We start from the raw sequence: 47777 nt of genomic DNA on the forward strand, positions 1-47777 counted from the left end.
TACTTAAAGATTAACCAATCTCTCATTCTTTTTCAATTGATTCCAAAAATTAGTAAATAATTAGTATGGCAGACGAAATAAATCAAGAAAATACTAAATAATTTGCTCTAATAAAATAAATATGGTAGAATCTTTTTTAACAATATATAGTATTATTTTATGCACACAAATACTATATGTTGTTTCCACTTCGAATTATTTCTTAATTGATCCAAGGTCTCTTTTTTATCCGCTCCTTATGGGCGGAATTTTTTTGCAAAAAAAAAGTTCTTGCATAAAGGCAAGAACTGCAATTTTTACGTAACTTCCTATATACTTGTTCCTAATCATGGTTTATGACATTTTGATTATACACCTGCGTGATTAATTCTTTAAATCCAATCATACCATCATCAAGACTTTCCTTCGGTAAATACCTCGCAGCATAAAGAGTTTCCTGCTCGGAAGATAAAAAAATATTTAGCGGCCCTTCCCCTTTTACATCCATCTTCTGACACTTGCTCAAGCATAAAGAAGCAATATCCGGATGCTCTTCCTTGTCAATCATCATGCAAATAAACTTATCATTTAATAGCTGGGCTGTCTCCATATCTTCAAACGACTCATGTTCCATGACAGTACACAAATGACAATGATTATCCCCAATACTGACAAAAACAAGCTTACATTCCCTTTTCGCCTTATCAAACGCTTCTGTTGACCACTCTAGCCAATTTACAGGACTCCGCTCATGCTTTTTTAAATAAGGGCTTCTAGATAGCACTAACCAATTGTATGTTGGGGAATAACGTTCTTCGGATAAGAAAGACTGCATACTACACAACTCCTTAATATGGAAATAACTCCTTCTGAAAAAAAATCTATAATTGAACATCTACTTTTGACAAAGATATTATTTCCATTAAGGTGAGGAAAAATTAATGAATATTCATAGCCTTCTTATTATTGCTATAAAAGTTCGCAAAACTTGTTCAGCTGTTTGCTCGAGTAAAATAGCAGCGCTTTCAATGGCTTTTTGTAGTGTCATAGGAGAATTAATAATACTATGAACACTTGTAATACCGTGTTCATATAAAACATCAATTCCTTGGCCAATGGACCCGGTCAGAGCAAAAACAGGGATTCCTTTCAGTTTAGCTGCTTCAGCTACGCCCATAGGTGTCTTTCCTGAGGCAGTTTGGAAATCAATCTGACCTTCACCAGTAAATACGCAATCTGCTCCAGCTAATTGTTCAACAAGCCCTGAATATTCTATGACAATGTCAATGCCTCGCTTTGTTTTAGATGGAAAAAAAGCTTGGAAGGCTCCACCAATTCCTCCTGCCGCTCCGGCTCCGGGCATATCATGCAGGCGAATGCCTGTTTTTAATGCTACTAAATCTGCCCAATGCCTTAAGTTGTTGTCTAGAATTTCAACCATTTCAGGTGTAGCCCCTTTTTGCGGACCAAACACATGAGTTGCTCCCTTTTCCCCTACTAATGGATTCTGAACATCTGTCGCTATTAAAAATTCACAATTTGCAATTCGTGAATCAAACTCTTGATCATCAATATCAACAATTCTTCCTAGTTCAGAACCTCCATATCCGACTAACTCTCCATTAGCATCAAGAAACTTCATTCCTAGTGCTTGAAGCATACCTAACCCGCCATCATTGGTCGCACTTCCACCAATCGCTAAAATAAATTTGCTGCATCCATCATCTAATGCTTTTTTAATTAGCTGTCCTGTCCCAAATGTTGTGGCTGTCATAGGATTAAGCCTAGCAGAATCGATGAGACATAACCCTGATGCACTAGCCATTTCTATCACGCATGTTTCCTGATCACCTAATAATCCATAAGCAGCTTGTACAGGATCAAGTAATGGTCCCTTAACCTCAATCTCTACCTTATGACCATTTGTAGCAGATACTAGACTGTCCATCGTCCCTTCTCCACCGTCTGCAACTGGAACTAGAACGGTTTCTGCATGCTGAATTGCATTTTTCACCCCTTTTTCAATGGCTTTTGCTGCTTCAAGTGCCGTTAAACTCCCCTTGAATGAATCGGGTGCAATCACAATTTTCATTTTCCTTGCCACCTTATTAGATTTTATTAATAATATATAAATAAAATTAAATATTCAGTAACTTCTATTCACTATTATAGGCTTAAATACGCGTTATTGGTATTAGAATTCTCCTATTAAAAAGAAGTCCATGCTTTGCATGAACCTACAATTAAGGGCAATCACCTATCCGAAGATCATGCATATTTTAATGAAGTAAGGATAGGAGTGTGCGATAACTATGATATTACTTCAGGATTTAGAGCTGGAAAAGCATGATACAGAAGGATGGCAGAAGAAAGCCTATGAGCTGTTTATTCAAAAAATGACTGATGCGAATCAATTATTTCCTTGCATCCCCGCCACTTTAGGGTTAAAGTCTGGTCACCTGAGATACGGCTTCATTGACAGCCCATTAAAATATGAGACCTCTTACGAACTGGCAGCAATACTTAAGGAATATTCCTTACATTATAAAAGCTTCGGAAAATATACGTCTCTCATTATATTTTTTAATTCCTCTAAAGAAGACTTGAATTTTAGCATTAAAGAATATCAGGAATTGTTCTGGCAACACCTAATCAACTTAACGATGCTAGATGAATTGCCTTGGCCAGATATCATACCTACAAACCCAATTCATCCATTTTGGGAATTCTGCTTTCATGGGACACCCTATTTTATGTACTGTGCGACCCCTGCACACATAAATAGAAAAAGCAGAAGCTTTCCATATTTAATGTTAGCCATCACACCAAGATTTGTTCTAAAAGAATTCCTCGCAAAAGGAAAACAGGCTGATAAAATAAAACAGCAAATCCGCGAACGTTTATGCGCTTATGACAGCACTACTATTCACCCTGCATTAAACTCTTATGGAAATAGCGATAATTATGAATGGACACAATATTTCCTGCCAGATGATCAAAGCACATTTTCCCAATGCCCGTTTCATAAAGAAAAAAATAAAATGTAAGTTGTTAAATAATGACATATAAAAAAGCCAAACTCTGTATTTCATTAGGTTTGGCTTTTTTGTAAATAAACTGACATTCTAGAGATGAAATCGCTGTGCCAGCATCTCCCAGTCACTCATAAATATCGGCCATAAATTCGGTCTTCTTCTAATGGCAAGCGGATGATAAGCAACAGCTGTCGGGAATCCATTTACATTGTGCCAGGAGCCTCGCAGTTTTTTCACCTCTGCTTCAGGATTTTCGAAAAATGATTGAACAGCAATATTCCCTAAACAAAAAATAAAATTCGGCTTCTTTTCTGCTAACTGCACCCTTAAATGCTGGATACAAGATTTCCTAGCTTCCTCTTTATTATAGGCACGAACAGGTCTTCTTTTTAAAATATACGTTACATATAAATCACTAGGCTGTATGCCTACCTCGTTAGCGGATTTTTGTAATGTAAACCTAGTTCCGCAAACATATGGATTCCCTTCACGATCTTCTCGTGCTCCTGGATTATCAAGGATAATCATGATAGGAGCACCAGGATTGCCTTCCCCCCACACCATCCTTGTCCCATGCTTATTAAGTTTGCATTCACGACAATCCTTTTGATCCTCTGGCACTCGTTCCTCAGGCCAAATGGCTGGACAAAATTCAATAATACCCGTCATCTCCTGTTCTGATTACAGTCCACCACAGCTGTTATGGTTGTTTTGCTTCTTTTCTAAAGTATTTGTCTCGTCCGACTCAACGACCGATTGTAATCCATAGCCTGTTGTACTAATTTCAAATTCCATATCTTTCTCCTGGTCATTTAATTTATGATTGTTAAGATTCAATTGATCATTTCGCATCTTTACCCCTCCAATTTCTTTTTATTAGAACCAATCTGTATTCCTATTGTTCCTCCATAAAGCAAAGTCATACAGCCTCCATATTCTTAAATACATAAAACCTTTGCCCTAAATAGTTTAGGAGTGTATATAATCCTGCTCCTATTACAACTGCCAAGTTTTCTGCCAACAGGCTATTACCCTCTTCAAAGATTCTTAAGGCCATATGGCTTACGGAATAAGAGAAAATGTAGCAGCTCAAAATCACGATAATGAAGCGTGGGATACTCGTTTTCAAATGAATTTTACTCTGAAAGGTAAAACTTCGATTTAAAAAATAACTTACAAAAGCTCCAACGCCATTTCCAATGAAGGTAGAAATCCAATAGGACATTTCTGCTGCATTTAATAGAAGAAGCATGATGGAGAGTCCAATTAACGTATTTACCACTCCTACTAATAAAAAACGGAAAAAGGAATTAGTTCGTTTCAGATAATTTTCCATAATTATGGTCAAAGAGTTCATGTTCATTTTCTCCATCATTTATTAGCGAACGTGGAATCGGCAAATTAAATGTATCAATATCAACCATATATTTCGGTCTTCGCTTCGTTTCACTATATATTTTTCCAATGTATTCACCAACCACACCAATAGAAATGAGCTGAATCCCGCCAATTAACCAAATAGAAGTTATTAAGGATGTCCAGCCCGTTTCCGTTTTACCGGATAGCTTTAAACTGAGAAAGTAGACTCCAAATAAAAGACTAATAAAGAAAGAAAGAAATCCAACAAGCATGACGACACGAATAGGCGTAACAGAAAAAGAGGTTAATCCCTCAAGTGAAAAGGCGATCATTTTGTTTAGCGGATATTTCGTTTCTCCGGCACTTCGTTCTTTTCGGTCATAGTAGACGGAGGTAGACTTTAAGCCTAGTATTGGCACAATGCCGCGGAGGAAAATATTCACCTCATCATAGCGCTGTAATTCATAAAGAGCCCTATTGCTCATTAATCGAAAGTCAGCATGATTATATACAAGATCCACCCCCATCCTCTTCATTAATTTATAAAAGCCTTGGGCCGTGCTCCTTTTGAAATATGTATCTGTATCCCGTTTTCTTCTGACCCCATAGACGATTTCATAGCCTTCTCGGTATTTCAAAATAAATTCACGTATGACAGAAATATCATCCTGAAGATCTGCATCAATGGAAATAACACAATCCGAAACAGTCTTGGCTGCCATTAATCCAGCCAAAAGCGCCTTTTGGTGTCCGACATTTCTTGAAAGCTTTAACCCTTTAATTAGCTCGTCTTTTAAACTCTTTCTATATATGATTTCCCATGTTTGATCCTTACTCCCATCATCAACAAATAAAATTTTACTATTACTCGAAACTAACCTCTCCTTTACTAGCTCTTGGAGAAAAATGCTTAGCTGTAGCATCGTATCTGGGAGAATCTCCTCTTCGTTATAACATGGAACAATTATCGTGAGCATTGGATGATCCATTCTGATTCCTCCTGGTGTTAGATCGCTTTATATAAATAAATTTTCCAAGCAGAGCTAGATGATTCAAACGTCCTTTCTAAGCTCAGATTATTTTCATATGCATTATCAATGGGAACGGCAGAAAAAATATATTGGCCACCCATTTCCTTAAATGGCTTGATGTTAAGCTCAAGGTTTTTTAATCGCTTTTTTGTATTTTTTTTAAACATATAGCGCTTTCCTAGTTCCGCTGTAAAAATATAGCAGCGTCCTCCCCATTCATCAAAATAAAGGCGGATTGTTTTATTTTTTGCCAATTCCTTCTCAATAATTTTCCTAAATTGATATTTATAAGATAAAGGGTAAAAATTATTATAAGTGTCGAGGGTATAAAAACCGTTAAATTGAGCGATAGCCGGGTGAATACCAATACTCGCCACACGATAATCTTTCTGAGGAATTCCTATATAATCTTTAATCTCCTTAAATTGATCCACAGCAAAAAATTGCTTAAATGTTGGCTTTGTTTGAAAGATGATTTCTTCATTAGTTACAGAACAAACAATTAGCTGTGCAGCAACAAGTATAGGAACTGTCCTTTTCCACCTTGTATCCATTAGAACCTTTAATGACAAAGCAAACAGTACATAAATGACTAGCGGCCTCAGAAAGTGATACCGGGCAAAATTGAAAGTATCTAAAAAGTGAAATCGCTTCGTTAATGGCAGCCATCCCTTATAAAACCAGAATGCATACCATACTGATAAAGTGATATTAAGGATAAATAAAAAAACAAAGGCTCTTTCCTTTTTCCAGATTTTCTTTCTTAAAATAATGAATAATGCCAAAAACATTACAGGCAAGATGACTAAAGTATGAATAGTTGCAGCATGATGATGACCATAGATGAAATTTTTATAGGTAAGTCTAATAGAGCGCCAAATGGATAATCTTGCGTGAAAATATTCATCTCTGCTGTTTGGTTCATCATCAAACAGAAAAGAATAGACTAGCCGGTATTCCACGATTGCATACAAAAGAGTCATATAACCAATAGACAATAGAAAACGCCAATTCCACCGCTTCTTCATCATTACTTCAATTAGCCAAAAGATCCCTATAGCAGTTAGAAAAAAGAAGAAACCTAAAACAATACTAGAATAGAAAGGAAGGAGAGTTAGCACCAGATAGCTTTTCCACATTTTCTCCTTTTTCCGGATATTGAGGAAAGCCCATAAGGCCAAAGGCATACCAAGAGTGCTTAACATCCCTGATGGCCAAAATGGGGTAAATGCAAATGCAAGAGAAGTGCCTATATTGACAGCTAGAATAGTCCACTGTTGCCCAGTAAGGAAATGGGTTTTCAACAGTAAATACATCCCTATGAACGCAAAAACCCTAGTAATCGTCTGGCTAATTGCATAAGCCGTCATTGCAGGAAAGAGAGCATAAAGCCAAACGATCAGACTAAATTCCGTTCCAAATGCATTTCGGGATAATTGTCCATTTATTATTTGCGGAATGACGGCATTAACAGACCCGGTTAATTGTCCACTTTCAGCTAAGACTTTATACCAGGCTAAATTGGAATCCAAATTATCGTGAACTCGTATATGTGCATTCTCCCCTAATATAAACAGCGGGGAGACAAAAACAGCTAAGGCAAGAAAGGCAAAAATTAAAAACCTTCTTTCGATATGTTTTTTTTGAGTTGGCATTTCTTCATACACCTCAAAAGCATATTCCCTGCAAAAGTCTTATTATCTTAATAGTTTTAAGGTGCTCTTTGTGGAGGAAAATATTCCTTTTTGCTCTTTTTCTGTAAACATGTGGGATAAGACAGCCACTTCCGTACATAGAAATGGGAACGGGAAAGCCGAATGATTAGGGGGATCATGGATGATAAAAAAACAGTCATTCCTGCCGCTGGTTTAGGAACCCGTTTCCTGCCGGCAACAAAAGCTCTGCCGAAGGAAATGCTCCCAATCGTTGATAAACCAGCCTTCCAATATATTATTGAAGAAGCGATTGCGTCGGGGATTGAAGATATTATAATTGTAACAGGAGGGAATAAAAGAGCTATAGAAGACCACTTTGATAAGTCAGTAGAAATGGAATTGCTGTTAAAGCGAACAGGAAAAATAGAAATGCTTCATGAGGTCCAGAAAAATATCTGAAATGGCCGATATTCACTATGTTCGGCAAAAGGATCCATTAGGGTTAGGCCATGCCCTCTTATGCGCAAAAAAATTTATCAGAAATCAGCCATTTGTAGTTCTTTTGGGTGATGACATTCTTGAACATGAAGAGCCAGCCTTAAAGCAAATGTTACCAGTTTAATAAAATGGGAACGAGCATTATCGGCAGTAAAGAGGTACCGCGCTCGGATGTTGATAAGTATGGAATCATCGGCTATACAGAACAAACGGGAGAATTGTTTAAAGTTGATAGTTTGATTGAAAAACCATCCATTGTTATGGCTCCATCCTCGCAAGCGATTATTGGAAGATATATTCTAACCCCACTTATTTTTGAAATTCTTGATCATGTGCAGCCAGACAAAAATGATGAAATCCAGCTAACTGATGCTTTGCATTTATTGCTAGAGCACGAGTCTATTTTTTCATATATTATCAAAGGAAACGATATGATGTTGGTGATAACTTTAGCTTTCTGGAAGCGTCCATTAATTTTGCATTAAAGAGACCGGAATTAAAAGAAAAACTATACCTGTACTTAAAACAAATTCATTTTTGAAAAGCTGATAAACTTTTGTATCCCTCTGGATACTTTATGTGCCAATTCCAAGCATCCTGTATTATTTTGTGTATTGAAGATTTCTTTGGTTTCCAGCCTAATATTTTCAAAGCTTTATCCGAACAAGCAATTAATTCTGCGGGATCACCATGCCTCCTATCTCCTACTATCACCTTTATATTTTTCCCTGTTTCTTCTATAGAAGCCCTTATTACCTCCTTTACCGAATATCCCGCAGTATTGCCAAGATTAAATACATCACTTTTTCCTCCATTTTGTAAGTATTGGAGTGCCATTGAATGAGCCTCTGCTAAATCCTCTACATGAATAAAGTCTCGGATACAGGTTCCATCCTTTGTCGGATATTTATCTCCATAAATTGTTACGTATTCTCTCATTCCCAGTGCTGCCTGCAGAACAATAGGAATTAAATGGGTTTCAGGAAGATGATACTCTCCTAATTCACCTGTTTCCTTCGCACCGGCTGCATTGAAATATCGTAATGAGACATAGCTTGCATTAAAGGCATCTCCCCACCATTTGATCATCCTCTCCATTGCAAGCTTTGTCTCACCATATGGATTAGAGGGCTGAAGTGGAAAGCTTTCTTTAATTGGCTGTTTATGCGAATCCCCATAAACGGCCGCAGTAGATGAGAATACTAGGTATTTAACACAGTGCCTGCTCATCGCCTCAAGCAGAGACCGTGTTCCGCTTACGTTTACATCATAATACTTTAACGGATCATTCATTGATTCTCCGACTAGTGAAGCGGCCGCAAAATGAAAAACTGCCTCTATTTTTTCCTTATTAAAAATATTCATTATTATTTCTGAAGAACGTATATCACACTCATAGAAAATTGCCTTTGGATGAATGGCCTCTCGGTGGCCAGTCTGCAGGTTATCGATGACAATTACCTTCATACCTTTCTCAATTAAATAATCAACAAGATGTGAGCCAATATAACCTGCGCCTCCAGTTACCAAAATCGCCATTAGTTCTCCCCCCCTTAAATCCATTTCTCCTTTCTCTATATGCAGAAGAAATTGTCTGTATTCTCCCAAAAAAACATTAAAAAACGCCTGCTCGACTAAGCAGACGTTATTAATAATGGATCATTCCTCTCCACGATTACTTTTATCTTCATTTAATTTTAAATCTGTCCCAGAAGGAGTCAGTTCTTCTGAAGCTTCTGTTTGAAATTGCAGTTTGCTTGGCCGTGCAGTATGGCTGTTCATTTTAGTGATAATCTGATTGGCCATGTATCTATGAAATATGATTTCAAAAAGGGCGACTCCAGCGGCAGCAACGAGAGACATTGTCACTATATTTTCTCTTAGGGTCAAACTGATACTTAAAGACCAAATCACGAGGAAAGCCAGGACAAAATCGGTGATTGTCGCAATGAAATTATTAGACCTAGGCAACACAAGAAAGTCGCCAAGAACATAAGAGGATGCTCCTAATGCTAATGAAATTAAGAATACCATTCCAAAGGACATGCCATAAAATAAGCCAAGTATAATATATAAAAGGACTAAACAAGAAATAAACTTTAACAAAAATGCTTTTGCATGCTTCACAACATCATCTCCTTTTAGTCTATTTTGCTTATATTCGGCTTTTCCTATTCAGTTTAGGAATTTGCGAATTCAGAAATAACGGCAATGACTAAAGAAAGTTTTTGGACAAAGATTCATAGGAACATTTTTTGCACATAAAATGTACAAGTTAGGAACCTATCCGATTGGAGTGGTCATTATTGAATGTTAACATTTTCCTGAGTTATATCATTTTAGGGTTTACTTTGGCAGCTCCAATTGGTCCGGTTAACTCGGTTAGGTTGGATAAAGGTATAAAGAATGGTTTTTGGCATGCATGGATTGTAGGGATCGGCTCTATGATAGCAGATGGAATTTTCATGCTAACGGTTTATTTAGGGATGGTACACTTTTTGGAAATATCGATTGTTCAAATATTTCTCTGGCTTTTTGGAGGGTTTATTCTCATCTATACAGGGACAGAAAGCATTATAGGCGCTAAGATGATTACTTTGGAAGAAACTAGGGGGAAAGATTCAATAACAAAATGCTTCTTGACAGGGTTTTTCATGTCCATATCCAGCCCCTTATCCATCCTATTCTGGATAGGAATTTACGGATCTGTACTCGCTAAAACTGCCCAAGTCTATGGGACTGGTCAATTATTAATTTATAGCAGCATGATATTTTTGGGACTCACAATTTGGGATATTCTCATTGCGGGATTAACAACAGGGTTTCGAAGATTTTTAACTGTACATAGTCTTAAGGCCATTTCCATTTTTTCTGGCCTATCATTACTTGGATTCGGCTTATATTTTGCCTATCATGGAATAAAAGCGGTGTTTTTTTGAAGTAACATAGAAGAAGCGGGATCAATAAATGATTCCCGCTTTTTTTGTTAATTCCTTTTTACTCCGTAAATTATACAGGCTACTCCTCCAAAGATAAAGACTATTTCCCTTTTTCTTTGTCTTTATCTTTCAATTCCGGTTTATCATTCATTACTCTAAAAAATTGTGTATTCATGCTGCCCTGAACAATATCCTCTAAAAAAAATTGACCAATCAATTTTAAATACTCATCATCATCGAACATCTTCTTGTTTTGCAGTTCCATTTCTGCAAGGCCTTCGTATGTTGAAATAACAGCGTATGTATGGTCCTTTCCTGAAATTGGCGTTAAAATTTCTACCTTATGATGATAATTTTCATTTCTGTATTTTTTAATCTCAAGTAAATTATCTAACCCATCTTTAAATTTTTCCTGTTTTATCTCAAAGGTTTGGTAAACGATGACCGACATTCAGAATGCCCTCCAGTATAAGTATTAAAGAAGATTTCAAATTTATTATTTTCCTAATTGAATTATTTATTCTTTAGGAAAAATTGTAGTACAGCCTCTAAATCATGAATAGAATGTGTACAAACCTATTAATTGAATAATACATAGCAAGGAGAAAAAACATGGGGATTTATTTGGGTTATGTCTTTCTTGGGCTTACTTTGGCTGCACCGATTGGGCCAGTGAATGCAGCACAATTAGATAAGGGGATTAAAAATGGCTTTTGGCATTCTTGGCTTGTCGGCTTTGGCGCTATGATTGCAGATATCCTATATATGATTGCTGTTTTTTTGGGTGTAGTTCAGTTTCTTGAAATACCCATTGTCAAAACCTTTTTGTGGTCATTTGGCTTCTTTGTTCTCATTTATACGGGTATTGAAAGTATTCAAGGTGCTGGAAAAATTGAATTATCATCTCGTAATAAAAGTGAATCCGCTATCAAATCTTTTATTTCCGGCTTTTTCATTTCGATTTCCAATCCTTTAACCATTTTATTCTGGTTGGGCATTTTCGGATCTGTCTTAGCAAAGACGGCTACACAATTCGATCAGCTACAATTGTTAACATTTAGTTCTGCCATCATTGTTGGCTTATTTATTTGGGATGTAACGATGGCTGGGATTGCAAGCAGCTTTAGAAGATTTTTATCTGGTAAGATTCTTGCGGGCATCTCTATTGTCTCAGGTATTTCATTAATTGGGTTTGGAATTTATTTTGGATATGAGACGGTTCTTTTATTATTTTTCCAATAACAAGATGACCATAGGTTGATTTCGAGGGTTGTCCTCTAATTTCCATTAGACGTTCAACCCTTGTTTACTTTAAAGCTTATGCTTTTTGGGGATTATATCCTTTACTTTACTTTCGTTTCTTAATGAAATTCATAATTAGTAACACACTTATCACTAAACCGACAAAAAGGATACTCACAAAGAATCCTGGGCGGCTTGATTTCTCGAAAAGTGTTCCAGTTATTGCGAGCAAAATTAAACCCATTCCAATAAAGCGTTTAACATGGTCGAATTTCGTAGCTTTAATCAGCTTCGGGAAAGAAACTAGAATGAACAACCAATTATATAACAGCATTAACCCAGCTGCTGTCGTAATATATTCATACACACTGTCAGGCATGACTAATGCCAATAAAACTGATGTCACTAACCCGCCAATTGTTAAGGAAAGTGCCAGTGGAGGAACTTTTAGCTTACCCTTTTTCGAGAAAATTTTTGGGGCATCACCATCTTCCGCTAAAGTGACAATCATGCTTGTAACTGCAAATAGGGTAGCGACCATAGTCGAAAAGCCGGCAATAATAATGCCTCCAGTAAATACATGTGGAAAAAAGGTGATATGATACTTATCAAGAGCAATAACAAACGGGCTTTCATTTTTACTAAATTTATCTATCGCTGCTAATCCCGTAGCTAAAGCTAAAGAGATTAAGTAAATGGTCGTTAAGATGATCAACATAACAGAGCCTGATTTACGAACATCTTCTTTATTTTTTAACCTAGTTGCAAAAATCCCCATTATTTCTATCCCGCCAAAGGCATAAAATCCAAAGATTAATGCAGACCATAAACCATAAAATCCTCTAGGCAGGATTTCATTTCCGTCTGTAGGGACTTTAAAATCCTTTAGATTTCCTCCAAACAATCCAAATAAAACGGTGATCGCCAAGAGGATAAACATCAATATTGCAGCAATTTTAATAACTGCAAAAATATTCTGGGCTTTCTCAAATCCCTTTGTTCCAATGACAATAACGAAAACCCCTAGCACTGCATAAATGGAGGAAAAAATCCAAAGAGGTACATCAGGGAACCAGAATCGTGTTAATAATGAAAGAGCGGTCAACTGGCTCCCGGAAATCAGCATTTCAGAAAACCAATAGACCCACCCGCTGCTAAACCCAGCTCCACGCCCATATGCTTTTTTCGCGTATGAACGAAATGCCCCTTTTTGCGGGTCCTTTGCGGACATTTTTCCTAAAGCGTCAAAAACTGTGTAAGTGCCTATCGCTGCCAGAATAAAGGCTATTAAAATTGCGGGGCCAGTCATTCTTATACCAATTCCGGTCCCAACAAAATACCCTGTTCCAATAATGCATCCGACACCGATTAACGACAGCTGCCACCAAGCTAGCTTTTTTCCATCTTCGCTAATATCCCCTTTGTCAGCAGCACGAGCCGGTATTTCCATGCCAATCCCCCCTCCGAAACTCCAAATTATTATTTGCCCCATACCATTAAATATGTATCTCCAAATAACCAATCCATGAAGAATAAAGAGGCTTAAAAGGTTTCAAAATAAGCAATAGGAGGGGATTTTAAATGGCTAATCAATGTTTTTACTGCAACAGTGAAACGGGGGAAAAAGAATTACATCAAGTCACATTTTATGTATCAAATATGGACAAGGATGAAATACTTTGCCCTGAATGTTATCAAGAATGGCTCCATGGAATTAAAGAGTAATAATAGGTGATGGACTTTTCCAAAAGTCGGAAAAGTCCTTCATAACGATAAAAACTCTTTCTTTGATATGTACTTATTAACATTATTCCTCTAGTTTTTTAAGGTTGTCAAAATGATAAGTTTAGCTTATAATCGAAAAAGTTACATATATAGTGTTTATTTTTATTCATTAACACAATATACAGTGATAAACCAATAAATATGGTGTCCGTTATGGACTTAATAGGGAATCTGGTGAAAATCCAGAGCTGTTCCCGCAACTGTAAGTGCTATCGAAATAAGTAGAAACCACTGTCTTTTTATAAGATGGGAAGGACTTAAAGTAGGCCAAAGCACAAGTCAGGAGACCTGCCATATTTATAACGTGTTATCTTCTTCGGGAGTTGGGAAGGTAAAACGAGGGTATTTTGATAGACTATTTTTTATATTCTATTATCATATCAGCGTTTTACTTTACCCATCCTCTAGCAGAGCGATGGGTTTTTTATTTTGGAAAAAACAAGTAAAGGGGATATGAAAATGGATACATATGTTCAAACAGAATTGGATCTAGTTTTAGAAGAGTTAAACAGAGCTTCAAACTTATATAAGATTGACGTTGATCCACTTAAACAGCAATTGGAGGAACTAAAGCAAAACGATGCATCCGCAAATCAAAATGCACTTCTTTATTCATTAAACAAAATCTCAATGGACCAGCCAAACTGGACCTTTCTTGCAGCTCAACTATATTTAAATGAATTGTATTCAGAAGCATCGAAAAATCGAGGATATAAAATGAATGTAAAATATGGGGATTTTTATAGCCTCATAATGAAGCTGACTAATATTGGTATTTATTCAGAAGATTTACTAGCTTTCTATTCAAAAGAAGAAATAGATCAATTAGATATACTGATTGACCCTGAAAAAGATTATTTATTTAACTATATTGGTTTGTTCCTCCTTGCTGACCGTTATCTTGCCAAAGATTATGAGAAAAATATTTTTGAACTGCCACAGGAACGATTCATGATCATTGCTATGACATTAATGAAAAACGAAGATAAAGCAAAACGAATATCTTTAGTCAAGGAAGTTTATTGGGCTTTAAGCAATCTATATATGACTGTTGCAACCCCAACACTTTCTAATGCCGGAAAAAGCTACGGACAGCTTTCTTCTTGTTTTATCGATACGGTCGATGATTCCTTAGATAGCATCTATTTAAATAATTGGGATATTGCCAGATTAAGTAAGGATGGCGGGGGAATCGGCATTTATTATGGAAAAGTCCGTGCTTTAGGTTCTGACATTAAGAAGTTTAAAGGAAATTCCTCTGGTGTCATTCCTTGGATTAGACTTGTTAATGATACGGCTGTCAGTGTCGATCAATTGGGGCAAAGACAAGGAGCCATTGCCATCTATTTAGATGTTTTTCACAAGGATATCATGAATGGGTTTTTAGATTTAAAGACAAATAATGGGGATGAGCGCAGGAAAGCCCATGACATATTTACAGGAGTCGCAATTCCTGACCTATTCATGAAGAAGCTTGAAGAAGTTGATGAAACTGGTAAAAGCATTGGCGAGTGGCACACTTTTTGTCCCCATCAAGTAAAACAGGTTATGGGATGGAAGGATGAGAATGGAAACCCATTGGGACTTGAGGATTATTATGATGAGGTCGAGGAAAAACACTTTACGAGAAAATACGTAGAAGCAGTTAACCATCCCCTTCTTCCTAGAAAGAGCTATCGTGCCATGGATATTATGGCTAGAATTATGGTTTCACAATTGGAAGCTGGCACCCCTTATATGTTTTATCGTGATGAGGTTAATCGCCAAAATCCAAATAAACATGTAAATGGAAGTGGAAGAACGTCTATTTATTGCAGCAATTTATGCACAGAAATTATGCAGAACATGTCAGCGACGGTCATTCAGAATGAATATCAAGACGAAGATGGAAATATTATTATCGTTCGCAAGCCTGGAGATTTTGTTGTATGTAATTTATCTTCTATTCATTTGCCAAATGCAGTTAGAGCAGGCGTACTGGAACGCCTAATTCAAATTCAAATGAGAATGCTCGACAACACAATCGACATTAATCAAATTTCAGTAGGACAAGCAAAGTGGACGAACCAGAAATATAGAGCAGTTGGTTTAGGAACATTTGGCTGGCATCATCTCCTGGCTATTAAGGGTATGTATTGGGAATCTGACGAAGCGGTTAGCTACGCAAATGGTCTATATGAGGATATAGCCTATTTTACAATACGTGCCTCAATGGAGCTTGCAAAAGAAAAAGGTGCATATAATTTATTTCATGGCTCTGAGTGGCAATCAGGTGAGTATTTTAAACGGAAAGATTATTCATCTGAACGATGGATGGATTTACAAGAAGATATCCAAAATTACGGAGTCAGAAATGGCTGGATGATGGCTGTGGCTCCGAACTCTTCAACTGCAAAAATTGGGGGCTCCACAGACGGAATAGATCCTCTTTATGCGATTGAATATGCAGAAGAAAAGAAAAACTTTAAATTCAAAGTCACCGCACCTGATTTAGATCATAACACTTACAACTATTATCGCCGTGTGAGACACGAGTTGAACCAAATATGGAGCATCAAACAGAACGCAGCAAGGCAACGGCATATCGATCAGTCCATTAGCTTCAACCTTTATGTTCGCCACGATATAAAAGCAAGAGATTTATTGCAGCTTCATTTTGAAGCCTGGAAGCACGGTTTAAAAACGACCTATTATGTTCGCAGTACTTCACAAACTGAAATTGATGAATGCGAAGCTTGCCATAGTTAATATATCAACGATTTTCCAGATATATCGACGACTTTTCGAATATATCGGCGATTTCCCGGATATATCAGCGACTTTCCAGATATATCAGCGACTTTCAATAAATATCAACGACTACCCGTAATAAATTGAAAACCATTTTCAAAAGGAGCGATTCAATGGCACACCAACAATTATTAACAAAAATAAAATTGCTAAATCCTGAGTTCCCAAATAAATCTACTAGTCTAGTAAACGGTCAAGCATCGGGGATCCTAAATTGGAATGACATTAGATATCCACAAATGTATCGAATGTATCAAACTTTATTAGCTAACTTTTGGAAGGCTCAAGAAATAAATATGCAGGATGATATTAAACAGTGGGACTCCTTAAGCACAACTGAACAAGATGTTTTTTTACGAATTAACACGCAGCTGGCATCACTTGATAGCTTACAAACGCCTATGATGACACAAGTGATGGATTATGTAACAGACCCAAGCTTTAAAGCTATATTTGCTGTCATTTCGCAGCAGGAGGCGGTTCATAATGAATCATATTCTTATATCCTGAGTTCTCTTATCCCTATTAGTGAACAAATTGCCCGCTTTGACGAGGCAAAGGATGATACCATTGTTCGGAAGCGAAATCAGCTTATTCTTGAATCCTATGAAAAATTTAGAAACACCCCCTCTTTACAGCACTTATTTGAGCTTGGAATTAACTCAATTAATTTAGAAGGAATTTATTTTTATGCGGGCTTTGCCTTTTTCTATAATCTGGCCCGTCAGCAAAAGATGCTAAAAACGAGTTCCATGATTAGTTATATTCAACGTGATGAAATGCAGCATGCCTACTTCATTGCGCAATTTATTCGTATTCTTCTTACTGAAAATCCTGAATTAAATACAGAGCAAAATATTCAATATGTATATGATACAATTCATGCAGCAGTCCAGCTTGAAAAGGAATGGGCTCATTATATATTGAAGGATATTCAAGGAATCGATTTAGATGAATTTGAAGGCTATGTTGAATACCTTGCTAATAAGCGGCTTCGGCAATTAGGTCTTCAAAACCTATATAAGGAACAGGAAAATCCAATGCCATGGATCCATGTATTCAGTGACGAAATGATGAATGAAACGAAGTCCGACTTCTTTGAACAAAAGTCTCGTACGTATACAAAGGTTTCTCAAGATAACGGTTTTGATGAGCTATGAGAATCGGCTTAATTTATACCTCGATTAGCGGAAATACAAAAGAATTGGCATTAAAATTATATGATCTGTTCAAGAAAAGAAATTTAGATGTTTATTTATATAGCATAGAACAATTTGCCTGTAATCGGTTAGATGAATTTGATGCGGTTGTTGTTGGTACTTACACTTGGGGTGATGGGGAAATTCCTGATGAAATGATTCCTCTTTATCGGGAGTTTGAGAAAATCGATAGAAGCAACATGGTAACAGGTGTATTCGGGACAGGGGACAGTTTTTATCCTCACTACTGTGGAGCTGTTGATATATTCAGAGACCTATTAAAAGCAAAAACAGATTTATCGGTCACTTTAAAGGTTGAATTATTGCCTCAAGAACAGGATCTAACGAAATGTATAAAGTTCGTTGATTTATTTCTAGCTCGACTTGAAAATTTGATATTGCATTGATAAATGATAAAATGTAATAGAAATATTTAGCAATGTCAAAAAAATATAGGGAGTGTTGCAGATGGCTGTTGATGTATATTTTAACTTTAATGGAAATTGCCGAGAAGTAGTTGAATTTTATGCTGACGTTTTTGGAACAGATAAACCGCAAATTATGACGTTTGGTGAGGCTCCTCCAAATCCAGAATATCCTCTGCCAGAGGATGCAAAAAATCTTGTCATGCATGCAAGGCTTAACATTAGCGGAAGCAATGTCATGTTTTCAGATGTTTTTCCTGGCATGCCTTTTATTAAAGGAAATAATATTAGCCTTGCCGTTGTCAGTACGAATCTTGATGAAGTGAAATCTCAATTTAACAAAATAAAAGAAGGCGGTAAAGTAGAAATGGAGCTTCAGGAAACCTTCTGGAGCAAATGCTACGGACAAGTAACTGATAAGTTTGGCATTGCATGGCAATTTAATTATGATAATGGCGAAAAAGTCATGTAGTTTTATCTAATACGGATTTTAACTCTTAATTAAACACGCTTGTTCATACATAGATCCATTTAAAAATAGACCTATAAAAAGTCTTATATGACTGTTTATAGGTCTTTGTAATTTCTTAATATTTCATTACTCCGCCAGTATTGGCTGATGTCACAAGCTTCGAATATCTTGCTAAGTAGCCTTTTTTCACCTTCGATTCAAAGCCCTTCCAATTTGCTTTCCGTCTTTCCATTTCCTCATCAGAAATTTCCAGCTGTATGGTGCGTTTCTTTAAATCAAGCTCGATGATATCGCCATCTTCTACAAATGCGATTGGTCCTCCCTCTGCTGCTTCAGGAGAAATATGGCCGATTGAAATTCCTCTTGATGCACCTGAAAAACGTCCGTCTGTAATTAATCCGACCTTTGCTCCAAGCCCTCTTCCTACGATTTGTGAAGTAGGTGCAAGCATTTCCGGCATACCAGGACCACCTTTAGGCCCTTCATAGCGAATGACTACGACATGTCCTTCTTGTACTTTACCGGTAATGATTCCAGAAAGTGCGTCTTCTTGAGAGTCAAAGCAAATCGCTGGTCCTCTATGGTAGCCACCAACCGACTCATCAACTGCACCTACTTTAATAATCGAGCCGTCCGGAGCGAGGTTTCCGAATAAAACAGCTAGTCCGCCCTGCTCAGAATGTGGATTATCCAATGGTCGAATAACATTTTTGTCCAAAATATCACTGCCAGCAACATTTTCGCTGATTGTTTTTCCTGATACAGTTAAACAATCTCCATTAAAGGCACCTGGCTTCTTAAGAAGCTCATTGATAATCGCGCTAACTCCACCTGCATTATGCACATCTTCAATATGATAATCAGAGGCAGGAGCGATTTTCGCTAAATGCGGTACACGTGTTGCAATTTCATTAATACGCTCTAATGAATACTCAATCTCCGCTTCATGTGCTAAAGCTAAAGTATGAAGAACTGTGTTAGTAGAACCGCCCATCGCCATATCCAAAGCAAATGCGTTATCGATTGCATCGATTGTTACGATATCACGAGGCTTAATATCCTTCTTAATAAGCTCCATTAATTGCTTAGCAGATTGTTTAACAAACTCTTTACGTTCCTCAGCGACAGCTAGAATTGTTCCATTACCAGGAAGTGCAAGGCCAAGCCCTTCGGCTAAACAGTTCATTGAGTTGGCGGTAAACATCCCTGAGCAAGATCCGCAAGTCGGACAGGCTAGCTGCTCAATCTCGAGCAATCTAGCTTCATCAATTTTACCAGATTGGAAAGCCCCTACCCCTTCAAATACAGATGTTAAATCAAGCGGATTGCCAGCACTATCAGTTCCAGCCTTCATCGGACCGCCGCTGACAAAGATTGTTGGGATATTGAGGCGAAGAGCTGCCATCATCATTCCAGGTGTAATTTTGTCACAGTTAGGAATACATACCATTCCATCGAACCAATGTGCCGCAACAACTGTTTCTACAGAATCTGCAATGATTTCCCGGCTTGGCAAAGAATATCTCATCCCGATATGACCCATTGCAATCCCATCATCGACACCGATCGTGTTCATTTCAAAAGGAACCCCGCCTGCTTCGCGGATAGCATCTTTCACAATTTTACCGAATTCTTGTAAATGAATATGTCCTGGAACTATATCAATATATGAATTGACTACCGCAATAAACGGCTTTCCAAAGTCCTCTTCCTTTACACCTGCTGCACGAAGTAAGCTCCTGTGAGGCGCACGATCAAATCCTTGTTTTATCATATTACTGCGCAGATCTGCCACGTAAAATCCCTCCACATTTCTTTTTAGAATTTTTTACATATTTTAATTGATATATATTATTTAATTATCCTAAATAATATTATAATTTAACACCATATCTTGCATAATGTAAAGGAAGAACTTTAAAAATTCTGTATTTTTATAGACTGGAATTTCCGCTGTTTACTATTTCAGAATAATTAATTCACAAATTTATTTATAGCAAAAAAAAAATGCCCCTATCGGACACTGTCTGCTTAGATTTGATTATCTATCTACTGAAGCTTCTCTATCTGCTGATTCCCTATTTTCATACCATAGCTTAAGATGTGTGAGGATTGTAAAAACTAGAAATGCATTCATTGCCCAAACAGAAATAAAAGGCGCCAAACCACCAAACTCAATGGAATAATACCCTTTTAATACCATAACAATATAAGCCTCAAAGAAAACTAAAATAAAGCCCCCAATGCCAGCTATTGCTGTACGAACCATTCCTCTCCCACCTTCTTTTGATCATTAAGTACATGATTTTCAATTATTTTATAATAATTATAAATCAAATAATAGCATCCTTCAATTAAATAATTCATAAAATAGTCAATATTAAGCTCCAATATTTCTTGACAAAACAATTCCCTCTATAAATAAACATCTTTCTCAAAATATTCACATTTTATTTACATTTACGTGAAATGGATCACAGAAATGTTAAATACAGGGGTATTTTTGCTACTATATCCCTGTATTCATCAAAAAGTTGGGAGAGATAAGTATGTTTGTTAATTGGCTAAGGGAAAATCAATTATCTTCAGGATTATTGACTATTATTCGGTTGTATCTTGGTTATTCTTGGCTCAAGGCGGGATATCATAAAGTAGCAGGCGGGTTTGATGCATCGGGATATTTACAAGGAGCAATCGCTAAAGCGACTGGGGAGAATCCAACAGTACAAGGATGGTGGGCTAGCTTTTTAGAAGGATTTGCCCTTCCAAATGCAGGTCTATTTAGCTTTTTAGTTGCATGGGGCGAACTATTAGTAGGGTTAGGTTTAATTCTTGGCTGCTTTACTACTGCTGCTGCATTTTTTGGAATCATAATGAACTTTGCCTTTATGTTTTCCGGAACAATCAGTACGAATCCGCAAATGATATTATTAACAATATTCATCTTAGTCGCTGGATACAATGCAGGTAAAATCGGTATTGACCGTTTCATCATACCTTATATCAAACCGAAAACAAAAAGAAAAGATAACACCGCTGAAATATCTTAGGTTTATTTTTTAGGACTAGGCAAGCTACTCTTAGCTTGCCTTCCCCTGTTTTTCATCCTTTGTAAAGGTGACAAAGAAAAATAATAAGAAGCTAAGCAAAAGGATGGACCCACCAACAATATAGAAAATCGTGTTAACCGCACTTGGAAGAAATGCAGGTTTAAAAATATAGAGCGCCATCCCGCCTGTTAATCCGATAGAACCGATAATAGCAGTATATACATGAAACTTTGCTAGGATCCCAATTTTCGGGGAAAATACTTTATAGTATACCGCCCATGCGAATAGTGTTAACCATCCAACAACAAGTATATGGGCATGTATCGGTCTAAAAGCATAATCCCCTGCTCCAGCCATATGTGAACCTAAAAAAGCGCCGATAAAGCCAAATAATGCAGATAATCGTAATAAAACCTTGCTATAATTCATCGTTTTCCTCTCCTAATTACGTTTTTTCCGTTTTCTTCTAATCAAAGCCTAATCTATAATATACAACTTTTTCTATCTCTAAGGAACAGCATTTTTTCTGTAGCCTTTCCTCTCTTTTTCCTATTTTAAGCTTCTAATATGAACAGAAGATGAACATCCGTTTACAAATCTAAAACTCACACTATTAAAGTCTCTTAATATTTATATGTTAACTAAAAATAAAATAGGTTGACATATACTTAGGTTAGCCATTATCCTTTATTTATATTTACTAACAATCTTTGGAGGATAGGGAAATGAAAAAGAGATTAAGAACGATTGATTTAACGCTTGCTGGTATGTTTGTAGCTTTGATGTGTGTAGGAGCAAATATCACTACATTTGTTCCCTTTATGGTTATAGGCGGTGTACCAATTACGTTGCAAACATTTGTTGCCATTTTATCTGGAGCTATCTTAGGCAGCCGTCTAGGAGCAATTACAATGGCCGTTTATGCCTTTGTTGGTCTTGCAGGTGCGCCAGTATTTGCTAAATTTGGCGGTGGTATGTCTTCCTTAATTAGCCCGACCTTTGGCTTTATTCTCTCTTACATTCTTACAGCCTATGTAACAGGAAAAATCATCGAAATGAAAAAGACGATCCCAGTTTATATTACTGCCGCTTTAATTGGTATGGTTATTAATTATGTTATTGGTACAAACTGGATGTATTTTGCCTATAAGCTTTGGGCGGCTGCTCCAGATGGATTTACTTATAAAATGGCTTGGATGTGGATGGTTGTGCCATTGCCAAAGGATATTGTTCTCGCCATTTGTGCTGGAATCATGGCGAATCGACTTGAGCATAAGGTTTTTGCCCGCAGCCAATTTAGAAAAATTCAACGGGCTTCATAATCAAATTCAAAAGGAGGAGAATTAATGAGGAATTGGAGGAATCTTGCTGAACAAGTATTGGAAGGATATGAGCTTACAAATGAAGAAGCTGTTAGCATATTAAATTGCCCTGATGAAGAACTTCTAGATCTATTACAAAGCTCTTATAAAATCCGCCACCATTATTATGGAAATAAAGTAAAGCTTAATATGATCATAAATACAAAATCTGGGCTTTGCCCTGAAAACTGCGGCTACTGTTCACAATCAAGCGTATCAACTGCACCAATTGAAAAATATCGAATGATGGATAAAGATTCCATTGTTAAAGGTGCTGAACAAGCTTTTAATATGAATGTTGGTACTTATTGCATTGTTGCCAGCGGAAGAGGTCCGAGTAATAAAGAAATTGATCAAGTTGTTTCTGCTGTTAAAGAAATTAAAGATAAATACAATCTTACGGTATGTGCATGTCTTGGATTGTTAAAGCCCGAACAGGCTTCCATGCTTAAAGAAGCCGGCGTTGACCGCTATAATCATAATATTAACACATCCGAAAATCACCACGAATCCATAACAACTTCCCATACATATGAAGACCGGGTAAACACCGTTGAATTAGTTAAAGAACACGGAATTTCTCCTTGCTCGGGTGTCATTATCGGGATGCGCGAAACTAAAGAAGATGTCGTGTCAATGGCCAGAAGCTTAAAAGCCCTTGATGCAGATTCCATCCCTGTTAACTTTCTTCATGCTATTGACGGAACTCCGCTTGAGGGAACGAAGGAACTAAATCCTAGATACTGCCTGAAAGTATTGTGTTTAATGCGATTTATTAATCCAACAAAGGAAATTCGCATTTCTGGCGGGCGTGAGGTTAATTTGAGAAGCCTTCAGCCTTTTGGACTATACCCTGCAAATTCTATTTTTGTTGGAGATTATTTAACAACTGCAGGACAGGAAGGTTCAGCGGATCATCAAATGTTAAAAGATCTCGGCTTTGAGATTGATTTTGTTTCAGAAAATGCTGCCACATGTTAATATAAGAATTTTTGTAAAAAAATGACAAGGTGCTATAGCTTTCACAGCTCCACATAGCACCTTGCCAATAATTATCTAACCCTTTGGTAATTTCACTGTAAAAACAGACCCCTCCCCTTTCTTGCTCTCCACTTTAATTTCGCCATCATGAATTTCCAAAATAGATTGAACGATTGAAAGCCCAAGCCCAGTTCCTTCAATAGTGCGAGTCCTTGATGTATCAGCACGATAAAAACGGTCATAAATCCTTTCAACCTCTTCTGAATGTAAGCCAATTCCATGATCTTTAAAGCTTATCACGATCCAGTCTGGCTGATCATTTAATGTAATGTTAATCTCACTGTCTTCTTCACTATATTTAATGGCATTCGTTAAGAGGTTTTCCCAAACGGAGTATAATAAGGTGTGATCCCCATGCAAATATGCATCAGGCAGTGAATAGCTAATCATCAATCCTTTTTCACTTAATATCCACTGGTACTGACGTATAACCGTCTTTAATTGTTCACTTAAATTAAAATCTTTTTTATCAAGCAAATCCTTTTGACTGTCAAGTGATGATAGCAACAGCAGCTGCTTAGTTAAATAGGATAGCCGATTCACTTCAGAATCAACTACATCAAAATATTCTTTATGCTGAGCTGTTGATTCAGCGCTCTTTAATAGTTTTAAATACCCTTTGATATTAGAGAGAGGTGACTGAATATCATGTGAAATGTTAGAAATAAACTCCTTGCGTGCGTCATTTACTTTTTCTAATTTGCCAGCCATCGTTTGAAAACTAGCAGCTAGATCCCCTATTTCATCCTGCCTATTAATATTCAGCTTAATGCCAAAATCCCCCTCTGCTATCAAGCTCGTTGCTGTATTCAATTTGGAAATAGGCTTTATTAAATACTTTGTACTGATTAATACTAATAGGATAGTAAACACAACCATCCCCACAACAAGCCATCCAAACATCCGATGCATTTCATTGAATAAGAGCTTTATATCTGGTCTAAGAAACAATGCGTATCTTTCGCCTTCATATATTAAGGGGACCCCAACTGTATTCGTAAGCTCATTAGCAAAGAAACCCGTCACAAAGGTTTTGTGCGGAAACTTAGCAATTCCATGGAAAACTTCCCCATTGAGCACTTTTTCCACTGGCTCATCCGAAAGGTTTTCAGTTCTAAATGGTGCACCGAAGAATCGTCTATTTCCATTTTCATCGATAATAAAAATTTGATAGCCAATCGAACCGAGATGTTCAAAATATTCATCCATATTTATTTGATTCTGCAGTTGAATAAAATTAGTAATCTCCAATGCAATATTAGTCATTTTAAGATCGTTCTGATTTTTTAAATAGGATTGATAATAAACATTTGAAAGTAAAAAAGAAATGATTCCGCTTGCTAGCATGATTAAAATCGTAGTAATGGCAAACTTAGAATAAAGGGATTTCATTTTTGAGCCTCCAGCGAATACCCAATACCTCTAATCGTTTTTATTGAAAAATCATCTGATGTATTTGAAAAGCGCTCCCTTAAACGCTTAATATGGACATCAACAGTCCGCTCGTCCCCCTCATAATCCATTCCCCATACTTGTTCAATTAATTGCCCCCTACTAAAAACTTGATTAAGGTTTGAAGCTAAATAATACATCAGTTCAAATTCTTTAAGCGGCAATATGAATGTTTTTCCATTAACCTCGATTTCATAGCTTTTTTTATTAATTAACATTGAACCAATTCTAATATTTGATTCCATTGCTTTTCCATATCTTCTTAAAAGGGCGTTTACCCTAAATATTAACTCTTTCGGCTCAAAAGGCTTTACTAAATAATCATCTGTACCTGAAAGATAGCCTATTTCTTTATCTTCAATTTGACTTTTTGCAGTCAATAATACAACCGGAATATCAAAATGTTTTCGTATTTCCACAGTTAATTTATACCCATCCATAACAGGCATCATTATATCAACGATTGCTAATTCGCAAATTTGATTATGAAGCCGTTTCAAAGCCTCTGTACCGTCTGCCGCTTCAATAACTTGAAACCCTTCTTTCATTAATAGTTCTTTCACTAAATACCGGACATGCTGATCATCATCAGCAACAAGTATAGTTTTCATTTGTTCCACCTTCTTTCTGCTGGATCATCTCTATTCTAATAAACCATGCTGTTAAAACCAATGATATTATATTTTATAGGACCCAATAAATAGTCAACCACCCTAAATTTTTAGGGTGGTTGTCTATTACTATTCTTGAAGTTCTGTAATTTCTACAGTTGATCTTTCTTCAAGTGGTCCTCTTAAATGTACAGTAGCTGTCTTCCCATCTTCATTTAACTGATCAATCCACACAGATGCACCATTGTATGTGACTTCAATATCTGCTGATGATGAAAGGATTTGTTTTACACGTATAACATCCATTGTTATCACTCCTTCATATTAATCATTATATTTTTTGTTGGGAAGAGAAAATTATGCCTATTAAATATAATCCTTCTCCATTGGAAAGAGGTAATCATTCACCCTTTTAACAATAGAAATTACGAACAATTTTATGAACGCGAACGCAATGACTGAATTGTAATCGATAACATGAAGCAATCCCATTTTAATTTGGACTAAATCAAAAATGATCATAAAAATAAAAAGAGCAATCAACGTTAAATACTTATATGAAAATAGAACGATCGCCGTTAACGGGATCGCCATGGTGATATCTATGATCATTTTTAAGATCGTATGATCTTTATACATCGATTCAAACAACCCCATGGAATACCAGCTAAGTTTGAGAACCAATGACATAAAAAAAGATATCGTATGAAGAATAATATTAAATAACATATAGATCGTTAAAAATTTTATAGGAATGGAAGGATCATTTAATTTTCTTCTCCACCATTTCATGATATAGGAAGCTAACAAAAGCAAAATAATCGTATACCACGTTTTCCACCAATTATGCTCGTAAATACGAAGCCTTAAAAACAGTTCTTCAATTAATGCAATAAGAGAAATGATCAGTATAATCCATTTTGTCCTTAACCGAAATGCCGCTATGGACATTAGCACTGTCGGAATAATAACTCCTTGAGAAATTAAGGAACCAAATATATCATCGGGCCAAATCTCTTTGAAAACATGAGGATAATAACCGTATGAATTCAGAAGAATAAGCACGACAAATTCCCCAAAAAATGAAAGACCCGCAGCAAAAAAATAAACAGCTAAATCTTTTCGAAAATGATTCGAATTCTTATATGTAAATATAAAGATGATTAGACTTATGAAAACTAAGGAAAAATACCATAAAGAGTTTGCCAAACCCACTTCACTTCCAAATTATTTTAGTTTCCATTATTTTGTTCATGTTATGATAACCTATACAAAAAGAAAGAGGACGATCAAAGATCGCCCCCCATTATATTAATTATTGGAATAAATACTATTGTTATTCACTACTTGAAGCTCCCTTATTGCCTCTTTCATTTCACTCTTACAAATTGGACAAGAAGGCTGCTGACTGCTCTTAAAATTATCTCGGACCCAGCAATTACATGAATCTGACGTGCATTCCCAAACCTTTACTTCTTCCATTTTGATTTCTTCTGTGTTTTTTCTCCCAAATCCCATTGCCATATTAAGGCACCTCCCAAAGGGTAGACCCCTATTTTTCCCTAAAAATAAAAACACCTGTTAAATAAAGGGAAAATACTTACCAACTCTAAATAACAAGTGATTTATGGGAAACTTTATACATTCATAAACTCTTCAATTAGTATAACATAAATTTCCTTAACAGTCAAAAGGTCAAATGACATACTTTTTAAACAAGTTTAGGTCCAATTTGTTTGAATGTAGAAACTTTTTTTAAGAAATGGTAATACTATTTCTTTTTATCGGGTAAGGTGTATAATGTTCTCGTTAACTAGATTTAGGTTTGATGAAGAAAGGGTGAAACCTATGGAAATTACAAGTTATACAGTAGAGCTGCTAAAAGATCCTACAGGAATTTTATTGGGAGAACGTTACGAATTCTTTTTAGATATTGCCGTGGATGAAGATGATGATTTATACGATGAGAATGGATTACAGCTTCGAGTTTTGTTTTATAAGAAAGAAGATGACTATCGCATTTTAAATTATCATTTTTTAAGTTCAGGTCAAATATTAGACTATGCATTAGATGAGGAAGAAGAGAAACTAATCTCAAAATTTTGCACGGATCATTACATAGAAGCAGAAGATCTGTAAGTAATGAGAGCAGGGCACGCCCCTGCTCTCAAACTTTTTTATAATTGAATATCTTTCCCGTCTTCAGCGATATGATACATCAAATGCGCTAAATGATGGATTGGACTATATTCTTCCTCGTCTTCATCGCTTTCATTCTCTTCCTGGAACTCTAAATCATTTAAGTGCAATGCAGCAAATTGATAAAAGTCTTTTAATTCAAAAGCATAGCATGCACTTGGGTCTTCATTCTCTTCTTCGTATTGAAGGACCATATACGATTCTTTGCCACTGCCATCAATAGCATCGAAGAAAATAAAAAATCCAATATTTGTGTCCAATTCAAATAAATGTCTTGTTCCACCCTCGGTTAATCTTTCAAAATCTTCTTCACTTAATTTCTGAACTTTCATTGCTTCAACTTGATCTTCCTTATGAAATTGAACAGTAAATTCCTTCACAGCTCTTCCCCCTTCTTTCGTACTCCATTTTATTATGACCAATTATCCAGCTAAAGACAAAAAATAATAAAAGAGCCTATAAAAAATATGGCTCTTTTACATTTGTTAAGCTTTAGTTACATTCACTGCTTGAGGTCCGCGTTGTCCCTCTTCTATGTCAAAATTAACTTCTTGGCCTTCATCAAGACTTTTGAAGCCTTCACTTTGGATAGCTGAATAGTGTACAAATACATCCTCTCCACCTTCAACCTCAATAAAACCAAAACCTTTTTCTGCGTTAAACCATTTTACTTTACCTGTTGCCATTTTAATCCTCCTAAATATCAATCAGTGACAGAATATATTACCCTGCAAATCTTATTATGGGTAATTATTTAGGATTTTAACCAAATTCACTTGAAGAAATACATGGAAAAATAAAGATTTACCAATTTATCGCAGATAAAAAGGCTGTAATACCCTCACTGATTAAAGTTTAGCATTATTTATTAGTCGTTCTGTTTCTTCTTCTTTCCCTGCCGTCTCTTCTGTCTCTTCCAGCACTACCTGAGCTTCTGCCTCTGTCATTATAGCGTTTTCTATCTCCGCCTCTATCTGTTCTTGGCTTTCTAACACGTATCGGTTCAACAGCTGTTAATTTAACTGGAGTAACATCAATGTCCTTAGTTAATAATTTTAATGCCGCTGCCAACAAAGAAACAGAATCAGTGTCTTCGAGTAAATTTTCGGCTGCACGCTTATAATCATTATGGTCATTTTTCTCAATAATAGCCATTAGGCGATTAATGGTAGCCTGCTGATTGCCTGCTAGTACATCTTTGAAAGATGGAACTGGACTTTTCGTCATTTTGCTCTTTGTTACGTTTTCAATGATCTTCAAATGATCAATTTCTCTTGGAGATACAAAAGTTACTGCAAGTCCTTTATTTCCAGCACGGCCTGTTCGTCCAATTCTATGGACATAGCTCTCAGGATCCTGCGGAATATCAAAGTTATATACGTGGGAAACTCCGCTAATATCAAGACCCCTTGCTGCCACATCAGTAGCAACCATGATATCAATCGTTTGTTCTTTAAAACGGCGAATAACTTGGTCACGTTTCGCTTGAGGGATATCTCCATGAATTCCTTCTGCTGAATATCCGCGTTTAATTAACCCTTCTACGACTTCATCCACACGCTTTTTTGTACGTCCAAATACAATTGCAAGGTCTGGAGATTGAATATCAAGAAGACTGCAGAGAACATCAAATTTCTGTTTCTCATGAACTTCCATATAATGCTGTTCGATATTTTTTACTGTCATTTCTTTTGCTTTAATCTTTACTAATTCCGGATCCTTCATGAACTTTTCTGCAAGTGTTTGAATTCTTCTAGGCATTGTTGCAGAAAATAGGAGGGTTTGTCGTTCTCCTTTAATTTCACTTAAAATTCTTTCAATATCTTCAATAAAGCCCATATTTAACATTTCATCTGCTTCATCAAGGACAACCATTTTAATATTGCTAAGTCGAATCGTTTTTCTTTCAATATGGTCAATCAGTCTTCCAGGCGTAGCTGCAATAATATGTGGTCTGTTTTTTAAAGCGCGAATCTGGCGATTGATATCCTGACCGCCATAAATTGGTAAAGTTTTTACACCTTTAACTTGACCGATTCGGTTTAATTCCTCTGCTACTTGAACTGCCAGCTCACGAGTTGGAGCAAGAACAAGACCTTGAATTCCTTCTTCAATATTGATTTGTTCTAGAAGCGGAACACCGAATGCAGTCGTTTTTCCTGTACCAGTTTGGGCCTGCCCAATCATGTCTTTACCCACTAAACCAATCGGGATTGCTTGAGCCTGAATAGGTGTTGGTTCCTCGAAGCCCATATTTGATAATGCTTTTACTATTTCATTACTTAAGCTAAAATCTGAGAATGTTGTCAAAATATTTTTTCCTCCTTATGATCGTTACGCTACTTACTTTTGTCATCATCTATATTAAACAATAACTACGTTAATAGGTTTTCCAGTTTGCATCTCTTTTTTACATTTTTAAAATAAGAATTTATTTCCCATTATAAAAAATGATCTTTAAAGTATTTTCCAATTAAATGAGGAAAAGTATTATTCCTAAAAAGCAAGTTGGATGGATTCTCTTTTGAGGAATGGATGAAGAATATACAAAGTGGAGAAAAAATAACGTAAAAAAGTGATGCATGAATGACATGCACCACTCCATTTCTAGCAATATTATGCTTTATTTACGTTAGAAGCTTGTGGTCCACGGTTACCTTCAACGATTTCGAAAGTTACAGCTTGGCCTTCTTCTAAAGTTTTGAAACCATCAGTTTGGATTGCAGAGAAGTGTACGAATACGTCTTGACCTTCTGAAGACTCGATGAATCCAAATCCTTTTTCTGCATTAAACCATTTAACTTTACCTGTGTTCATGTTATTACCTCCAAAAATATGTTTCACTATAAGTCTTTAATATATAGGCTTTAACATAAAAAGATCGTACCCACAATAAATGAGGAATAAAATCGTCCACAATTTATTGTAGCTACGACCACTTATCCAAAAATATATATAACGAACATTACAGCGTTAACCTTATAATAAATGAGGAACCTAATATTGTCAATAACAAAAGGAAAAATTACATTTATTATACTATTTGGCCTATTCGAGGCTTTACTATGTTATGCTTCAGCGCATAATCTTAGTATAACACCTAAAACAATGAAAGCCCTACCTCTCTTCCATCCTTACGGCTCCAAGACCGTGCCAGCGGGAATCAGGTATTAAGAAAATCAGTTCATTATTGAGATTAATAAAATAATTGTGATTTTTCATTTTGTAGAATTTAAAACTGAAGTGAAGATGTTCCGGGTAATCAGAAGAAGATTAAAGAAGAAATTGCCATATAAGCTGCTAATTGATCAATTATAATTTTTTATTCCGAACCTTAAACAAACGAATGATGTATTGGGTTACATCAATATTCACTACTCTACGAGTAAACCTCAAATAAGCAATAATTTATTGTATCAAAAAATAAACGGTAAGTCAAATACTATTTCAGATTGAAATTAATGGATTCCTACGAGAAATAGATTAGAGTCTGTCCTGAAGTTAGTTTTTCATTTTCTAGACAGACCCAATACCGAAAAGGGAAAAGAAGCTGTGCTATTAGTTGATGATCGGGATGTTCTGATGAATTTGCCTATTCATACACCCAATTACTATTCATCTGGTGTTGTTGCATCGTTTAATTCCTGCTCCAGTTCCATAGTAAATTGTTGCTTCCTCTTTTCACTCCAGCCAAAGTATTCTGACATATAATAGTGTACCTGCTTTCGATATTTCCTTACTGAATGTATATCAAATAGCAGGTCACCTGTTCTTCTTATAAAAAAGTCAGAAGGGGTCGAAGCCATTTCATATTCTAGTGCATATTTGAGCTTAACCCATAAAGTAATTGGCATTTCATATTTCTCCGCTTTATTACTGCTATCAGTTTCAATCATTTTAAATAATATTGGAGCATTTGACCCGTACATGGAAACGAGATGAAAAGCCTCATCTTGTGTTAGTCCGATTTCTATACCAACCCGTGATAAACCTTCGATGAAAGCTTTATAATTTCTAGAACCTCCAACATCCCCTCCAGAAATAGGCAAAGCCTTTGTCATGCAGCCGAGAAAATATCTGTTATTTTTCGCTATTAATTTTCTTGCAAGTAAATTAACAACGGTCTCTGCCATTTTACGGTATCCCGTTAATTTACCGCCTGCAATCGTAATGAGACCAGATGGAGCTTCCCATATCTCATCTTTCCGCGAAATTTCCGAAGGGTCCTTCCCCTCTACCGAGATTAATGGGCGAACTCCAGCCCAGCTTGATTCAATATCCGTTTCTCTCACCCCTGCATCTGGAAACATATCGTTAATTGCATGGATGAGATAATCTCTATCTTTCATAGTTATTTTTGGATTTTTAGGATCATGATTATAGAAAGTATCTGTTGTTCCTACATAGGTTTTTCCATTTCTCGGGATCGCAAAAATCATGCGGTTATCTGGTGTGTCAAAATATACAGCCTGCTCTAAAGGTAATTTAGATTGGTCAAATACAACATGGACACCTTTTGTCAGCTGCATTGTCTTTCCTTTTTTTGAACCATCCAAGTCCCTAATAAAGTCAACCCATGGCCCTGAAGCATTAACAATTGTATGTGCCTTAATCTCGTACTCTTCTCCTGTTAACTGATCAACTGCCATTACGCCAGCTACTTCATTATTATTATAAAGAAGCTTATAGGCCTTCGAATAATTTATTGGTACAGCTCCCTTTTCATAGGCTGCTTTCAACACTTCAATTGTTAAACGAGCATCGTCCGTACGATACTCTACATAATATCCAGCACCCTGAAGTCCTTCCTTTTTAATAAGAGGGACTTTCCCTGCCGTTTCTTGAGCATCTAGCATCCTTCTCCTTTCTTCTCTTTTTACACCTGCTAAATAATCATAAGCTCTAAGACCTATTGAAGTGCTAATCCGTCCAAACGTTCCACCTTTATAAATCGGCAGAAGCATCCATTCAGGTGTTGTGACATGTGGCCCATTCTCATAAACAACGGCTCGTTCCTTCCCAACTTCTGCAACGAGTTTAACCTCAAGGTTTTTCAAATAGCGAAGACCGCCATGTACTAGCTTTGTTGAGCGGCTTGATGTGCCTGAAGCAAAATCCTGCATTTCAACTAAAGCGGTCTTCATCCCTCTAGAAGAGGCATCGAAAGCGATCCCCGCACCAGTAATTCCCCCGCCAATTATCAAAACATCAAATTGATTCTTTTTCAGTTTGTTAATCATTTCGTGTCGGTTTTTGTTTGAAAACATCAATATTTCATCCTCCTTTTCAAAAGTCAGTAAAGTTTCCTATAAGGAGAGGATGTTCGATCTTTTATTTAAAAGCCATCGCCGCATGAACTGCTTTCTTCCAGCCGTTATATAGGTCATTTCGATTCTCTTCCAGCATATTGGGGTAAAAAGAACAATCAATTGCCCATTTCTCAGCAATTTCTTCTTGGCTTCTCCAGAAACCAACTGCAAGTCCTGCTAGATAGGCTACTCCAAGTGCAGTCGTTTCATTAATGGTAGGACGTTCGACCGGAACATTTAATATATTTGATTGAAATTCCATGAGAAAATTATTTTTCACAACTCCTCCATCTACCCGCAGTTTTTTTAAATTTATTCCCGAATCAGCTTCCATGGCGGATAGGACATCTTTTGTTTGATAAGCAAGAGATTCTAAAGTCGCTCGGATGAAATGTTCTTTCGTTGTTCCTCTTGTTAAACCAAATATAGCTCCACGAACATCGCTGTCCCAGTAAGGAGTACCAAGACCAACAAAAGCAGGAACTACATATACACCATCAGTAGATACAACTTTTTTCGCATATTTCTCACTATCTTTAGCATTTTTAAGCAGCCTTAGCCCATCTCTGAGCCATTGTATGGCAGACCCCGCAACAAAGATACTCCCTTCTAAAGCATATTCCACTTTTCCATTTAAGCCCCAAGCAATAGTTGTTAACAGTCCATGCTCAGAACGAACAGCTTTTTCACCTGTATTCATTAACATAAAACAGCCTGTGCCGTACGTATTTTTTGCCATGCCTTTTTCAAAACAAGCCTGTCCGAAGAGGGCTGCCTGCTGATCCCCCGCGATACCAGCAATCGGCACTTCCCTGCCAAAAAAGTGAGAGTCTGCTGTATGCCCGTATATTTCAGAAGAAGGCCTAACATTAGGAAGCATACAATCTGGTATATCAAGAATTCGGAGCAAATCTTCATCCCATATTAAATCATATATATTAAACATAAGTGTCCGTGAAGCATTGGAAAAATCAGTTACATGGCATTTCCCGCCTGTAAGCTTCCAGATAATCCATGTATCCATCGTGCCAAACAATAACTTCCCTTGTTTTGAATCTGCCTTGGCACCCTCAACATGATCTAATATCCATTTAACCTTCGTGCCTGAAAAATATGCATCAATTAATAAACCAGTCTTTTCACGAAAAAGATCATCATAACCTTGGGATTTTAATTGTTCACAAATATCGCTTGTCTGTCTAGATTGCCATACAATGGCATTATATACGGGAGTGCCTGTTTCTTTATTCCACACAACAGTCGTTTCCCTCTGATTTGTAATCCCAATTCCAGCAATTTGCTCAGGTCTTACACCTGATTCTGTTAGAACTGCAGCAATAACCGCCAAGATTGACCCCCAAATTTCATTTGGATTATGCTCAACCCAACCCGGGTTTGGAAAGTATTGTTTAAATTCCTTTTGCGCAATATGGACAATGGCTCCCTTTTGGTCAAAAATGATCGCACGAGAGCTTGTCGTTCCCTGGTCTAGAGATAACATATACTTTTCCACTTTCCATCTCTCCCTATAGTAATAATCCGCAACTTTTTTCCTTATTATTACTATATTAGCAAAAACAATTAATTTGCGATAAAAAACCGATTTTGTTCAATACAAAATCGGTAAGTGATATTCATTATGCTTCCTTCTTAGCTTTTGTTGCCACACGTTTTTTCTTGGCTGCCGGTTTTTTAGGCTTTGTTTTATCAATCGATGCTTGTAACGCCGCCATTAAGTCTGTCACATTGGACACTGGCTCTTTTTCTGTAGGAGTGACTATTTCTTTTCCAGTTCGCTTCGATTCAATTAGCTCAAGTAAAGCTGTTCGGTACTCATCCGTATATTTTGCCGGTTCAAATTCTGTTGTAAGTTGATCAATTAGAAGAATGGCCGTATCAATTTCTTTTTTCGTTACTTTATCCTCTGCTGGCACATTTGGAACATCCACGGCATTTCGAACTTCATCTGGATAATGAATCGTTTCCATGACAAGGGTTTTTTCATAAACACGAATAACGGCTAGCTGTTCCTTAGAACGGATGATAATTTTCGCAAGTCCAACTTTTCCGGAATCCTCTAATGCCTTTCTGAGTAAGGAATAAGCTTTACCTCCTCCATCACCTGGAGACATATAATAGGTTCTATCATAATAGATAGGATCAATTTGCTCCATCATGACAAAGTCCATGATTTCAACGGCTTTATCTTCATTTTCCTTCTTCAGCTTTTCCAAATCGTCATTCTCAAGAACGACAAATTTCCCTTTTGTATATTCATATGCTTTAACAATGTCTTCATTCTTTACTTCTACGTCACAGACCGTGCATTTTTTTTCATATTTGATTGGGGAATGACATTCTTTATGAAGATTCCGAAGCTTAATATCTTTATCCTCTGTTGCTGCGTGCAGCTTAATTGGGATATTGACAAGACCAAAGCTGATACTTCCTTTCCACATTGTATGCATAAGTAAACTCCATTCTTCTTTTTCTTTAATTTGTGTGAAATGCAGAGACTCATACCCTTAAACTTTTGGAAATGGAGTAGCGAATAATAAAAAGGGAATTCTATAATTATTAACTTGTTTAGATGTGAGGAAAGGATGTTCGATAATGATCAAACCAATGCTGCCTAGTTTATCTTTTGAAGCCCCTAAAGGAAAGGATTGGCTTTATGAGGTGAAATATGATGGATTTCGTGCCATCTTACATTGGAGTCAGCATGAAATGTCCTTAGAGAGTAGAAATGGTAAATCATTGCTAACGATTTTTCCCGAAATTAAATCGTTTCTAGATGCCAAATTAGAGCTATTTCGCCCCTTTCTTCCAATAACACTAGACGGAGAACTTGTTTATCTAGAAAATGCATTTAAAGCTCATTTTGGACAGATCCAAGTGAGGGGGAGGATGAGGTCAGACAAGAGAATTGAAGAAAAAGCAAACACCTCACCGTGTCATCTACTGATTTTCGATCTATTGGAACTAAAAGGAGAATCATTAAAGGATTTTGATTACCTTTCAAGAAAAAGGAAATTAACTGAACTGTTTAAACATTGCTCACTCCCTATCCAGCCGGATGAAAACAGCAGACAACTCATGCAGCTAATTCCCTTTTATCATACGTTTCAAGAAATTTGGGACAAGGTTACACTTTATGATGGTGAAGGAATTGTCGCAAAGCAGGAATTGAATAAATGGGAGGAAGGGAAACGAACATCATTATGGATCAAATACAAGAATTGGAAATATGTTTCCTGTTTCATTACCGCTTATGATAAAACGAATGGCTATTTTTATGCTGGTGTTTTTCAAAATGATCAGGTTTACCCAATTGGACAATTTCTATTTGGATTGAAGCCGGACGAAAAAAAGGCACTATTTGAAACCATTAAGGCTAATAAAAAGGATGAAGATGATCAATTTTTTTATGTCGAACCCGGTATATGTGTTGAAGTGAAATACTTAGAAATTTATGAGAAACAGATGAGAGAACCCCACTTTCACAGATTTCGCTTTGATCTGAAGCCCAAGGATTGTAAGTTTGAACAATTTATCCAGCAGCAGAAAAACCTGCCTTCAGATATTGAAGTGACACATCCTGATAAACCATTATGGGAAGATCCACCTATACAGAAAATCGATTATTTACATTATTTAAGAGAGATTTCTCCTTATATGCTTCCTTTTCTCAAAAATCGGCTTCTAACAGTGATCCGCTATCCGCATGGTATTTTCGGTGACCCCTTTTATCAAAAGAATTGTCCTGAATATGCGCCTGAATTTGTAGAAACGAACATGTCCGAAGGAATTAATTATATCGTGTGCAATCATTTAAAAACGTTGCTCTGGCTCGGGAATCAGCTCTCATTTGAATTTCACATCCCTTTTCAAACCATTTACAGTAAAGGGCCCAGTGAAATTGTTTTTGACCTGGACCCGCCATCAAGAAATGAATTTGGTCTAGCTATTAGAGCTGCTCTTTTAATTAAAGACGTTCTAGACCAGCTCAAATTGATTAGCTTTGTGAAAATATCCGGGAATAAAGGGCTGCAAATCTATATCCCTTTGCCAGAAAATACGTTTTCCTATGAGGACACAAGATTATTCACTTCATTTATAGCTGAATATTTAATATCAAAAGATCCCGATTCTTTTACAATTGAGCGTATGAAAAAGAATAGAGGAAACCGGCTTTATGTTGATTATATTCAGCATGCTGAAGGAAAAACTATTATTTCCCCCTATTCACCACGCGGGACAAAAGAGGCTACTGTGGCAGCACCCCTTTATTGGGAGGAAGTAGTTAAAACGTTAAGAGTAGAGGACTTTCAAGTACCAAATATTATTAAGCGCGTCAATCAACATGGTGACCCGTTCAAAACCTATTTTGAAACAAAAGAAAAGCAAAATTTTGAACCTATATTGCAATTTTTAAGGAATAAAAAACCTGCCTTCTAATTAATGGCAGGTTTTCATCTTTATGGTGAAAATTTTTCTTCTAATACGAGGTCATTTGACCAGTTTAAAGATTCTGCATACAATTTAAATAGATCTTTTTCATCAATACTCAATTCTTTGCATTTTTCACTAATGATGCTCCACCGAGCTGTTTCCACTGCAATAACGAGATCTAAAACATCCTTCAGTTGATTGGACTGACCATTCAATGCGTCACAAATCTCTTCTTCAAGAGGAAGCTCCTTTAGTATCATGCTCATTGGCATAGATAAAATCGAATCCATGATAGAAAACATGCCTGTCATAAAATAACTTGATGACGGCGCCCTTTTCACTTTCATTTTTGCAATTTCTTCACACAATTTTGCTCTTGTGAGACTAATTTGAATGGTTTCTTGAGATATATTTCGCTTCTCAATTGTCGATTCCCGCACAGCTAAAACATATATCCATTTCTCCAATTCAATTAAACCGAGCAATACTACTGCTTGTTTAATCGAATTTATTTTTTGCTTAGGTCTAAATGCAGGGGAATTAATTAATTTTAATAATTTATAGGATAGGGAAATATCCCTTTCAATCAGTTCCGTAATTCGATCAATACTCGGTTCATTAGTTGCAAAGTTTTGGATCATTTCATAGTAAGAGTGAAAATAAGCTGGAATATCACGAGTTGATAGTATACTTGGCTTAGCAAAGAAATACCCTTGGAAATAGTGATAGCCTCTTTTCCGAGCATTGTCAAATACCTCTCTAGTTTCAACCTTCTCTGCCACTAATTTCAGATTCATTGACTTAACAACCCATTCAATTCGCTCTCTCATTTCTGCTGTAGTTGAAAGAAAATCGACTTTAACAAAATCCGCATACTTTAGTAGTTCATATGAATATTTATTTTCTTCATTGAAAACAAAATCATCCAATGCTATCTGGTAGCCCAGCCCCTTTAGCTCTTTGCAGATTTCTACTAATTCAGCACTTGGTTCAATGGATTCCAAAATTTCAACAACTATATCACGCGGTTGAAAATAAGTAGGAAGTCTAAGATTTAGCAGTTTTTCGGTAAAATTAATAAAACAAGGCCTACCGTTTGATAGCTTATCAATCCCAATATTTAAAAAACTATTTACGATAAGTTCTGTTGTCGCTTGATCACCATCTACATCAGGAAAGGCATTCACCTTCTGATTCCTGCGGTAAAGAAGCTCGTATCCGAATACATCTTCATTTGCAGTAAGAATTGGCTGCCTCGCTACAAAAACTTCCATATATTACCCTCCGACAATTCTGCATTATATAATTGTCACTATTGTATACAAAAGATTACGGTTAGTTTGTCGAAATATGCAATAATTGAAAAAATTATTTGTTCTTATGTCAGTTTATATAGAGAAACAGAATATTCCAATCATTTTTATAAGGAAAGCTGTTTATATAAATTACCCATCTCAATGGCTCCGACCGCTGCATCCCAGCCTTTATTTCCAGCCTTAGTACCTGCACGTTCAATTGCCTGTTCAATCGTGTCTGTCGTTAACACGCCAAAAATAATGGGGATTCCGCTCTGCATTCCGATTGAAGCAACCCCTTTAGCAACCTCATTACTGACGAAATCAAAATGTGGTGTTGCACCTCTTATAACTGTACCTAGTGTAATAATCGCATCATATCCCCCGACTTCAGCAAGCTTTTTGGCTGTTAATGGGATTTCAAAGGCTCCTGGAACCCAAACTACGGTTACATCCTCTTCCTTTACACCGTGACGTTTAAGGGCATCCTCAGCCCCAGTTAATAATTTTCCAGTAATAAATTCATTAAATCTTCCTACGACAATTCCTATTTTCAAACCTGTCCCAACTAAATGTCCTTCAATTACTTTTTTCATTGCTCATCTCTCCCGTTAAAATTTTAATAAATGACCAAGCTTCGTTTGTTTCGTTTTTAAATATGCTTCATTTTCAGTTTTTGCCGGCATTTGTAATGGGACACGTTCTGAAACCTCTAACCCATACCCTGCCAATCCGGCAATTTTTCTCGGATTATTTGTTAAGAGCCGCATTTTTTTTACACCTAAATCTCTCAAAATTTGGGCACCAACTCCGTATTCACGTAAATCATCGCCAAATCCAAGCTTATGGTTTGCCTCAACTGTGTCGTATCCCTCTTCTTGAAGTTCGTAAGCCTTCATTTTGTTAATGAGCCCAATTCCTCTGCCTTCCTGCCTCATATATAGAAGAATTCCTTTCCCTTCCCTTTCAATTTGGGCTAATGCGCCTTCAAGCTGAGGTCCGCAGTCACATCTATTTGAACCGAAAACATCTCCAGTTAAACATTCGGAATGGACTCTTAATAGGACGGGCTCATCTTCAGTAATTTCTCCTTTTACTAAAGCAACATGTTCTTTTCCATCTAAATTACTCGTATACCCAACAGCTCTGAACATTCCATAAACTGTCGGAAGCTGAATGTCAGCCTCTCTTTTCACAAGAGAATCATGTTCTAGTCGATATTCAATTAACTGTTGAATCGTAATCATTTTTAAGTCAATTTTTTTGGCGATGATCTCTAAATCCTTTACACGGGCCATTGTTCCATCATCCTTCATAATTTCACAGATGATACCCGCAGGCTTTGCACCGGCGAGACGTGCCAAATCAATAGCTGCTTCCGTATGTCCCGCTCTTCTTAATACGCCACCTTCCTTTGCAATTAAAGGAAAGATATGGCCAGGGCGATTAAATTCATCCGGATGTGCATCATCTTTCAGCATTTTTTCAATTGTAAATGCCCTCTCAAAAGCACTTATTCCAGTAGTTGTTTCTTTGTGATCGATTGATACAGTAAAGGCTGTGCCGCGACTGTCTGTATTTCTTTCTACCATTGGAAGAAGATCTAATTTTTGAGCAAGCCCTTCAGAAATCGGAGTACAGATGAGTCCCCTTCCTTCTTTCGCCATAAAATTGACTGTCTCTGGGGTTACATACTCGGCAATTGAAAGAAAATCTCCTTCATTTTCCCTATCTTCATCATCACAAACAATAATGACTTTTCCTGCCTTCAAGTCTTCTAATGCTGCCTTTATTTCACTGAACATACTTTACCTCCTGCTGCCTTTTTAGTTTGAAAAAAAATTAAAGAAAACCGTTTTCTTTTAAAAAGTCTTCAGAAATCCCTGCATTCTCTGCCTTATTAATTTGTTCCTTCGTCATGAATGAATACAGATATTTGGCCAGCATATCAAACTCAAGATTAACAATTTCTCCAACTTGCTTAAGTCCTAATACCGTTTCCTTTGCAGTATGAGGAATTATTGAAACTGTCACCGATTTTTCTGTTACTCCAAAAATAGTCAACGAGGTGCCGTCAATAGTGATGGACCCCTTCATTAAGAGCAAATGGCTAAAGGAACTAGGCACTGATATTTCAATATAAATAGCATTTTCATTTACTGTCTTTTTGAGTATTTTTCCTGTACCATCAACATGGCCAGTCACGAAATGTCCGCCAAAACGTCCGTTTGCAGCCATGGCTCTTTCGAGATTAACCTTTGTCCTATCCTTTAATGATGACAAGGAAGTACTTTTAAACGTCTCCGGCATAACATCTGCTGAAAAGCCGTCATGATTAAACTCTGTCACAGTAAGACAAACGCCATTGACAGAAATACTATCCCCTAACCGAAGATCTTGGAGAATTTTAGAAGCTTTAATCGTTAATATAATGGTGTTTCCGATTGCAGCGGCACTTTTTACGGTACCTAACTCTTCGATAATTCCTGTAAACATAATTCAGATTCCTCCTTTAGAGGGTCGCGAAAAGCATCTGCACGATTCGAACCTACTTCATTTCCAGAGAAAATAATTATTTGTGCAGATTGATCTCAAATTATATTTTCTTTTTTTAAAGACGTACGCAAATGCGTGTCTAACACAAATCGAATGGAATTTTTTCCACCTTGGGGCAGTCTGGTGGTTAAATGTGGATTATCATAAATAATTGTATTGACACTTATCAGGATGATATCTTTTTCATGTCTTAATTGGTGAACATCTAAACTGGACTCTGGAGAGGTTATCAATTTGCTGCCATCTGTTTTTGCGGCCATTTCCCCATTAAATGGTACAGCTACCTTTAACATTACATACGGGGGTTTCGTTTTGATATCGTGATAATATAGTTTATTTATAGCATGAGCCGCTCCCGCCTTTAAATGGGCGCCAAGTCCAAGTGCTTCCCTAATCTTAACAACCGCTCCAACCTTTGAATACAGACTAGATTGTCCACTAGTCGATCGATCCATCATTAAGACAAATTCCATATTTTTATGAACCTGCATCTCCTGTTTAATTGACTCCTTTCATTTAAATCTCTCCAGAAAAAAACCCGTACAAATTGATGTACGGGGCATAATAACATAGCAAAATAAGCGTAAAGAAAAGTCTTTTTTACGCAATTTTGTCCATTCCTTCTCCCATCCAGACTTTAACTGTCGGCTTTGGATTTACACCAAATCCACCGTTTTCAATATTGAAACCGGGTCACGGACTAAGAGGATCTATCCTCATCACCGCCGGTTGGGAATTTCACCCTGCCCCGAAGGAATATTATTCGATTTAAAGAAATAGTAACATGAGTTATATAAATATACAATTTTAAAGACATTCGGCTGAAACAAATTGAAACTTTTCTACTGATTTCACGTATATGTATTTATCTAAAACGGGAAGGAATTTTGTTTAAATGGAAACAAAAGAACAATTACTGCTTGAATTAAAAAAGAGTGAAGACTGGGAAAAGGCGCAAAATGACTTATGGTTTTGGGAAAAACTCGGCAGACTGCCATTTAAGCTCTTGGACAAGTTCACACCCGCTTTTTTACAGAAGAAAATCGGGGTCATCCTTGATGAGCTTGGCCAATATATTCAATCTGGAGGACGGTATTTAAGCTCCGTTTCCTCCTTAAAGTCATATTATCCCGATAAGCAAATCAATCATTTAGAGGATGTCCATTTGATTGCTATCAATGAAATGGATGTTGCCGTCACAAAACTGACGAGCAATCGGAAACGTCTGGCTACTGTTCAAGGAGCGAGCACAGGGGTTGGCGGCATTTTAACCTTGTCCCTAGATATTCCCCTTCTTCTCGGGATCCAGTTAAAGACCCTTCAGGACATCGCTATTTGCTATGGATATGATCCAAAAGATAAAAAAGAAAGAATGTATATGGTAAAAGTCCTGCAATTCGTATCTTCTGATATCGTTGAAAAAAAGGCGATCCTGCAACAGCTATCCTTAATCGATTCGCCAAATGATAGTGCCAAAAGAGAAGTGATTTCAGAAATTCAAGGATGGCGAGAGGTTGTGTTTACTTATAGGGATCAAATCGGCTGGAAGAAACTCTTTCAAATGATCCCTATCGCGGGTCTTTTATTCGGTGCCTTTATTAACCGCTCTGCAGTGAATGATATTGCTGAAGCTGGAATGATGCTCTATCGAAAACGGCGAATTAAAGCGAAATTAGCAGAAATATTAATGAAAAATGAGTAAAACTGCATTGCAAATGATTAGCAATGCAGTTTTATAAATCTTTATCTCTTCTTTTAAGGCAAGCGTTGAATTAGTTTTTCCATCGCCTCTTCGTCAACTGCACCTAACACTTTTTTACGAATAATACCATCTGAATCGATAAAAAAGCTTGATGGGTAGACCATAATGCTGTAATCACTAAATGCCTGTCCTTTTTCATCAAGCGGAATTGTAAAGGTTAATTGATAATCGTCCACAAATTGATCAACATCATTTCTGTTTTTTTCAGATGTCGTCACATTTACACCTAGTATTTCAAATCCATCATTTTTATATTTGCTATACAGCTTTTCCATATGCGGCATTTCTGCCTTACAAGGAGGACACCAAGTTGCCCAAAAATTTAACAGCACCTTTTTCCCTTTATAATCACTAAGCTTTACTATATTCCCATTTAAATCCGAAAGGGTAAAATCAGGTGCCCTTTTGCCTTCCTCTATACCAGTTTGAATAGTTTCAGGATTTTCTATCTTATCGTATTTCTGATTAAAGTTCGTTACAATCCCTTTATCCTTGAGAATCATTTTATCAACAATAAATAAACACAGTACGATTATGCCCACAATTAGCAGAAACTTTTTCATGCTACACCTCATAACTAATATCTTGATGCAAAATCTCTATTGATTAATATACTATATTAGCCTATAAGAAACCATTTATCTGCATGGGCTATGCTATGTGGAGAATTAGTGATTGGTCGACTGAAATAATTTAGTTAAAATCGCATACGTCAAAAGCTTGTCCTCTGCGGAAATTGGTTGTTCAAAAGTAAGGATTGGCGTATTAGGATCTTTAAATCGATTTCCCAATTCTAGTGGCATCCAGCCTTTACGCAGCCTGCCTATTGTTATTAAGTTACGGTCGAAAAATCTAATATCCATAAATTGAAAGGATCGCTTAACTAAAATCGTATTTTTCTCATTTTCAAAAGTGAAAGTAAAGCTTTTATTAGTTGGCTTGCAAATACAAGTTGAAAGGACCTCAAAATTGGAATCCGCTATTTCTATCTGTTTTTTCTTTAAAATAAAGCATCCAATTAATTGGTTTGTTCCATCATAAAGTCCATACCTTTTCTCGATAACCCCGTCTAGGAAATAAGGTAAAAACCATCGAAACGGCCAAAATTGCCTATCCCTAATTTCTCCGAGCAAGTTCCCATTTATATCAAACATTTGCATTCTTAAGGTAGGAGCAGGCAGAAAAGTAATCACCACCTGTTCCTTATCAAATATATGACCATCATTTAAATGATTTTGCACACTCGAAATTTCCTTAGAACGCAGATTGTTTAATAAATAATAATGATAGCAAATAAGGCTATAAAGTAAAAAAGGAATAATCACTAGAACTATATTCTTGTTTGGTTCAATAATGATTACATAAAGGATCAACAAAATAGGAGGCACTAATGAGGCAAGGCTGGCATTTAATGATATCATAGCTGATTTCTTATAATATTCTTGAATATTCATAACCAAATCTCCCAACATATCCAGCAGGAAATTCATTCCCAGTATTGTGTTTATATGCTAAATTAATAGAGTCTCTTTCTATATCTATTAAATATCTCCGGCAATCATGAGTTCTTTGGAGGAAAAAATGAAAAAAATATTAATTTTAATTAGTGCCGCCATCATCCTGCTTTTAATAATAATTATAGGTATACATCAATCAATGATGGAAACTGCCAAAAAAACTCCACCCCACAGTGTTCCATACTTAATTGTTCTTGGAGCTAAAGTGAATGGAGAAGAAATGTCTCTCAGCTTACTTTTCCGTGCCAAAAAGGCATTAGAGTATTTAAAGGAGAATCCCGAAACGAATGTAATTGTAACTGGAGGGCAAGGAAATGGAGAAAATATTACTGAAGCAGAAGCACTTAGGCGTTTTTTTATTGAACAGGGCATTAGCGAAGACCGCATTCTCAAAGAAGAGCTTTCAACATCTACATACGAAAACTTAAAGTATACGAAAGACCTATACGATATTGATGAGGCAGTTATTGTCAGCAATGACTTTCACCTATATCGTTCTCTTAAACTAGCCGAAAAGGTAGAAATAAAAGGTTATCCTTTAGCTGCTGAAACACCAGCAGTCGTAAAAACAACACTTTTTATTAGGGAATATGCAGCAATAATAAAAATGACTATAGTAGGTAAATAAAAGAACCCAAAATCTTGGGTTCTTAAGCAAGTTCTTTTTTTCGAAATATACGAATGCTTCCTGCAAGCATTAAAATAATAGCAACAATTGAAAGGATTAAAGATGGGAATGTCTCTTTAGGAGCTCCCCCGTAAAATAGTAATTGACTTGTATAGGCCGGAAGCTGAACAGGACTCCAATCTAACCAATTTGCAAATATAGTATTAAAAATACTCAATAATATAATAACTATAAGTGAGACAAAACCAACAGCCCCAGGGGATTTTATGATTGAATTAAAAAGAACAGTAAGCGTTAATACAAAGGACAGCCAGATTCCATTTAAAAAGAAAGACTGCATAAAATCAGCAAAAGGAACTGCTTCAAACAAAATGACGACATAATACCATGATGCAAGATACCCTGCAAAAAAAGAAACCCATAATAAAAGCATGGCACCCGCCCATTTTGCCGTTATAAAAGATGTATAGGAAACTGGTTTTACCAAAATTAGACCTGCTACACCGCTCTTTCTCTCTCCAGCGATCATGCCCATTGAAGTTAAAACAATGACTAAAACACCTAAAGTATTAAATTGACTAAGTATTGAGACCATAACCTCTGACGCAGATGGTACTGGGAGCTGAATGATAGCCCCTTCAGGCAATCCTCCAACGGCATCAAGGATCTGAGGCATGAAATACACTGTTAATGGTTCCTTAACTGCGAGTAAAATAAATACAATTGGAACCCAAATCCATTTGAAATTTCTCGACATTTCAACCATTTCTTTATTAAAAAGAGTCACCCATTGGTTCATTTTTGCACCACCTTCATAAATACATCCTCTAGACTTGTTCTGCTAATCTCAAACTTAAGCAAGGGTAAGTTGTTTTCGACTATCTCTTTAAGAACAGCCCTTTTTGTCCTTTCGACATCATCAGATACAATACTGATTATGTTCCCGTCTACTGAAACAGATAATGTTAAGCTGGAAAAATTCTGTGCATATTCATCAGCCTTCCCTCGAAATACCAGCTCAATCTTAGCCTGCTGATGTTTATCCCGAAGCTCTTCCATCGTTCCCGATTCTATTATTTCCCCATTATGCAGAAACAGAATTTCATCACAAACCTCTTCTGCATCATTTAAAATATGTGTAGAAAAAAGAATGGTCGTTTCCTTTTTCAGCTTTTCAAGCAGCTCAAGCACTTCTCTGCGGCCAAACGGGTCAAGAGCAGATACAGGTTCATCGAGCATAACTAGCTTAGGCTTGTGAATAATGGCCTGTGCAATCCCTAACCTCTGCTTCATTCCTCCAGAGTACTTGCCAACCCGGCGGTTCTTTGCTTCAGCAATACCGACCATTTCAAGAAGCTCATCTGTCCTTTTTTTTGATTCACTTTTCTGTAATCCAGCTAATCTCCCTGCATATTCCAGAAACTCCCTGCCCGTCATCCATTCATAGAAAACAGGATGCTGAGGAAGATACCCAATCCATTTTCGAAAATCCGCCCCTTTTTCAAGCCCATCAAATACGATACTGCCTGAGGTCGGCATCATTAAGCCCGAAAGCATTTGCAAGGTGGTCGTTTTTCCGGCACCATTTGCTCCGAGTAAAGCTATACATTTTCCCTTTCTTAACGTAAAATCCAATCCTTTAATGACTTCAAGGTCTTTAAAGGCTTTTTTTAGTCCTTTGACAGTGACAACATCAGACATTAATGATTTCTCCTTCCAACAACAAAATAGAGAATGGAGCCGATGAGATTTCCAAACAAGATGATAATGGCCCACATCCATTTCGGCCCGTTTGTTTTTTCAATCCGAACTAAATCAATAACAGCAATCACCAATAGAATAAGCTGTATAACAATAATGGGAGCAATAATTGCCCAATTAATGCCCTGTAATAATTCCATGATTCATATCCCCCTAAGTGAGTCATTATTTTGTTACAGCTATAAGACGTCTATGTTCAGAATTCGTTCAAAAAAAAATAAAAAAAGTCTAAGAGATTTATAATCCCCTAGACTTCATGCATTATCGCAGATTAACGGGCTGTAAAATCCCCATCTCAAGAAGTTGAGTAAAACAAAAATTTCTAAGTGGGGATCAACAGCCCGTAAAGGCCTGATTATAGGAACACAGACTAA

General features: G+C 36.7%; 51 protein-coding genes, 1 pseudogene and 2 riboswitches. Of the genes and pseudogenes, 16 read left to right on the forward strand and 36 right to left on the reverse strand.

From position 1 onward, the window contains the following. Positions 1-322: 322 nt before the first annotated feature. Positions 323-814: a DUF255 domain-containing protein gene (locus V7127_RS16120; RefSeq protein WP_335487652.1), complete on the reverse strand. Its 492-nt coding sequence runs from the start codon at positions 812-814 to the stop codon at positions 323-325. A 114-nt stretch (positions 815-928) separates the two neighbouring features. Continuing rightward, a complete protein-coding gene (locus V7127_RS16125) occupies positions 929-2071 on the reverse strand; it encodes a glycerate kinase (protein WP_335487655.1) in 1143 nt (380 codons plus the stop codon). Positions 2072-2291: 220 nt separating this feature from the next. Here V7127_RS16125 and V7127_RS16130 point away from each other — a divergent pair, with 220 nt between their 5' ends. Then, a complete protein-coding gene (locus tag V7127_RS16130; protein ID WP_335487658.1) occupies positions 2292-3026 on the forward strand; it encodes a YqcI/YcgG family protein in 735 nt (244 codons plus the stop codon). Positions 3027-3104: 78 nt separating this feature from the next. Here V7127_RS16130 and V7127_RS16135 read toward each other — a convergent pair whose 3' ends face one another. The 5 genes from V7127_RS16135 to V7127_RS16155 form a co-directional block, all read right to left on the reverse strand. Beyond that, positions 3105-3683 (reverse strand): uracil-DNA glycosylase, encoded by a 579-nt coding sequence (locus V7127_RS16135; RefSeq protein ID WP_335487661.1) that lies wholly within the window; start codon positions 3681-3683, stop codon positions 3105-3107. Positions 3684-3695: 12 nt separating this feature from the next. Continuing rightward, positions 3696-3866, reverse strand: a complete 171-nt coding sequence (locus V7127_RS16140) for a hypothetical protein (protein ID WP_335487664.1) — start codon at positions 3864-3866, stop codon at positions 3696-3698. Positions 3867-3933: 67 nt separating this feature from the next. After that, positions 3934-4350, reverse strand: coding sequence for a GtrA family protein (locus V7127_RS16145; RefSeq protein ID WP_335487667.1), 417 nt, complete (start codon positions 4348-4350; stop codon positions 3934-3936). Next, the gene (locus tag V7127_RS16150) at positions 4325-5362 is read right to left on the reverse strand and encodes a glycosyltransferase family 2 protein (protein ID WP_335487670.1); all 1038 of its coding nucleotides are present in this window, start codon (positions 5360-5362) and stop codon (positions 4325-4327) included. The genes V7127_RS16145 and V7127_RS16150 overlap by 26 nt, the downstream gene beginning before the upstream one ends. Before the next feature lie 17 nt (positions 5363-5379). After that, positions 5380-7059 (reverse strand): DUF6044 family protein, encoded by a 1680-nt coding sequence (locus V7127_RS16155; protein ID WP_335487674.1) that lies wholly within the window; start codon positions 7057-7059, stop codon positions 5380-5382. 177 nt (positions 7060-7236) lie between these two features. Between V7127_RS16155 and galU the strand changes: the two are divergent. Then, positions 7237-8098: pseudogene (gene galU / locus V7127_RS16160) on the forward strand (UTP--glucose-1-phosphate uridylyltransferase GalU). Here the strand turns inward: galU and galE are convergent. Beyond that, the gene (galE, locus tag V7127_RS16165; RefSeq protein WP_335487677.1) at positions 8089-9096 is read right to left on the reverse strand and encodes a UDP-glucose 4-epimerase GalE; all 1008 of its coding nucleotides are present in this window, start codon (positions 9094-9096) and stop codon (positions 8089-8091) included. The pseudogene galU and the gene galE overlap by 10 nt on opposite strands. Before the next feature lie 120 nt (positions 9097-9216). Then, complete coding sequence (locus V7127_RS16170; RefSeq protein ID WP_335487681.1) at positions 9217-9684, reverse strand: YndM family protein; 468 nt, start codon at positions 9682-9684, stop codon at positions 9217-9219. Positions 9685-9863: 179 nt separating this feature from the next. On the opposite strand from V7127_RS16170, the gene V7127_RS16175 reads away from it, so the two are divergent. Continuing rightward, entirely contained in the window at positions 9864-10496 is a 633-nt protein-coding gene (locus V7127_RS16175) for a LysE family transporter (protein ID WP_335487684.1), read from the forward strand. A 100-nt stretch (positions 10497-10596) separates the two neighbouring features. Here the strand turns inward: V7127_RS16175 and V7127_RS16180 are convergent, their stop codons facing one another. Then, on the reverse strand, positions 10597-10947 hold the full coding sequence (locus V7127_RS16180) for a hypothetical protein (RefSeq protein ID WP_335346248.1): 351 nt from the start codon (positions 10945-10947) through the stop codon (positions 10597-10599). Positions 10948-11108: 161 nt separating this feature from the next. Here V7127_RS16180 and V7127_RS16185 point away from each other — a divergent pair, with 161 nt between their 5' ends. Next, positions 11109-11738: a LysE family translocator gene (locus V7127_RS16185; protein ID WP_335487687.1), complete on the forward strand. Its 630-nt coding sequence runs from the start codon at positions 11109-11111 to the stop codon at positions 11736-11738. 106 nt (positions 11739-11844) lie between these two features. Here the strand turns inward: V7127_RS16185 and V7127_RS16190 are convergent, their stop codons facing one another. After that, positions 11845-13188 (reverse strand): amino acid permease, encoded by a 1344-nt coding sequence (locus tag V7127_RS16190; RefSeq protein WP_335487690.1) that lies wholly within the window; start codon positions 13186-13188, stop codon positions 11845-11847. A gap of 131 nt (positions 13189-13319) precedes the next feature. On the opposite strand from V7127_RS16190, the gene V7127_RS16195 reads away from it, so the two are divergent. From V7127_RS16195 to V7127_RS16215, 5 genes are all read left to right on the forward strand, one after another. Then, on the forward strand, positions 13320-13463 hold the full coding sequence (locus V7127_RS16195; protein WP_335346245.1) for a hypothetical protein: 144 nt from the start codon (positions 13320-13322) through the stop codon (positions 13461-13463). Between the two features lie 185 nt (positions 13464-13648). Then, positions 13649-13833: riboswitch (cobalamin riboswitch) on the forward strand. 149 nt (positions 13834-13982) lie between these two features. After that, the gene (locus V7127_RS16200; RefSeq protein WP_335487693.1) at positions 13983-16271 is read left to right on the forward strand and encodes a ribonucleoside-diphosphate reductase subunit alpha; all 2289 of its coding nucleotides are present in this window, start codon (positions 13983-13985) and stop codon (positions 16269-16271) included. 155 nt (positions 16272-16426) lie between these two features. Then, complete coding sequence (locus tag V7127_RS16205; RefSeq protein ID WP_335344220.1) at positions 16427-17473, forward strand: ribonucleotide-diphosphate reductase subunit beta; 1047 nt, start codon at positions 16427-16429, stop codon at positions 17471-17473. Continuing rightward, positions 17470-17919, forward strand: a complete 450-nt coding sequence (locus V7127_RS16210; RefSeq protein ID WP_335487696.1) for a flavodoxin domain-containing protein — start codon at positions 17470-17472, stop codon at positions 17917-17919. The genes V7127_RS16205 and V7127_RS16210 overlap by 4 nt, the downstream gene beginning before the upstream one ends. Positions 17920-17980: 61 nt before the next feature. Beyond that, entirely contained in the window at positions 17981-18409 is a 429-nt protein-coding gene (locus tag V7127_RS16215; RefSeq protein ID WP_335344218.1) for a VOC family protein, read from the forward strand. Positions 18410-18524: 115 nt separating this feature from the next. On the opposite strand, the gene ilvD is transcribed toward V7127_RS16215, so the two are convergent. Then, entirely contained in the window at positions 18525-20204 is a 1680-nt protein-coding gene (gene ilvD / locus V7127_RS16220) for a dihydroxy-acid dehydratase (protein WP_335487699.1), read from the reverse strand. 246 nt (positions 20205-20450) lie between these two features. After that, a complete protein-coding gene (locus tag V7127_RS16225) occupies positions 20451-20678 on the reverse strand; it encodes a hypothetical protein (RefSeq protein ID WP_335487702.1) in 228 nt (75 codons plus the stop codon). A gap of 280 nt (positions 20679-20958) precedes the next feature. Between V7127_RS16225 and V7127_RS16230 the strand changes: the two genes are divergently transcribed. Further along, positions 20959-21459, forward strand: coding sequence for a DoxX family membrane protein (locus tag V7127_RS16230; RefSeq protein ID WP_335487705.1), 501 nt, complete (start codon positions 20959-20961; stop codon positions 21457-21459). A 30-nt stretch (positions 21460-21489) separates the two neighbouring features. Here V7127_RS16230 and V7127_RS16235 read toward each other — a convergent pair whose 3' ends face one another. After that, entirely contained in the window at positions 21490-21888 is a 399-nt protein-coding gene (locus tag V7127_RS16235) for a hypothetical protein (protein ID WP_335487708.1), read from the reverse strand. Between the two features lie 296 nt (positions 21889-22184). Between V7127_RS16235 and V7127_RS16240 the strand changes: the two genes are divergently transcribed. Together V7127_RS16240 and bioB are read left to right on the forward strand one after the other, a co-directional pair. After that, positions 22185-22781 carry a biotin transporter BioY gene (locus V7127_RS16240; RefSeq protein WP_335346656.1) on the forward strand — a complete coding sequence of 199 codons (597 nt, stop codon included), beginning with the start codon at positions 22185-22187 and terminating at the stop codon, positions 22779-22781. A gap of 24 nt (positions 22782-22805) precedes the next feature. Continuing rightward, positions 22806-23801, forward strand: a complete 996-nt coding sequence (gene bioB / locus V7127_RS16245; protein WP_335346655.1) for a biotin synthase BioB — start codon at positions 22806-22808, stop codon at positions 23799-23801. A 75-nt stretch (positions 23802-23876) separates the two neighbouring features. Here bioB and V7127_RS16250 read toward each other — a convergent pair whose 3' ends face one another. The 5 genes from V7127_RS16250 to V7127_RS16270 all read right to left on the reverse strand — a co-directional run bounded on the left by V7127_RS16250 (position 23877) and on the right by V7127_RS16270 (position 27448). Further along, entirely contained in the window at positions 23877-25253 is a 1377-nt protein-coding gene (locus tag V7127_RS16250) for a sensor histidine kinase (protein ID WP_335487711.1), read from the reverse strand. Continuing rightward, positions 25250-25924 carry a response regulator transcription factor gene (locus V7127_RS16255; protein WP_335487714.1) on the reverse strand — a complete coding sequence of 225 codons (675 nt, stop codon included), beginning with the start codon at positions 25922-25924 and terminating at the stop codon, positions 25250-25252. The genes V7127_RS16250 and V7127_RS16255 overlap by 4 nt, the downstream gene beginning before the upstream one ends. Positions 25925-26053: 129 nt before the next feature. After that, complete coding sequence (locus V7127_RS16260; RefSeq protein WP_335347703.1) at positions 26054-26230, reverse strand: H-type small acid-soluble spore protein; 177 nt, start codon at positions 26228-26230, stop codon at positions 26054-26056. 60 nt (positions 26231-26290) lie between these two features. Next, a complete protein-coding gene (locus tag V7127_RS16265) occupies positions 26291-26989 on the reverse strand; it encodes a hypothetical protein (protein WP_335487718.1) in 699 nt (232 codons plus the stop codon). Between the two features lie 246 nt (positions 26990-27235). Beyond that, positions 27236-27448: a cold-shock protein gene (locus V7127_RS16270; protein WP_335347701.1), complete on the reverse strand. Its 213-nt coding sequence runs from the start codon at positions 27446-27448 to the stop codon at positions 27236-27238. A gap of 324 nt (positions 27449-27772) precedes the next feature. On the opposite strand from V7127_RS16270, the gene V7127_RS16275 reads away from it, so the two are divergent. After that, on the forward strand, positions 27773-28063 hold the full coding sequence (locus V7127_RS16275; protein ID WP_335487721.1) for a DUF6509 family protein: 291 nt from the start codon (positions 27773-27775) through the stop codon (positions 28061-28063). 38 nt (positions 28064-28101) lie between these two features. Here the strand turns inward: V7127_RS16275 and V7127_RS16280 are convergent, their stop codons facing one another. From V7127_RS16280 to V7127_RS16310, 7 genes are all read right to left on the reverse strand, one after another. Then, entirely contained in the window at positions 28102-28503 is a 402-nt protein-coding gene (locus tag V7127_RS16280; RefSeq protein WP_335487724.1) for a cytosolic protein, read from the reverse strand. Between the two features lie 105 nt (positions 28504-28608). Next, positions 28609-28809 (reverse strand): cold-shock protein, encoded by a 201-nt coding sequence (locus V7127_RS16285; RefSeq protein WP_066300509.1) that lies wholly within the window; start codon positions 28807-28809, stop codon positions 28609-28611. Between the two features lie 175 nt (positions 28810-28984). Further along, the gene (locus V7127_RS16290; protein ID WP_335487727.1) at positions 28985-30433 is read right to left on the reverse strand and encodes a DEAD/DEAH box helicase; all 1449 of its coding nucleotides are present in this window, start codon (positions 30431-30433) and stop codon (positions 28985-28987) included. A gap of 306 nt (positions 30434-30739) precedes the next feature. After that, complete coding sequence (locus V7127_RS16295) at positions 30740-30940, reverse strand: cold-shock protein (protein ID WP_066300496.1); 201 nt, start codon at positions 30938-30940, stop codon at positions 30740-30742. 794 nt (positions 30941-31734) lie between these two features. Further along, positions 31735-33393, reverse strand: coding sequence for a glycerol-3-phosphate dehydrogenase/oxidase (locus V7127_RS16300; protein ID WP_335487730.1), 1659 nt, complete (start codon positions 33391-33393; stop codon positions 31735-31737). Between the two features lie 61 nt (positions 33394-33454). Then, positions 33455-34945, reverse strand: coding sequence for a glycerol kinase GlpK (gene glpK / locus V7127_RS16305; RefSeq protein ID WP_335355461.1), 1491 nt, complete (start codon positions 34943-34945; stop codon positions 33455-33457). Between the two features lie 124 nt (positions 34946-35069). Then, on the reverse strand, positions 35070-35900 hold the full coding sequence (locus V7127_RS16310; protein WP_335355460.1) for a Ku protein: 831 nt from the start codon (positions 35898-35900) through the stop codon (positions 35070-35072). A gap of 148 nt (positions 35901-36048) precedes the next feature. Here V7127_RS16310 and V7127_RS16315 point away from each other — a divergent pair, with 148 nt between their 5' ends. Further along, entirely contained in the window at positions 36049-37890 is a 1842-nt protein-coding gene (locus V7127_RS16315) for a DNA ligase D (RefSeq protein ID WP_335487823.1), read from the forward strand. A 20-nt stretch (positions 37891-37910) separates the two neighbouring features. Here V7127_RS16315 and V7127_RS16320 read toward each other — a convergent pair whose 3' ends face one another. The 5 genes from V7127_RS16320 to V7127_RS16340 all read right to left on the reverse strand — a co-directional run bounded on the left by V7127_RS16320 (position 37911) and on the right by V7127_RS16340 (position 42226). Further along, on the reverse strand, positions 37911-39158 hold the full coding sequence (locus V7127_RS16320) for an EAL and HDOD domain-containing protein (RefSeq protein WP_335487733.1): 1248 nt from the start codon (positions 39156-39158) through the stop codon (positions 37911-37913). Between the two features lie 146 nt (positions 39159-39304). Beyond that, a complete protein-coding gene (ribH, locus tag V7127_RS16325; RefSeq protein ID WP_335347693.1) occupies positions 39305-39775 on the reverse strand; it encodes a 6,7-dimethyl-8-ribityllumazine synthase in 471 nt (156 codons plus the stop codon). Between the two features lie 15 nt (positions 39776-39790). Continuing rightward, positions 39791-40984, reverse strand: a complete 1194-nt coding sequence (locus V7127_RS16330) for a bifunctional 3,4-dihydroxy-2-butanone-4-phosphate synthase/GTP cyclohydrolase II (RefSeq protein WP_335487736.1) — start codon at positions 40982-40984, stop codon at positions 39791-39793. 37 nt (positions 40985-41021) lie between these two features. Further along, the gene (gene ribE / locus V7127_RS16335) at positions 41022-41675 is read right to left on the reverse strand and encodes a riboflavin synthase (protein WP_335355458.1); all 654 of its coding nucleotides are present in this window, start codon (positions 41673-41675) and stop codon (positions 41022-41024) included. Between the two features lie 95 nt (positions 41676-41770). After that, a complete protein-coding gene (locus tag V7127_RS16340) occupies positions 41771-42226 on the reverse strand; it encodes a RibD family protein (protein ID WP_335487740.1) in 456 nt (151 codons plus the stop codon). Positions 42227-42349: 123 nt separating this feature from the next. After that, a riboswitch (FMN riboswitch) is annotated at positions 42350-42495 on the reverse strand. Between the two features lie 135 nt (positions 42496-42630). Here V7127_RS16340 and V7127_RS16345 point away from each other — a divergent pair. After that, the gene (locus V7127_RS16345) at positions 42631-43437 is read left to right on the forward strand and encodes an EcsC family protein (protein WP_335487743.1); all 807 of its coding nucleotides are present in this window, start codon (positions 42631-42633) and stop codon (positions 43435-43437) included. A 53-nt stretch (positions 43438-43490) separates the two neighbouring features. Here the strand turns inward: V7127_RS16345 and V7127_RS16350 are convergent, their stop codons facing one another. Both V7127_RS16350 and V7127_RS16355 read right to left on the reverse strand, forming a co-directional pair. Beyond that, positions 43491-44060 (reverse strand): peroxiredoxin family protein, encoded by a 570-nt coding sequence (locus tag V7127_RS16350; RefSeq protein WP_335487746.1) that lies wholly within the window; start codon positions 44058-44060, stop codon positions 43491-43493. Between the two features lie 105 nt (positions 44061-44165). Then, positions 44166-44951 (reverse strand): hypothetical protein, encoded by a 786-nt coding sequence (locus V7127_RS16355; protein ID WP_335487749.1) that lies wholly within the window; start codon positions 44949-44951, stop codon positions 44166-44168. A gap of 127 nt (positions 44952-45078) precedes the next feature. Here V7127_RS16355 and V7127_RS16360 point away from each other — a divergent pair, with 127 nt between their 5' ends. Beyond that, a complete protein-coding gene (locus V7127_RS16360; protein ID WP_335487752.1) occupies positions 45079-45642 on the forward strand; it encodes a YdcF family protein in 564 nt (187 codons plus the stop codon). A 22-nt stretch (positions 45643-45664) separates the two neighbouring features. On the opposite strand, the gene V7127_RS16365 is transcribed toward V7127_RS16360, so the two are convergent. Genes V7127_RS16365 through V7127_RS16375 form a run of 3 tightly spaced genes read right to left on the reverse strand, consistent with a single transcriptional unit; the run spans position 45665 to position 47543 of the window. Next, positions 45665-46441 (reverse strand): ABC transporter permease, encoded by a 777-nt coding sequence (locus tag V7127_RS16365; RefSeq protein WP_335487755.1) that lies wholly within the window; start codon positions 46439-46441, stop codon positions 45665-45667. Beyond that, positions 46438-47343, reverse strand: coding sequence for an ABC transporter ATP-binding protein (locus tag V7127_RS16370; RefSeq protein ID WP_335487758.1), 906 nt, complete (start codon positions 47341-47343; stop codon positions 46438-46440). The genes V7127_RS16365 and V7127_RS16370 overlap by 4 nt, the downstream gene beginning before the upstream one ends. Continuing rightward, positions 47343-47543, reverse strand: a complete 201-nt coding sequence (locus tag V7127_RS16375) for a PLD nuclease N-terminal domain-containing protein (protein WP_335348262.1) — start codon at positions 47541-47543, stop codon at positions 47343-47345. The genes V7127_RS16370 and V7127_RS16375 overlap by 1 nt, the downstream gene beginning before the upstream one ends. Positions 47544-47777 lie beyond the last annotated feature (234 nt).

It is taken from the genome of Bacillus sp. JJ1773 (assembly GCF_036962035.1).
Taxonomy (GTDB): Bacteria; Bacillota; Bacilli; order Bacillales; family Cytobacillaceae; genus Cytobacillus.

Coding starts and splice junctions, on each gene's coding strand:
- V7127_RS16375 (WP_335348262.1), bottom strand. CDS start 47,543: ATGGAATTATTACAGGGCATTAATTGGGCAATTATTGCTCCCATTATT.
- V7127_RS16340 (WP_335487740.1), bottom strand. CDS start 42,226: ATGCAGGTTCATAAAAATATGGAATTTGTCTTAATGATGGATCGATCG.
- V7127_RS16320 (WP_335487733.1), bottom strand. CDS start 39,158: ATGGAAGTTTTTGTAGCGAGGCAGCCAATTCTTACTGCAAATGAAGAT.
- V7127_RS16255 (WP_335487714.1), bottom strand. CDS start 25,924: ATGAAAACTATACTTGTTGCTGATGATGATCAGCATGTCCGGTATTTA.
- V7127_RS16135 (WP_335487661.1), bottom strand. CDS start 3,683: ATGACGGGTATTATTGAATTTTGTCCAGCCATTTGGCCTGAGGAACGA.
- V7127_RS16185 (WP_335487687.1), top strand. CDS start 11,109: ATGGGGATTTATTTGGGTTATGTCTTTCTTGGGCTTACTTTGGCTGCA.
- V7127_RS16150 (WP_335487670.1), bottom strand. CDS start 5,362: ATGGATCATCCAATGCTCACGATAATTGTTCCATGTTATAACGAAGAG.
- V7127_RS16215 (WP_335344218.1), top strand. CDS start 17,981: ATGGCTGTTGATGTATATTTTAACTTTAATGGAAATTGCCGAGAAGTA.
- V7127_RS16155 (WP_335487674.1), bottom strand. CDS start 7,059: ATGCCAACTCAAAAAAAACATATCGAAAGAAGGTTTTTAATTTTTGCC.
- V7127_RS16180 (WP_335346248.1), bottom strand. CDS start 10,947: ATGTCGGTCATCGTTTACCAAACCTTTGAGATAAAACAGGAAAAATTT.
- V7127_RS16205 (WP_335344220.1), top strand. CDS start 16,427: ATGGCACACCAACAATTATTAACAAAAATAAAATTGCTAAATCCTGAG.
- V7127_RS16365 (WP_335487755.1), bottom strand. CDS start 46,441: ATGAACCAATGGGTGACTCTTTTTAATAAAGAAATGGTTGAAATGTCG.
- V7127_RS16130 (WP_335487658.1), top strand. CDS start 2,292: ATGATATTACTTCAGGATTTAGAGCTGGAAAAGCATGATACAGAAGGA.
- V7127_RS16275 (WP_335487721.1), top strand. CDS start 27,773: ATGGAAATTACAAGTTATACAGTAGAGCTGCTAAAAGATCCTACAGGA.
- V7127_RS16370 (WP_335487758.1), bottom strand. CDS start 47,343: ATGTCTGATGTTGTCACTGTCAAAGGACTAAAAAAAGCCTTTAAAGAC.
- V7127_RS16200 (WP_335487693.1), top strand. CDS start 13,983: ATGGATACATATGTTCAAACAGAATTGGATCTAGTTTTAGAAGAGTTA.
- V7127_RS16240 (WP_335346656.1), top strand. CDS start 22,185: ATGAAAAAGAGATTAAGAACGATTGATTTAACGCTTGCTGGTATGTTT.
- V7127_RS16285 (WP_066300509.1), bottom strand. CDS start 28,809: ATGGCAACAGGTAAAGTAAAATGGTTTAACGCAGAAAAAGGTTTTGGT.
- V7127_RS16250 (WP_335487711.1), bottom strand. CDS start 25,253: ATGAAATCCCTTTATTCTAAGTTTGCCATTACTACGATTTTAATCATG.
- V7127_RS16360 (WP_335487752.1), top strand. CDS start 45,079: ATGAAAAAAATATTAATTTTAATTAGTGCCGCCATCATCCTGCTTTTA.
- bioB (WP_335346655.1), top strand. CDS start 22,806: ATGAGGAATTGGAGGAATCTTGCTGAACAAGTATTGGAAGGATATGAG.
- ribE (WP_335355458.1), bottom strand. CDS start 41,675: ATGTTTACAGGAATTATCGAAGAGTTAGGTACCGTAAAAAGTGCCGCT.
- V7127_RS16210 (WP_335487696.1), top strand. CDS start 17,470: ATGAGAATCGGCTTAATTTATACCTCGATTAGCGGAAATACAAAAGAA.
- V7127_RS16190 (WP_335487690.1), bottom strand. CDS start 13,188: ATGGAAATACCGGCTCGTGCTGCTGACAAAGGGGATATTAGCGAAGAT.
- V7127_RS16230 (WP_335487705.1), top strand. CDS start 20,959: ATGTTTGTTAATTGGCTAAGGGAAAATCAATTATCTTCAGGATTATTG.
- V7127_RS16140 (WP_335487664.1), bottom strand. CDS start 3,866: ATGCGAAATGATCAATTGAATCTTAACAATCATAAATTAAATGACCAG.
- ribH (WP_335347693.1), bottom strand. CDS start 39,775: ATGAAAAAAGTAATTGAAGGACATTTAGTTGGGACAGGTTTGAAAATA.
- V7127_RS16125 (WP_335487655.1), bottom strand. CDS start 2,071: ATGAAAATTGTGATTGCACCCGATTCATTCAAGGGGAGTTTAACGGCA.
- V7127_RS16145 (WP_335487667.1), bottom strand. CDS start 4,350: ATGGAAAATTATCTGAAACGAACTAATTCCTTTTTCCGTTTTTTATTA.
- V7127_RS16330 (WP_335487736.1), bottom strand. CDS start 40,984: ATGTTCAGTGAAATAAAGGCAGCATTAGAAGACTTGAAGGCAGGAAAA.
- V7127_RS16195 (WP_335346245.1), top strand. CDS start 13,320: ATGGCTAATCAATGTTTTTACTGCAACAGTGAAACGGGGGAAAAAGAA.
- V7127_RS16350 (WP_335487746.1), bottom strand. CDS start 44,060: ATGAAAAAGTTTCTGCTAATTGTGGGCATAATCGTACTGTGTTTATTT.
- V7127_RS16355 (WP_335487749.1), bottom strand. CDS start 44,951: ATGAATATTCAAGAATATTATAAGAAATCAGCTATGATATCATTAAAT.
- V7127_RS16120 (WP_335487652.1), bottom strand. CDS start 814: ATGCAGTCTTTCTTATCCGAAGAACGTTATTCCCCAACATACAATTGG.
- galE (WP_335487677.1), bottom strand. CDS start 9,096: ATGGCGATTTTGGTAACTGGAGGCGCAGGTTATATTGGCTCACATCTT.
- V7127_RS16270 (WP_335347701.1), bottom strand. CDS start 27,448: ATGGCAATGGGATTTGGGAGAAAAAACACAGAAGAAATCAAAATGGAA.
- V7127_RS16345 (WP_335487743.1), top strand. CDS start 42,631: ATGGAAACAAAAGAACAATTACTGCTTGAATTAAAAAAGAGTGAAGAC.
- V7127_RS16225 (WP_335487702.1), bottom strand. CDS start 20,678: ATGGTTCGTACAGCAATAGCTGGCATTGGGGGCTTTATTTTAGTTTTC.
- V7127_RS16310 (WP_335355460.1), bottom strand. CDS start 35,900: ATGCATACAATGTGGAAAGGAAGTATCAGCTTTGGTCTTGTCAATATC.
- V7127_RS16295 (WP_066300496.1), bottom strand. CDS start 30,940: ATGAACACAGGTAAAGTTAAATGGTTTAATGCAGAAAAAGGATTTGGA.
- V7127_RS16260 (WP_335347703.1), bottom strand. CDS start 26,230: ATGGATGTTATACGTGTAAAACAAATCCTTTCATCATCAGCAGATATT.
- V7127_RS16235 (WP_335487708.1), bottom strand. CDS start 21,888: ATGAATTATAGCAAGGTTTTATTACGATTATCTGCATTATTTGGCTTT.